Origin of the sequence: Streptomyces sp. NPDC051963, assembly GCF_044593495.1 — a bacterium.
GTDB lineage: Bacteria > Actinomycetota > Actinomycetes > Streptomycetales > Streptomycetaceae > Streptomyces.
Window position 1 is genome coordinate 1428672 of record NZ_JBIUCC010000001.1, and the last position, 56093, is coordinate 1484764.

Annotated in this window: 54 protein-coding genes (1 of these 54 only partly in view); 16 read left to right on the plus strand and 38 right to left on the minus strand. The window is 69.7% G+C overall.

Annotated elements, in window-relative coordinates; all coding sequences use genetic code 11:
• A partial coding sequence (locus ACIHFB_RS06145; RefSeq protein WP_400125490.1) for a Gfo/Idh/MocA family protein occupies positions 1-831 on the minus strand: 831 nt, incomplete at its 3' end.
• Positions 832-971: 140 nt separating this feature from the next.
• Here ACIHFB_RS06145 and ACIHFB_RS06150 point away from each other — a divergent pair.
• A complete protein-coding gene (locus ACIHFB_RS06150; protein ID WP_365270781.1) occupies positions 972-1484 on the plus strand; it encodes a DinB family protein in 513 nt (170 codons plus the stop codon).
• 592 nt (positions 1485-2076) lie between these two features.
• Here ACIHFB_RS06150 and ACIHFB_RS06155 read toward each other — a convergent pair.
• The 12 genes from ACIHFB_RS06155 to ACIHFB_RS06210 form a co-directional block, all read right to left on the minus strand.
• Entirely contained in the window at positions 2077-2595 is a 519-nt protein-coding gene (locus ACIHFB_RS06155) for a hypothetical protein (RefSeq protein WP_400125492.1), read from the minus strand.
• A 105-nt stretch (positions 2596-2700) separates the two neighbouring features.
• Entirely contained in the window at positions 2701-3384 is a 684-nt protein-coding gene (gene ung / locus ACIHFB_RS06160; protein WP_365270786.1) for a uracil-DNA glycosylase, read from the minus strand.
• Between the two features lie 81 nt (positions 3385-3465).
• Positions 3466-5055, minus strand: coding sequence for an ABC transporter substrate-binding protein (locus ACIHFB_RS06165; protein WP_400125494.1), 1590 nt, complete (start codon positions 5053-5055; stop codon positions 3466-3468).
• 187 nt (positions 5056-5242) lie between these two features.
• Positions 5243-6007 carry an SDR family oxidoreductase gene (locus tag ACIHFB_RS06170; protein WP_400125496.1) on the minus strand — a complete coding sequence of 255 codons (765 nt, stop codon included), beginning with the start codon at positions 6005-6007 and terminating at the stop codon, positions 5243-5245.
• Positions 6008-6017: 10 nt separating this feature from the next.
• Positions 6018-6779 (minus strand): 3-oxoacyl-ACP reductase FabG, encoded by a 762-nt coding sequence (gene fabG, locus ACIHFB_RS06175; RefSeq protein WP_365270794.1) that lies wholly within the window; start codon positions 6777-6779, stop codon positions 6018-6020.
• A 126-nt stretch (positions 6780-6905) separates the two neighbouring features.
• Positions 6906-7316 carry a DUF3037 domain-containing protein gene (locus tag ACIHFB_RS06180; protein WP_400125498.1) on the minus strand — a complete coding sequence of 137 codons (411 nt, stop codon included), beginning with the start codon at positions 7314-7316 and terminating at the stop codon, positions 6906-6908.
• Entirely contained in the window at positions 7313-8068 is a 756-nt protein-coding gene (locus ACIHFB_RS06185) for a HipA family kinase (protein ID WP_365270800.1), read from the minus strand. The genes ACIHFB_RS06180 and ACIHFB_RS06185 overlap by 4 nt, the downstream gene beginning before the upstream one ends.
• Positions 8069-8252: 184 nt before the next feature.
• Positions 8253-9614, minus strand: a complete 1362-nt coding sequence (locus ACIHFB_RS06190; RefSeq protein WP_365270803.1) for a D-arabinono-1,4-lactone oxidase — start codon at positions 9612-9614, stop codon at positions 8253-8255.
• A gap of 52 nt (positions 9615-9666) precedes the next feature.
• Positions 9667-10938: an MFS transporter gene (locus ACIHFB_RS06195; protein WP_400125500.1), complete on the minus strand. Its 1272-nt coding sequence runs from the start codon at positions 10936-10938 to the stop codon at positions 9667-9669.
• A 41-nt stretch (positions 10939-10979) separates the two neighbouring features.
• Positions 10980-12158 (minus strand): amino acid deaminase/aldolase, encoded by a 1179-nt coding sequence (locus tag ACIHFB_RS06200; protein ID WP_400125503.1) that lies wholly within the window; start codon positions 12156-12158, stop codon positions 10980-10982.
• A gap of 115 nt (positions 12159-12273) precedes the next feature.
• On the minus strand, positions 12274-13122 hold the full coding sequence (locus tag ACIHFB_RS06205; protein WP_400125505.1) for an SDR family NAD(P)-dependent oxidoreductase: 849 nt from the start codon (positions 13120-13122) through the stop codon (positions 12274-12276).
• Between the two features lie 116 nt (positions 13123-13238).
• Entirely contained in the window at positions 13239-14222 is a 984-nt protein-coding gene (locus ACIHFB_RS06210) for an SMP-30/gluconolactonase/LRE family protein (RefSeq protein WP_365270812.1), read from the minus strand.
• Positions 14223-14352: 130 nt separating this feature from the next.
• On the opposite strand from ACIHFB_RS06210, the gene ACIHFB_RS06215 reads away from it, so the two are divergent.
• Together ACIHFB_RS06215 and ACIHFB_RS06220 are read left to right on the plus strand one after the other, a co-directional pair.
• The gene (locus tag ACIHFB_RS06215; protein ID WP_365270815.1) at positions 14353-15870 is read left to right on the plus strand and encodes an aldehyde dehydrogenase family protein; all 1518 of its coding nucleotides are present in this window, start codon (positions 14353-14355) and stop codon (positions 15868-15870) included.
• A 67-nt stretch (positions 15871-15937) separates the two neighbouring features.
• Positions 15938-16747, plus strand: a complete 810-nt coding sequence (locus ACIHFB_RS06220) for a class II aldolase/adducin family protein (protein ID WP_365270818.1) — start codon at positions 15938-15940, stop codon at positions 16745-16747.
• Positions 16748-16768: 21 nt separating this feature from the next.
• Here ACIHFB_RS06220 and ACIHFB_RS06225 read toward each other — a convergent pair whose 3' ends face one another.
• Complete coding sequence (locus ACIHFB_RS06225) at positions 16769-17440, minus strand: TetR family transcriptional regulator C-terminal domain-containing protein (RefSeq protein WP_365270820.1); 672 nt, start codon at positions 17438-17440, stop codon at positions 16769-16771.
• A 294-nt stretch (positions 17441-17734) separates the two neighbouring features.
• Between ACIHFB_RS06225 and ACIHFB_RS06230 the strand changes: the two genes are divergently transcribed.
• Positions 17735-18202 carry a Rieske (2Fe-2S) protein gene (locus ACIHFB_RS06230; protein WP_365270822.1) on the plus strand — a complete coding sequence of 156 codons (468 nt, stop codon included), beginning with the start codon at positions 17735-17737 and terminating at the stop codon, positions 18200-18202.
• On the opposite strand, the gene ACIHFB_RS06235 is transcribed toward ACIHFB_RS06230, so the two are convergent.
• Positions 18189-18836 carry a cysteine hydrolase family protein gene (locus ACIHFB_RS06235; protein WP_400125507.1) on the minus strand — a complete coding sequence of 216 codons (648 nt, stop codon included), beginning with the start codon at positions 18834-18836 and terminating at the stop codon, positions 18189-18191. The genes ACIHFB_RS06230 and ACIHFB_RS06235 overlap by 14 nt on opposite strands.
• Positions 18837-18978: 142 nt before the next feature.
• Here ACIHFB_RS06235 and ACIHFB_RS06240 point away from each other — a divergent pair, with 142 nt between their 5' ends.
• Positions 18979-19446 (plus strand): pyridoxamine 5'-phosphate oxidase family protein, encoded by a 468-nt coding sequence (locus tag ACIHFB_RS06240; RefSeq protein ID WP_400125509.1) that lies wholly within the window; start codon positions 18979-18981, stop codon positions 19444-19446.
• A 1-nt stretch (position 19447) separates the two neighbouring features.
• Here ACIHFB_RS06240 and ACIHFB_RS06245 read toward each other — a convergent pair whose 3' ends face one another.
• Positions 19448-20350, minus strand: coding sequence for a LysR family transcriptional regulator (locus tag ACIHFB_RS06245; protein ID WP_365270830.1), 903 nt, complete (start codon positions 20348-20350; stop codon positions 19448-19450).
• A 74-nt stretch (positions 20351-20424) separates the two neighbouring features.
• On the opposite strand from ACIHFB_RS06245, the gene ACIHFB_RS06250 reads away from it, so the two are divergent.
• Positions 20425-21393, plus strand: a complete 969-nt coding sequence (locus ACIHFB_RS06250) for a DMT family transporter (RefSeq protein WP_365270833.1) — start codon at positions 20425-20427, stop codon at positions 21391-21393.
• A 270-nt stretch (positions 21394-21663) separates the two neighbouring features.
• Here the strand turns inward: ACIHFB_RS06250 and ACIHFB_RS06255 are convergent, their stop codons facing one another.
• Entirely contained in the window at positions 21664-22995 is a 1332-nt protein-coding gene (locus ACIHFB_RS06255; RefSeq protein ID WP_365270836.1) for an aminotransferase class I/II-fold pyridoxal phosphate-dependent enzyme, read from the minus strand.
• Between the two features lie 36 nt (positions 22996-23031).
• On the opposite strand from ACIHFB_RS06255, the gene ACIHFB_RS06260 reads away from it, so the two are divergent.
• Both ACIHFB_RS06260 and ACIHFB_RS06265 read left to right on the plus strand, forming a co-directional pair.
• Positions 23032-23718, plus strand: a complete 687-nt coding sequence (locus ACIHFB_RS06260; protein ID WP_365270838.1) for a pyridoxamine 5'-phosphate oxidase family protein — start codon at positions 23032-23034, stop codon at positions 23716-23718.
• A complete protein-coding gene (locus ACIHFB_RS06265; protein ID WP_400125512.1) occupies positions 23718-24350 on the plus strand; it encodes an FMN-binding negative transcriptional regulator in 633 nt (210 codons plus the stop codon). Before ACIHFB_RS06260 ends, ACIHFB_RS06265 begins: the two co-directional genes overlap by 1 nt.
• 77 nt (positions 24351-24427) lie before the next feature.
• Here ACIHFB_RS06265 and ACIHFB_RS06270 read toward each other — a convergent pair whose 3' ends face one another.
• Complete coding sequence (locus ACIHFB_RS06270; RefSeq protein WP_365270844.1) at positions 24428-25426, minus strand: EamA family transporter; 999 nt, start codon at positions 25424-25426, stop codon at positions 24428-24430.
• Positions 25427-25507: 81 nt separating this feature from the next.
• A complete protein-coding gene (locus tag ACIHFB_RS06275) occupies positions 25508-26038 on the minus strand; it encodes a Clp protease N-terminal domain-containing protein (RefSeq protein ID WP_365270847.1) in 531 nt (176 codons plus the stop codon).
• Positions 26039-26236: 198 nt separating this feature from the next.
• Here ACIHFB_RS06275 and ACIHFB_RS06280 point away from each other — a divergent pair, with 198 nt between their 5' ends.
• On the plus strand, positions 26237-26425 hold the full coding sequence (locus ACIHFB_RS06280; RefSeq protein ID WP_365270850.1) for a hypothetical protein: 189 nt from the start codon (positions 26237-26239) through the stop codon (positions 26423-26425).
• 126 nt (positions 26426-26551) lie between these two features.
• Positions 26552-26980, plus strand: coding sequence for an SRPBCC family protein (locus tag ACIHFB_RS06285; protein ID WP_400125515.1), 429 nt, complete (start codon positions 26552-26554; stop codon positions 26978-26980).
• 80 nt (positions 26981-27060) lie between these two features.
• Here the strand turns inward: ACIHFB_RS06285 and ACIHFB_RS06290 are convergent, their stop codons facing one another.
• Positions 27061-27678 carry a PadR family transcriptional regulator gene (locus ACIHFB_RS06290; RefSeq protein ID WP_365270854.1) on the minus strand — a complete coding sequence of 206 codons (618 nt, stop codon included), beginning with the start codon at positions 27676-27678 and terminating at the stop codon, positions 27061-27063.
• A 164-nt stretch (positions 27679-27842) separates the two neighbouring features.
• Here ACIHFB_RS06290 and ACIHFB_RS06295 point away from each other — a divergent pair, with 164 nt between their 5' ends.
• Positions 27843-28652, plus strand: a complete 810-nt coding sequence (locus ACIHFB_RS06295) for a PhzF family phenazine biosynthesis protein (RefSeq protein WP_400125518.1) — start codon at positions 27843-27845, stop codon at positions 28650-28652.
• An 88-nt stretch (positions 28653-28740) separates the two neighbouring features.
• On the opposite strand, the gene ACIHFB_RS06300 is transcribed toward ACIHFB_RS06295, so the two are convergent.
• Entirely contained in the window at positions 28741-29544 is an 804-nt protein-coding gene (locus ACIHFB_RS06300) for a CPBP family intramembrane glutamic endopeptidase (RefSeq protein WP_400125520.1), read from the minus strand.
• Positions 29545-29723: 179 nt separating this feature from the next.
• Here ACIHFB_RS06300 and ACIHFB_RS06305 point away from each other — a divergent pair, with 179 nt between their 5' ends.
• Positions 29724-31508, plus strand: a complete 1785-nt coding sequence (locus ACIHFB_RS06305) for a substrate-binding and VWA domain-containing protein (RefSeq protein WP_400125522.1) — start codon at positions 29724-29726, stop codon at positions 31506-31508.
• Between the two features lie 37 nt (positions 31509-31545).
• Here ACIHFB_RS06305 and ACIHFB_RS06310 read toward each other — a convergent pair whose 3' ends face one another.
• Complete coding sequence (locus ACIHFB_RS06310; RefSeq protein ID WP_400125523.1) at positions 31546-33063, minus strand: glutamate--cysteine ligase; 1518 nt, start codon at positions 33061-33063, stop codon at positions 31546-31548.
• A 559-nt stretch (positions 33064-33622) separates the two neighbouring features.
• On the opposite strand from ACIHFB_RS06310, the gene ACIHFB_RS06315 reads away from it, so the two are divergent.
• From ACIHFB_RS06315 to ACIHFB_RS06325, 3 genes are all read left to right on the plus strand, one after another.
• Complete coding sequence (locus ACIHFB_RS06315; RefSeq protein WP_365270867.1) at positions 33623-34207, plus strand: hypothetical protein; 585 nt, start codon at positions 33623-33625, stop codon at positions 34205-34207.
• A 476-nt stretch (positions 34208-34683) separates the two neighbouring features.
• A complete protein-coding gene (locus ACIHFB_RS06320; protein WP_365270869.1) occupies positions 34684-34878 on the plus strand; it encodes a DUF5999 family protein in 195 nt (64 codons plus the stop codon).
• Positions 34879-35092: 214 nt separating this feature from the next.
• The gene (locus ACIHFB_RS06325; RefSeq protein WP_400125526.1) at positions 35093-36142 is read left to right on the plus strand and encodes a LacI family DNA-binding transcriptional regulator; all 1050 of its coding nucleotides are present in this window, start codon (positions 35093-35095) and stop codon (positions 36140-36142) included.
• 1 nt (position 36143) lies between these two features.
• Here ACIHFB_RS06325 and ACIHFB_RS06330 read toward each other — a convergent pair whose 3' ends face one another.
• The 10 genes from ACIHFB_RS06330 to ACIHFB_RS06375 all read right to left on the minus strand — a co-directional run bounded on the left by ACIHFB_RS06330 (position 36144) and on the right by ACIHFB_RS06375 (position 47231).
• A complete protein-coding gene (locus tag ACIHFB_RS06330; RefSeq protein ID WP_400125528.1) occupies positions 36144-37187 on the minus strand; it encodes an endo-1,4-beta-xylanase in 1044 nt (347 codons plus the stop codon).
• Positions 37188-37243: 56 nt separating this feature from the next.
• A complete protein-coding gene (locus tag ACIHFB_RS06335; RefSeq protein WP_365271113.1) occupies positions 37244-38008 on the minus strand; it encodes a carbohydrate ABC transporter permease in 765 nt (254 codons plus the stop codon).
• A gap of 56 nt (positions 38009-38064) precedes the next feature.
• Positions 38065-39063, minus strand: coding sequence for a sugar ABC transporter permease (locus ACIHFB_RS06340; protein WP_365270878.1), 999 nt, complete (start codon positions 39061-39063; stop codon positions 38065-38067).
• Positions 39064-39070: 7 nt separating this feature from the next.
• Positions 39071-40363 carry an extracellular solute-binding protein gene (locus ACIHFB_RS06345; RefSeq protein WP_365270881.1) on the minus strand — a complete coding sequence of 431 codons (1293 nt, stop codon included), beginning with the start codon at positions 40361-40363 and terminating at the stop codon, positions 39071-39073.
• A gap of 254 nt (positions 40364-40617) precedes the next feature.
• Positions 40618-42267 (minus strand): potassium-transporting ATPase subunit KdpA, encoded by a 1650-nt coding sequence (gene kdpA, locus ACIHFB_RS06350; RefSeq protein WP_365270884.1) that lies wholly within the window; start codon positions 42265-42267, stop codon positions 40618-40620.
• Positions 42268-42269: 2 nt separating this feature from the next.
• Entirely contained in the window at positions 42270-43157 is an 888-nt protein-coding gene (locus tag ACIHFB_RS06355) for a potassium-transporting ATPase subunit C (RefSeq protein ID WP_400125532.1), read from the minus strand.
• 10 nt (positions 43158-43167) lie between these two features.
• Positions 43168-45333, minus strand: a complete 2166-nt coding sequence (kdpB, locus tag ACIHFB_RS06360) for a potassium-transporting ATPase subunit KdpB (protein WP_400125533.1) — start codon at positions 45331-45333, stop codon at positions 43168-43170.
• The gene (gene kdpF, locus ACIHFB_RS06365; RefSeq protein ID WP_365270891.1) at positions 45333-45422 is read right to left on the minus strand and encodes a K(+)-transporting ATPase subunit F; all 90 of its coding nucleotides are present in this window, start codon (positions 45420-45422) and stop codon (positions 45333-45335) included. The genes kdpB (ACIHFB_RS06360) and kdpF (ACIHFB_RS06365) overlap by 1 nt, the downstream gene beginning before the upstream one ends.
• A 130-nt stretch (positions 45423-45552) precedes the next feature.
• A complete protein-coding gene (gene lysA / locus ACIHFB_RS06370; RefSeq protein WP_365270894.1) occupies positions 45553-46884 on the minus strand; it encodes a diaminopimelate decarboxylase in 1332 nt (443 codons plus the stop codon).
• Positions 46881-47231, minus strand: a complete 351-nt coding sequence (locus ACIHFB_RS06375) for an SAV_915 family protein (RefSeq protein ID WP_365270896.1) — start codon at positions 47229-47231, stop codon at positions 46881-46883. Before ACIHFB_RS06375 ends, lysA begins: the two co-directional genes overlap by 4 nt.
• Before the next feature lie 338 nt (positions 47232-47569).
• Between ACIHFB_RS06375 and ACIHFB_RS06380 the strand changes: the two genes are divergently transcribed.
• Positions 47570-48124: a universal stress protein gene (locus ACIHFB_RS06380; RefSeq protein WP_400125536.1), complete on the plus strand. Its 555-nt coding sequence runs from the start codon at positions 47570-47572 to the stop codon at positions 48122-48124.
• Between the two features lie 74 nt (positions 48125-48198).
• Here ACIHFB_RS06380 and ACIHFB_RS06385 read toward each other — a convergent pair whose 3' ends face one another.
• From ACIHFB_RS06385 to kdpF (ACIHFB_RS06410), 6 genes are all read right to left on the minus strand, one after another.
• Positions 48199-50742 (minus strand): DUF4118 domain-containing protein, encoded by a 2544-nt coding sequence (locus ACIHFB_RS06385; RefSeq protein ID WP_400125538.1) that lies wholly within the window; start codon positions 50740-50742, stop codon positions 48199-48201.
• A gap of 2 nt (positions 50743-50744) precedes the next feature.
• Positions 50745-51428, minus strand: a complete 684-nt coding sequence (locus tag ACIHFB_RS06390; RefSeq protein WP_365270904.1) for a response regulator transcription factor — start codon at positions 51426-51428, stop codon at positions 50745-50747.
• A gap of 112 nt (positions 51429-51540) precedes the next feature.
• Positions 51541-52209 carry a potassium-transporting ATPase subunit C gene (locus tag ACIHFB_RS06395; RefSeq protein ID WP_365270907.1) on the minus strand — a complete coding sequence of 223 codons (669 nt, stop codon included), beginning with the start codon at positions 52207-52209 and terminating at the stop codon, positions 51541-51543.
• Positions 52210-52214: 5 nt separating this feature from the next.
• Positions 52215-54344: a potassium-transporting ATPase subunit KdpB gene (gene kdpB / locus ACIHFB_RS06400; protein WP_365270910.1), complete on the minus strand. Its 2130-nt coding sequence runs from the start codon at positions 54342-54344 to the stop codon at positions 52215-52217.
• Positions 54341-56005, minus strand: coding sequence for a potassium-transporting ATPase subunit KdpA (gene kdpA / locus ACIHFB_RS06405; protein WP_365270913.1), 1665 nt, complete (start codon positions 56003-56005; stop codon positions 54341-54343). Before kdpA (ACIHFB_RS06405) ends, kdpB (ACIHFB_RS06400) begins: the two co-directional genes overlap by 4 nt.
• Before the next feature lie 8 nt (positions 56006-56013).
• Positions 56014-56093: the 3' portion of a K(+)-transporting ATPase subunit F gene (kdpF, locus tag ACIHFB_RS06410; protein ID WP_016434100.1), read on the minus strand. 10 nt of this gene lie beyond the right edge of the window; the window shows 80 of its 90 coding nt (coding positions 11-90); its start codon lies beyond the right edge, outside the window — the gene reads right to left on this strand; its stop codon occupies positions 56014-56016.

Here is a 56093-nt window from a genome sequence, read left to right on the forward strand (position 1 = left end):
GAGCACCTTGCCCGCACGCACGGCGCCGAGGAAGGCGCCCGCGGCCTGTTCGATGCCGCGCTGGCGGGCGACCGGCACCCAGTCCCCGCGCCGTCGTACCGTCGGCTGACCCTTGTGGTCGATCACCTCGGCGAGGTTGACCACCTGGCGCTTGGTGTCCTGCCCGGACACCTCCAGGATCTCCTCCGCCGAACCGCTGAGCCGGTTCATCACACCGAGCGCGGTGAAGCCGTCCCCGGCGAGCTGGAGCACCACGTGGTGCAGCAGTCCGCCCTCGGTGCGGGCGCGGACGGTCACGTCGTCGACCGGGCCGGGCACCAGGAAGCGCAGTGTGTCCACGACGTGGATGAAGTCGTCGAGGATCATCGTGCGCGGCTCCTCCGGCAGCCCGATCCGGTTCTTCTGCATCAGGATCAGCTCGCGCGGATGATCGGCGCACTGCACATAGCCGGGGGCATGGCGCCGGTTGAACCCGACGGCGAGACTCACATTCCGCGACTCCGCCAGCGCCACCAGCCGCTCGGAGTCGGCGAGTTCGTAGGCCAGCGGCTTGTCGACATACGTCGGAACGCCCGCCTCCAGCAGCCTGGCGACGATCTCGGGGTGCACGACGGTGGGCGCGTGCACGAACGCGGCGTCGAGGTCCTGGGCGAGCAGCGCGTCCAGGTCCCGGTGGCGCCGGGCGTCGGGCAGGTGGAGGCCGTCGGCTACCCGGGCGAGCGTCGCGGGCGTACGGGTCTGGAGGTGCAGCTCGATGTCCGGCTGCGCTCCCAGCACCGGCAAGTAAGCCTTCTGCGCGATGTCACCGAGTCCGATGCAGCCGACTTTCACGGGGTGCGCTCCTTTGACGGTTCCTTGCCGGGGTTTCCCCGGAAGCATACGGCGACCGCGGTGGCCGCCGGTCGGCGATCCAGTCGTAGCTCCGCGGAAAATGCCTGGTGGGACGCGCCGAGTTCGGTCAGGATGCGGGCATGACGACTGAGCGCCGCTTGCCCGCCCACACCGCTGACGAACGCACGATGCTGGAAGGCTGGTTGGAGTACCACCGGCAGACCCTCGCCGTGAAGTGCGAGGGTCTGAGCGACGCCCAGCTCAGGACCGCTTCGGTGGAACCGTCCGAGTTGTCCTTGCTGGGGCTGGTGCGGCACATGGCCGACGTGGAGCGGAGCTGGTTCCGCAGGGTGCTCGCGGACGAGGACGCGGGGCCGATCTACTACAGCGAGGAGGACCTCGACGGCGAGTTCCACCTCACCGAGGCGGACACCTGGGAAGAGGCCCGTGCCACCTGGCAGGCCGAGATCGAGACCGCCCGGCGCAACGCGGCCCGCTTCGGCCTGGACGACATCACCGAGGGCAAGCACCGTCGCACCGGCGAGCGGTACAACCTGCGCTGGCTCTACACGCACATGATCGAGGAGTACGCGCGTCACAACGGCCACGCCGACCTGATCCGTGAGCGGCTCGACGGCGCCGTCGGCGACTGACGCCGGCCGCCACGTCCGGCCCCCGCACACGCCGCTGGTCACCCATGCGGGGCATCCTGACCTCGTCCGGTGCCCCAAAGGGCGGCGGACGCAGCAGAGTTGCCCGGGTGCATCGAACGACGACCAACGCAACGCTCCTCGTCACCGTGGCCGTCTCGGCCCTCTGCGGCTGTGTGACGGTCCAGCGCCCGGCATCGGCTCCTCCGGCGCCACCCTCCGGGACGGTACCGGCCCGGCCGGACGGCAGCGCAGAACCGAACATCGCGCAGGCGCCGGCACGGGAGGCGCTGGAGTTCGTCGGGCCGCGGCGGAATCCGACACCGGCGACGCAGCCTCCAGCGGCTTCGGCTCCGCCACCCGTGCCGCAGTCGCCGACGTCACCTCCGAGGCAGCCGAATCCGGCACCCCGAAGCCCGAAAGCAGCGCAACCGCAGCGACCGCGCGTCGAGGTCCCCCAGGTGACCGAACCGATCCCCACGGACGCCGGGGACGTCTGCGCCCTCGGCAGGAAATACGGCGGGTGGCAGTCCGAAAGCCCGGAGTCGAGGATCTGCCGGCAGGCGTACGGGCGTTGAGGGTGCCGAGGGAGCTGTCATCGCTGCCGCGGCGGCCCCCACCCCCCGTCGTCCGCAGAGCCCCCCTCCCCCAACCGCTGTTCCAACCGGCTGATGGCCGCCCGCACCCCGTCCCCGTACGGGTCGTCCCCCAGCGCATCCACCGCACCTCGCGCCTGCCGGATATGCGCCCGCGCGGCCTCGGAGCGGCCCAACTTCACATAGTCGGCGGCCAGATTCAGATGCAGCGACGGATACAGGGCGCGCGCGGCGGGCGCCCCTTCGTGTTGGGCGAGCCGCTCGTCGGTCAACTCGTCCGCTGCCGTCAACGCCCGTAGATCCCAGGCGAGTTCGTCCGAGGGATCGTCCTGCGCGTCGGCCATGTAGTGCGCCAGCGTGCAGCGGTGCAGCGGATCCCCCGTCTCGCCGATCTCCGCCCACAGGTCCAGGAAGCGGTGGCGGGCCTCCTCGCGGTCACCCGCGTGGTGCAGGATCACGACCTGGCCGATCCGCGTCATCACCGCATCCGCCGCCACCTGCTCCGGTCGCTCCGCCACCGCACCCTCCCAGCACTCGCAGACGTCGCTCCCTGACGACGCTAACGGCAGCCACTGACAATCCCGGCGAGGCGGGGCCGACCCACGGGGACGGCCCACTCCAGGTCAGCGCAGGTTCGGGATACGCCAGTCGATCGGCTCATGGCCCTGTCCCGCGACGGCCTCGTCGATCTGTGTGAAGGGCCGGGAGCCGAAGAACTTCTTCGCCGACAGCGGGGAAGGGTGCGCGCCCTTCACCACGATGTGGCGCTCCTCGTCGATCAGCGGGAGCTTCTTCTGCGCGTAGTTGCCCCACAGGACGAAGACCGCCGGGTCGGGACGGCCGGCCACGGCCCGGATCACCGCGTCGGTGAACTTCTCCCAGCCCTTGCCCTTGTGCGAGTTGGCCTCGCCGGCCCGGACCGTGAGCACCGCGTTGAGCAGCAGGACGCCCTGCTCGGCCCACGGCATGAGATAGCCGTTGTCCGGGACGGGCGTGCCCAGCTCGGCCTGCATCTCCTTGTAGATGTTGCGCAGGGAGGGCGGGGTCTTCACTCCCGGACGGACCGAGAAGCACAGGCCGTGCCCCTGGCCCTCGCCGTGGTACGGGTCCTGACCGAGGATCAGGACCTTCACCCGGTCGTACGGCGTCGCCGCCAGCGCGGCGAAGACCTCCTCGCGCGGAGGGTAGACGGGACCCTTCGCCCGCTCCTCCTCGACGAACTCCGTCAGCTCCTTGAAGTAGGGCTGCTGAAGTTCGTCGCCCAGGACCCCGCGCCAGGACTCGGGCAGCATGGAGATGTCGGTCACGTCGACTTCCTTACGATGTGCGGTCGCTTCGATGCCCCAGAACCTACCGGCGACCACTGACAATCGACGCGGCCGAGCGCACTACCAGCTCGTCTTGCGGTACAGCTCCCACATCATCATGATCGTCGACGGGTCCAGCGCCCGCTCCGCACCCGCGACTTCGTCGCTCGCGGCCACGTACTGCCTGCCCTGCCACAGCGGGATCAGCCGTGCGTCGTCGACCAGGATCTGCTGGGCCTCCTCGAACTCCCGCACCACATTGGCGCGGTCGCTCTCCTCGCGGGAGCGGGGCAGCAGTTCGCCGGTGATCTCGGGCGCCGGGTAGGGCGTACCGAGCGCGTTCTGCTCGCCGACGAACGGGGCGATGAAGTTGTCGGCGTCCGGGAAGTCGGCGAACCAGCCGCGCCCGAACACCGGGTACTCGCCCTTCTGGTAGCCCGCCACATAGGTCTTCCAGGGCCGGCTCTTCAGGGTGACCCGGAAGAGACCCGACTCGTCGAGCTGGCGCTTGAGCTCCTCGAACTCCGCCTTGGTCGCGGAGCCGTAGCGGTCGCTGGTGTACCAGAGCGTGAGCGGAACGGGGTCGGTGATGCCCGCGTCGGAGAGCATCTCGCGGGCCTTGGAGGTGCTGGGGTCGCCGAAGTCGTCGAAGAAGCCGGTGGTGTGGCCGGTCAGTCCCTTCGGGACCATCGAGTACAGCGGCTCGACGGTGTCCTTGTAGACGTGGTGCGCGATCGCCGCACGGTCGACGACCTGGGCGACGGCCTTGCGGACGGCGGGCTTCGCGGCCCAGGGGTCCTTCGGGTTGAACACCAGGTAGTTGATCTCGGTGCCGGAGCCCTCGATGAGCTGGAGTTCGCCCTTGGAGTCCTTGTCCTGGAGGTCGACGATGTCGTCGGCGGCGAGGCCGCGGAAGGCGACGTCGAGTTCCTTGTCCTTGAGCGCGCCGGTCAGGGTGGGCGAGTCCTGGAAGTAACGGATGGTCACCGCATCGTTTCTGCGGTCCGCGAATCCCTTGTACGAGTCGTTTCCGACGAGCTCGGCCTGCTTGCCGTCGTCGTACGACTTGAGGGCGTACGGCCCCGATCCGACGACCCCGTCGTCCTTGCGCAGCGCGTCGGCCGGGTAGGCGTCGGGGGCGACGATCGACATGGCGGGTGTGGCGAGCACGAACGGGAAGGTGGCGTCCGGCTTGTTCAGATGGAAGACGATCTCACGGTCGCCGAGGGCCTGGACCCGGTCGAGGCTGCCGAGCAGACCGGCGGGGCCGCCGTTGACGTTGATCTCCCTGATCCGGTCGATCGAGTACTTGACGGCCTTCGCGTCGAGCACGCTGCCGTCGGAGAACTTCAGACCCGAGCGCAGCTCACAGCGGTACTCCGTGTTCGTCGCGTCGGTGAAGTCGCAGCTCTCGGCGGCGTCGGGCTGCGGGGCCGAAGCGCCGAAGGGATAGCTGAGCAGCGTCTGGTAGATGTTGCGGAACAACTCCCATGAGCTGTCCCAGGACGCGGCGGGGTCCAGGGTGCTGGGGGCGCTGGTCGTCCCGACGACGATCGGCTCCTCATCGCCGGAAGAGTCCGACGACAGCACCCCGCACCCGGCCACCAGGGACGATATGGACGCGATGGCCGCCACGTTCCGCAGGCCTCGGTTCCGGTTGAACACGCGCATGCTCCTCGATCTGCCGTACCAAGGGTCGGCAGACCATATCGCAGCCGTAGGACGGCGGAACCATTCATGCACAAGGCACTTGATCAGCGGATCTTTGACGACGTTGTCATCGGTCGATGTGCCCCGGAAACGTCGACACGGGCGCCGTTTCCGTCAACGGGCGCCCGCGTCGAAGAAGCCGGGTGGATCAGCCGACGCCGGCGTTCAGGAAGATGCCGCCGTCGATGACGAGGGTCTGGCCGGTGATCCAGTCGGACTGCGCCGAGGTGAGGAACGCGGCGGCGCCGCCGATGTCGGAGGGCACGCCGAGCCGGCCCAGCGGGTAGGACGCGGCGGCCTCCGCCTCCCGTCCCTCGTACAGCGCCTGGGCGAACTTGGTCTTCACGACGGCCGGGGCGATCGCGTTGACCCGCACCTTGGGCGCGAACTCGTGGGCGAGCTGCGCGGTGAGGTTGATCAGGGCGGCCTTGCTCACGCCGTACGCGGCGATGAAGGGCGAGGGCGCGATGCCCGCGACGGAGGCGATGTTGACGATCGCGCCGCCGTTGTCCTTCTGCCAGGCGTGCCAGGTCTTCTGCGCGAAGCCGAGCGCCGAGATCACATTGGTCTCGTACACCTTGCGCGCCACGTTCAGGTCGAGGTCGGCGAGCGGGCCGAACACCGGGTTCGTACCGGCGTTGTTGACCAGGAAGTCGACCCGGCCGAAGGCCTCCACGGTGCGCTCGACGGCGACGGCCTGGTGGGCCTCGTCGTGCGCCTTGCCGGCGACGCCGATGACTCGGTCGGCGCCGAGTGCCTCGACGGCCTCCTTGAGGGCGTCCTCGTTGCGGCCGGTGATGCACACGCGGTCACCGCGGGCGACGAGCGCCTCGGCGACGCCGTAGCCGATGCCGCGGCTGGCGCCCGTGACGAGCGCGACCTTGCCCGAAGGCTCGGGGAGTTGCGAAGTCATGTCCCTGCCCCTAGTCGAGCGGTCCGCCGGCCACGTACAGCACCTGGCCGGAGACGAATCCGGCGTCCTCGCCGGTGAAGAAGGCGATGGCGCCCGCGATGTCGTCCGGGTAGCCGACGCGCTGCACGGGGATCTGGGTGGCGGCCGCGGCCTTGAAGTCCTCGAAGCCCATGCCGACGCGGTCGGCGGTGGCCTTGGTCATCTCGGTGGCGATGAAGCCGGGGGCGACCGCGTTGGCGGTGACGCCGAACTTGCCCAGCTCGATGGCGAGGGTCTTGGTGAAGCCCTGCATGCCGGCCTTGGCGGCGGAGTAGTTGACCTGGCCGCGGTTGCCGAGCGCCGAGGACGAGGAGAGGTTGACGATCCGGCCGAACTTGGCGTCCACCATGTGCTTCTGGCAGGCCTTCGACATCAGGAACGCGCCGCGCAGGTGGACGTTCATGACGGTGTCCCAGTCGCTGACGCTCATCTTGAACAGCAGGTTGTCGCGGAGCACGCCCGCGTTGTTGACGAGGATCGTCGGCGCGCCGAGCTCGTCGGCGATCCGGGCGACGGCCGCCTCGACCTGCGCCTCGTCCGAGACGTCGCAGCCGACCGCGATCGCCTTGCCGCCCGCCGCGGTGATCTGCTCCACGGTGTCCTTGCATGCGGCCTCGTCGAGGTCGATCACGGCGACCGCGCGGCCCTCGGCGGCCAGTCGTACGGCGGTGGCGGCACCGATACCGCGCGCGGCACCGGTGACCACGGCTACCCGCTGCTCAGTGGTGGACATTGCTGCTTCTCCTCGCCCTTGAGAACGTACGCCCATCTGGTGAGCGACCGCTTAGTACCTTCAGCAGACGTGACGCTAGAAGCCCTGGCACCCGGTGTCAACGCCACACGACGCGGGTGTGATCCATTACCTCACCAGCAGATCCAGCAACCGCTCCGGCTCCACGGCCGGATCGGCGGTGAGCCCGGTGTGCACCGGCCCGGGCTGGAGGACCGTCGAGCGCGGTGCGACGAGCCAGCGGAAGCGGCGTCCGGCGTCGTCGCGCGCGGCCTGTCCGGCCGCCTCTCCCCCGGTGCACACGCCCTCGACCGCACGCAGCGCGGCCCGTACGCCCGCCACGTCCGCCGCCGGGTCCAGCGCCAGCAGCTTGGCCTCGTCCAGGTGGGTGCGGGCGGCCACGAAGGACCGGGCGCGGCAGTACACCAGCACGCCGGCGTTGAAGCACTCCCCGCGCTCGACGCGCGGCACCACCCGCAGCAGCGCGTACTCGAAGACGTCCTTCCCGCGGGCACGGGTGCCCAGGGTGCGCTCGCTCACTTGATCCCCTCGATGCGTTCGTGGATGACGGCGGCCCGAGCGACCAACGGCTGCGCGTAGGCCCGTCGGAGCGCGTCCGGCGACTCGAACCCGGGCTCGTCCGTGAGCCACACCTCGGGGATCGAGGCGGTCACCTCGGCGACCAGGTCGGCGGTCACCAGGGGCGCCAGTTCGGCGGCGGCCGCCCTGACGTCCGGCGCGAAGGAGACCAGCGCGTGGTCCGAGGCGTCGTACGGGCGGGCCGCGGAGGTCTCGGCGCCGGGCCAGTTGTGGTGCCAGATCATGGTGGCGCCGTGGTCGATGAGCCACAGGTCGCCCTGCCACATCAGCAGGTTGGGGTTGCGCCAGGACCGGTCGACGTTGCCCACGAGCGCGTCGAACCAGACGATCCGCCCGGCCTCCTCGGCGGACACCTCGAAGGCGAGCGGGTCGAAGCCGAGCGCTCCGGACAGGAAGTCCATGCCGAGATTGGTGCCGCCGCTGGACTTGAGCAACTCCTGTACCTGCTGGTCGGGTTCGCCGAGCCCGAGGACCGGATCGAGGTCGATCGTCATGAGCCCGGGGACCCGGAACCCCAGCCGGCGGGCGAGTTCGCCGCAGACGACCTCGGCGACGAGCGTCTTGCGGCCCTGTCCGGCGCCGGTGAACTTCATGACGTACGTCCCGAAGTCGTCGGCCTCGACGAGCCCCGGCAGCGAGCCGCCCTCCCGTAGGGGCGTGATGTAGCGGGTGGCGGTGACAACTTTCAGCACTTCTCAGGCCATCCGTCTCTTCAGCCTTGCAATCCACGGTCGGCTTGGAGGGTCGGAGCGGCGGCAATCACCCGCCGAGCGGTGCGCCCCTTGCTTCCGTCCTCCGGCATGAAGTGAGCATAGTAACCGAGGGTGATCACGCGGGCTTCCAGGTGCAGGTGTTCCCCGCCGGCGCACCGGTGGGTCAGTCTCCGAGCACCCTGCGGAGGTAGGCGTTGGTGAAGCGTCGGTCGGGGTCGAGCCGGTCGCGCAGTGCCGTGAACTCGTCGAAGCGGGGGTAGGCCTCCGCGAGGTAGGCGGCATCCCGGGTGTGGAGCTTGCCCCAGTGCGGGCGACCCTCGTGCGCGACGAAGATGCGCTCCGCTTCCGCGAAGTACCGCCGGTACGGCATGCCCCGGTAGACGTGGACGGCGATGTAGGCGCTGTCGCGTCCGGATGCCGTGGAGAGGGTGATGTCGTCGGCGGGCGTGGTGCGGACCTCGACCGGGAAGCTGATGCGCAGATCGGAGCGCTCGATCATGGTCTTGAGTTCGCGGAGGACGTCGAGGACGGCCTCGCGCGGGACGGCGTACTCCATCTCGATCATCCGGACGCGGCGCGGGCTGGTGAAGACCTTGTACGGAATGTCCGTGTAGCTCCTGGCCGAGAGGCCCCGGCTGGTGATCCGCGCGATGGCCGGGACGGTGGCGGGGATGGTTCGGCATACGGAATTGAGTGCCTGGAAGACGTTGTTGGAGAGGAACTCGTCCTCGAACCATGCCTTGAGCCGACCGAGCGGGGAGTGGGGGCCGACGGTCCGGTTGTTGCGCAGGGTGTTGCAGTTGTCCGTGTGCGGGAACCAGTAGAACTCGAAGTGGTCGTTGTGCGCGTGGAGTTCGTCGAAGGCCGCGGTGACCGTGTCGAACGTCATCGGCTCCTCATGGGAGGCGAGGAGGAAGAGTGGCTCGACGGCGAAGGTGAGGGCGCTGACGACGCCCAGGGCGCCGAGTCCGACGCGCGCCGCGGCGAACACCTCCGGGTTCTGGGTCGCGGAGCACCTCAGCAGCGAACCGTCCGCCGTCACCAGCTCCAGGCCCCGGATCTGCGCCGCGATCCCACCCGATGCGCGCCCCGTTCCGTGGGTGCCTGTACTGGTGGCGCCGGCCGCGGTCTGTTCCATGATGTCGCCCATGTTCGTGAGCGACAGGCCGTGTTGGGCCAGAGCCGTGTTCATAGTCTTGAGCCGCGTACCCGCCTCGACGGTGACGGTGCCGGCCTTCGGGTCGATCGCACGGATGCCGCTGAGTCGGTCGGGGCGAATCAGTACGCCGTCCGTTGCGGCGGCGGTGGTGAAGGAGTGGCCGCTGCCCACGGCTTTCACGGGCAGGCCGACCTCGGCCGCCCGGCGAACGACGGCGCGCAGTTCCTCCACCGAGGAGGGGGAGACGACTCGGGCCGGGCGAGCGGTGACGTTCCCGGACCAGTTCCGCCAGGTGTCCGGCTTCGGGACCGGCTTCCGGGTCGGATTCGCTCTGTGCCGGGGCGCGTTGGAGGGGAGCGTGTCCACGGCTTTCCTTTCTTCTCGGGGCGGAGGGCGGGTGAGGGCCGGCTCAGCGTCGCTATCTGACGGACCGAACGCGGTACACGAGCAGAACCCCCACGGTCGCGGCCACGCCCACGCAGGAGAACAGCAGTGGATAGCCGCGGTCGGAGGTGATGATGAAGCTGGCGATCAAAGGGGCCAGCGAGGGCGGGACGACCGCGGCGATGTTCATGATGCCGAGGTCCTGGGCCCGGCTCTCGGCGTCGGGCAGGACCTGGGTGATCAGCGCCTGGTCGACGGCCATGTACGCACCGAAACCCGCACCCATGACGGCTGACGCCACCAGCGTGATGCCGAGGTTGGGAAAGCTCGCCAGGAGGAAACCCGAGGCCGCCTGGAGCAGCGCCGCCAGCGCGACGAAGATCCGTCGTCTGCCGAGGCGGTCGGACAGCACTCCGGCGACGGAGCTGGCCAGGACGCCGGCCACGAGGTAGAGGGCTGTACAGGCGAGAAGGCTGCCGGCCGGATCGGGGACCAACAGGTCGTCGGTCAGGAAGTAGAGGGTGTAGCAGACGCCCAGGGAGTTGGCCAGGTTGACCAGGAGCCGTCCGCCGAACGCCCAGGCGAAGTCGCGGTTCCTGAGCGAGCGGCCCATGGAGGTGAGCAGCGTGCGCAGACTCAGCGCGGGCTCGGCGGCGTACGAGGTGTCACGGAAGCGGGCGAGGAACGGCACGGTACAGACGATCAGCAGGGCCGCGATGACGAGGTAACCGCTCGCGGGGGCCAGCGCGAACACGGAGACAAGGGCGATGCCGGTCACCACACCGAGGGACTGGGGGCCGTAGATCGCGCTGGACACCAGACCGCGCTGGCCGACGGGGACGCGGTCGGCGATCATGGCGGTCAGCCCGGCCGTGGCGGCACTGAGGCCGAGCATGCTCGCCGACCACGCGAGGGTCATGCCGGTCACCGTCGTCTGCTCCCCGGTGATCGCCAGCCCCGCCGCGAACCACAGCGCGCCGCCCGCGAGCCAGAGCCTTCTGCGTCCGAAGCGGCTGCGGGAGCGGTCGCACAGCGCCCCGCACACCGGGAGGGCAAGCAGCGAGACCAGTCCGGCGAGGGCGTTGACGACGGCGAAACTGTGGACCTTGGACGCCGGATCGATGATCTCCAGCTGCTGGGGCAGCAGCAGCTGAAGGGGTACGAGACTCGCCATCCAGAACCCGAACCAGACCACGCCGAACAGGGTGATCCAGCCACGGGTGACGGGCTCGGTCGGCGCATGGCCGGCATCGGTCGCGACGGCGGTCGCCGGCACCGGGGCCTGAGGGTGGAACTCGGTGGACATTCGGCCTCCCGGGAACGGAAACGGGCCTGTTCAGGACGGGCTCACAGGAACGCGTGTCCCTCGCCCCGGTAGGTCGCGGCCTCGCCGACGATCTCCGTGCCGGACACCAGGTGGAGTGTGTTGACGCGTTCGCACAGTTCGCCGGCCTTGGCGTGCCGGAACCACATGTGGTCGCCGAGCCGCATCCCCTGCGCGGCGGCGCCCAGGACCGGTGTCTGGACTTCGCCGGCCCCTTCCCGTGGGTTCGTACGCAGCCCGTGCGGCCAGGCCAGGGTGGGCTGGCGGTCGGGGCCGGTCGCGCCGGAGGCGATCCAGCCGCCGCCGAGCACGGTGGCGATCCTGGGGCTTGGGCGGCGTACGACGGACATCACGAAGAAGGCCGCGGGCCGGGGGCGGAAGCGCCGGTAGAAGTCGAAGAGTCCGGGCCCGTAGAGCCCCGATCCGGCACCGATCTCGGTGATGACGTGTTCGGCGGAGGTCTGCTCGATGGAGCCCGTGCCGCCGCCGTTGACGAATTCCAGCGGCGCCACGGCCTCCACGGCGGCTATGACCGCAGCGCGCCGGTCGGCCAGTTCGGCGGCGGAGAGGCGCTGCATGGCGCGGATCGCGGCCCGTCTGAGCAGCGAGCCCGGCTGGTTGTCGCCCAGCCCGGCGATCTGGCCTTCGTAGGACATGAGGCCGGCCAGACGGAATCCGGGTCGGTCCTGGATGACGCGGGCGAGTGCGGCCGCCTGCCGGGGGGAGTGCACCGGCGATCGGTACGGGCCCAGGTGGATGCGGCCTCCCGCCAGTTCCAGCGAGGCGTCCAGATCGATGCAGACGCGGATGTCGGGGCGGGAGGTGCCCACCACCTCGTCGACGAAGTCCAACTGACCGATCGAGTCGATCATGAGGGTGACGCGGGAGGCCGCGCGCTCGTCCGAGGCGAGCCGCTTCAGCGCGGTACGGTCCGTCGTCGGATAGCCGATCACCACGTCCTCATGGTCCTCGGCCAGCCACAGGGCCTCGGGCAGGGTGAAAGCGAGGATTCCCCGATACCCGTCACACCGGGCGGCACGCGCGATCAGCTCGCGGCTGCGGACCGACTTGCTGGCCAGCCGAATGGTCGCCCGGCCCGCCGCCCGGTGTGCCAGTTCCGCGGCGTTGGCGTCGAAGGCGTCCAGGTCCACCACGGCGAACGGCGCGTCCAGGTGCTCGGTCGCCCTGTTCAGCTGGATCATCCGGGCCTCGTTCGGCCCGGTGGCCTCGGATACGGCCCTTTTCGCGTCCGGCCTTGTCACGTCCGGTCGGGACGCCATGTGCGTACTCACATCCGCACCCTTTCTTGGAGGTTCGTCATTTTCCGGATGCCGGGATCCCCTGAGCGGAGTGCAGCCGCTCCCGCTGCCGTCGGCCCTTGGCCTCGACGATGGGGATGACGCGGCGCATCAGCCGGGGGAAGACTCCGACGATCCGCTGGAAGCGGCCGGCGAGCGGCGGGAACACCACTTCGACCGGCTTGGCGGTCATGGCGTCGACGACGGCCTTGGCGATCCGCTCCGGGGCGTAGGACTTCTCCGCGAAGGCGATGGCGGCGGAGGGGTCGGCCATTTCCTGGTCGAGCATGCCGGTCCGGGTGGACGGCGGATGGACGATCGTGAAGTCCAGCGGTCCGTCGCGTTCCTCGATGGCGACGCTGTGGTGGAAGGCCCGAAGGCCGTGCTTCGTGGCGCCGTAGGTGGCGTATCCGGGCAGCGGCAGGAACGACGTCATGCTGCAGACGGTGATGATGTGACCGTGGCCCTGTGCGGTCATGCGCTCCAGCGCCGTGCAGACCCCCGTGATGGAGCCGAGCAGGTTGATCTCGACGATGTCGCGGTGCTGCTGGTGACGGAGATCGCGGGCGAGTCCGGTGTGGGTGATGCCGGCGTTGTTGACCAGCACGTCTACGATCCCGAATCGGGCCTGAGCCGCGTCGAATGCCCTGCTCCAGTCCGCGGGACTGCGAATGTCCAGGGCGTGTGCGGCGGCTCGCTCGCCCAGGGCGTGGGCCCGGGCCAGGACGGCGTCCTCGTCCACGTCGGTCAGCAGGACGCGATGGCCCCGCGCTATCGCCAGTTCCGCGATGGCGGCCCCGATGCCGCCGCCCGCGCCGGTCACGAGAATGACCTTGCTCTTTGCGGATGGTTCGGATGGTTGGGACATGGCTTCAGCCTCTCTTGGTCAACCGTCCAAGTCAATTGTTCAAGTGGAATTCTCCTGAATTGTTACCCAGGGGCAGGGGCAGGAAATGGGGCCGAGGCAGGAACAGGGACAGGGGCTTACAGCCGCACCATCTCTATGCGGCCACCGTTGAGTTCGGCGGCGCGGACGGGATCGTCCGTAGGGACGGTGGCGGCGAAGAGGGTGCGTCCGTCGCGTCCGGCCATCAGGCAGCTCAGGGTGTTCTGGCTGGTGGCGACCCGGTCGAGGACGCGGCCACCGCGGGCGACGCGCACGCATTCACCTCGGAGGGCGTTCGCGACCCAGACGGACGTGCCGTCGGCGTCCCACGCGATGCCGTCCGGTGCGATCGGGGACGAGGAGCGCTTCGATACGCCCGGGTGGTCCAGGAGTGCCGAGATCCTGCGGGTGATGCGGCCGGCCGTCCCCGGGTGGTTCACCAGGCGCCACAGGAGCGGTGAGATCAGGGGTGCCCACGGTTCCGGGCGGGTCAGGGAGCCGTCGGGGTTCCTGGAGAAGACGGTGAGCCGCATGGCCAGGGTCTCGGCCACGATCACGTTCTCGCCGTCGGCGCTGAGCAGGGTCCCGTTCGGGAAAAGCAGGGGATCCGTCAGCCCGAGCAGGCTTCCGTCCGGCGCCAGGCAGGCGATCGGGGCTCTCGGAGGTCCGGGCGGCGCGTAGAGCAGGGAGTTCGGGTGCTCACGGGAGTGGGCGTGGTAGTCGAAGCCGAAGTTGCCGACGTAGGCGCGCCCTTCGGGGTCCACGAGCATGTCGTTGACCGGGCCGCCGACGATGTGGCGCAGATCGGCGTGTACGACCAGTTCGCCCCCCGCCTCCAGGCGGTACACGCAGCCGCCGTCCATGGAGACGACGAGCAGGCGGCCGTCGGGAAGCCAGCCGAGCCCGCCGGCCCGGCCGGGGACCTCGATCACCGTCTCCGGCTCCGCGGCGCCGTCCCATCGGTGCACCCTGCCGTGCGCGAGATCCGAGAACCACAGGGCTCCCTGATGCCAGCGCAGGGACTCGGGAACGCCCAGGCCGGTCAGCGCGACCGACGCCGCCCTCTTCGTCCGACGGTTCATCCGACCGCTCCTTCACGTCTACTTGGACGCTTGTACAAGACGCTTGACTTGTACGACTGACCGTCTCATTCTGAGTGAAGAGAAGTCAACGTTCCGGTGGGGAGTTTCCGTGACTCAGAATCAAGCGCTCATGACAGGCGGCCCCCCGACGGGCGCACGTATCGAGGTGGACAACCCCGCCACCGAAGCGGTGGTCGGCGAGGTGACCGAGACGTCCGCGGAAGAGGTGGCGCAGGCGGTGGAGCGCGCCCGGCGGGCACAGAAGGGCTGGGCCGAACTGGACACCCGTGCCCGCGCCGAGTTCTTCGCGCGGGGCCGCCGCTGGCTCCTGACGCACCGCGAAGAGATCACCGACTGCATCGTCGAGGAGAACGGCAAGGCGCAGGAGGACGCGATCGTCGAGATCGTCTACTGTGCGAGCGCCTTCGCCCACTGGGCGAAGCAGGCCCGCGGCCTGCTCGCCACCACGAAGATCCGCTCCCTCTCGCCGTTCGTCCTCGGCCGCAGCATGTACACGCGCCGGGTGCCGCGTGGTGTCGTCGGAGTCATCGGCCCGTGGAACAACCCGTTGCTCAACTCCTTCGGCGACGCCATCCCCGCCCTCGCCGCGGGGAACGCGGTCGTCCTGAAGCCTTCCGAGCAGACGCCACTGACCGCGCTGCTCATGGAGCGGATGGTCCGTGAGTGCGGCTGGCCCGAGGACGTCTTCCAGGTCGTCACGGGCGCGGGGGCCACCGGCGCGGCGGTCGTGGACACCGTGGACTTCGTGATGTTCACCGGATCGACGAGGACCGGCCGCCTGGTCGCGGCCCGCGCGGGCGAGCGTCTCATCCCCTGCTCGCTGGAGCTCGGCGGCAAGGACGCGCTGGTCGTCCTCGCCGACGCCTCCCTGGAGCGGGCCGTCAGCGTCACCATCCAGGGGGCCCTCTCCAACGGCGGTCAGATGTGCACCTCGGTGGAGCGGGTCTACGTCGAGGAGCCGGTGTACGACGCGTACATCGCCCTGCTTCGTGAACGGTTCCAGCAGGTCACCTCGGGCAGGCCGGCCGGGCTCGGCAGTGTCGACGTGGGCGCCGTCACCTTCCCTCCCCAACTGGCGGTCATCGAGGACCATGTCGGCGACGCCGTGCGCAAGGGCGCCCGCGTACTCGTCGGAGGGCAGGCCTCCGAAGGACCCGGCCGGTTCTTCGCACCCACGCTGCTCGTCGATGTCGACCACGGCATGAAGTGCATGCGCGAGGAGACGTTCGGCCCCACGCTGCCCGTGATGAAGGTCGCCGACGCCGAGGAAGCGCTCCGGCTGGTCAACGACAGTAAGTACGGGCTTCAGGCCTCGATCATCGGATCGGACCTCAAGCGCGCCCGCCGCCTCGCCGAACGGTTCGAGGCCGGCTGCGTCACCATCAACGACGCCCAGACCAACTACATGGCCCTCGGTCTGCCGATGGGCGGCTGGAAGGAATCGGGCCTCGGTGTCCGCCACGGGGCCGAGGGATTCCTCAAGTACACGAGGGTCCAGGCCATCAGCGCGAACCGGTTCCCGATGCGCCGCGACATGCACATGATCCCGTACGAGCCCTCGGCCTACCGGTTCATCCTCCGCCTGGTGGACGTCATGTACGGCGGCCTGCGCGGCCGTGCCAAGTAGCGCTTCGCGCCCCGCTGTTCACGCACCCGAAGTTCACACATCTGCCGGACCTTCGAGAGGCCAGACCATGACCACGACATCCGAGACGCCCACGCACGACTCCGTCGCCCCCCTGCCCGAAGGCGTCTTCCTGCCGCTGCCCCAGCAGAACCTGAGCTTCGAGCAGGAGCGCGAGGTGCGCAAGCAGGAACTCGCCGCCGCCTTCCGGCTGTTCGCCCGCTTCGGTTTCTCCGAGGGCGTGGCCGGACACATCACGGCCCGTGACCCCGAGAACCCGTCGGCCTTCTGGGTCAACCCCTTCGGCATGTCGTTCAGCCGGATCAGCGTCTCCGACCTGATCCTCGTCGACCACGACGGCACGCTCCTGGAAGGCAGGCGCCCGGTGAACAACGCCGCGTTCTGCATCCATTCCGAGGTGCACCGGGCCAGGCCGGACGTGGTCGCGGCGGCACACACCCACTCCGTGCACGGCAAGGCCTTCTCCAGCCTCGGCGTCCCGCTGCAGCCGATCACCCAGGACGCCTGCGCCTTCTACGAGGACCACGGCATCTACGCCGACTACCGGGGCGTGGTCAACGACACCGAGGAGGGCCGGCGCATCGGCCGTGCCCTGGGCGACGGCAAGGCCGTCGTCCTGCGGAACCACGGGCTGCTCACGGTCGGGGCGTCCGTCGCCGAAGCGGCCTGGTACTTCATCACGATGGAGCGTTCCTGCCAGGCCCAGTTGCTGGCCATGGCCGCCGGAGAGCCGCATCTCATCGACGCCGAGACGGCGCGGATGGTCCGTGACCAGATCTCCGGTGCGCTGCCGGGCTGGTTCCAGTTCCGTCCGCTCTGGGATCAGATCACGGCGGAGGAGCCCGATCTGTTCGAGTAGGCGACTCATTGCAAGTGGCGACTACGACGCCGGGCTCGGCTCTGTTGACGCCGGGCTCGGCTCCGCTGTCGGCCGGGTCCGCTCGCGGGCCAGCGTCAGGAGGTGGTCGCCCGTCAGACGCAGGACCTCCCGACTCTGCTCGCTGTCGCGGTCGACCAGCCAGTTCAGGGTGACGCCATCGAGCACCGCGTTGAGATAGCGGGCCAGCACCGGAACGGGCACGGCCCATTCGATGTCCGCGGCCTTGGCGGCCTCCTCCAGCAGTTCCTGGTGGACTTCCCGGTAGTGCTCGTACTGACGTCGGGCCAGATCCTCGAACCCGGCCTGACGCAAGGCGTAGTGCGTCAGTTCATAGCTGACCTGGTGTTCTCCAGGGCTGAGCTCGACCGTGCCCCAGAAGGCGCTCAGGCTCTTGGTGATACGCGATTCGAGGTCGCCCTCCGCTTCGAACGTCTTCCGCGCGGCGGCCACCGTGCTGTCGGTAAAGCGGGTGAGGACTTCCTGAAGCAGTTCTTCGCGCGATGTGAAGCAGTAGTGGAAGACGCCCAGCGGCATTTTGGCCTCGTTGACGATCGCGCGCGTGGTCGCCTTCGTGACTCCGTCGCGGATCATCACCCGAAACCCCGCCGCGATCAGCTCTTCGCGCCGGTCCTTCGCTGCCATACGAGACATCTGGCTCGCTTTCTGCTTCAAGAGCGGAGTGTGCGTCCCCCTCAGGGTATCGCAGCGTCTTGGACGGTCGACCAACATTTGGCTTGCCGGAGCGGCTCCGGCTGAACGACGTCGGAGCATCGGCCCGGCATTCGCTGTCGGCATCGGCGCTGCGCCGATGCCGACAGCGAATCGACAGCGCCTGACAGGGAATCGACAGGTCCGCTTTACCCACCCCTTCGCGAGAACGCGTCAGGATCTCGACATTGTCTGAACAGCCGGTCCACAAGGGCCGTACCTCTCGGCAGATCACGAACTCCCGGAAGGAACGTCAGCATGACCAGCGAAACAGTTCAGCCGGTGTCGAGCCCGAGCCGTCGTACCGTCGTGGCGGCGGTCGGCGCGGCGGGGCTCGCCGTCGCGCTGACCGCCTGCGGGTCGGAGGACGACGCGTCCGGCTCGTCCACCGAACAGGGCGCCGACGCCAGTTCCTCCGCAGCGGACAGCGGTGCCGGCGGTGCCGCGCTCGCGAAGACCTCCGAGATACCGGAGGGCGGCGGAAAGGTCTTCAGCGACGAGAAGGTCGTGGTCTCGCAGCCGGCGGCAGGTGACTACAAGGCGTTCTCGACGATCTGTACGCACCAGGGCTGCCCCATGACGGACCTCAAGGAGGACGTCATCTCCTGCGCCTGCCACGGCAGCAGCTTCTCCATCGCCGACGGCAGCGTGCAGAAGGGCCCCGCCACGAAGCCGCTGGAGGCCAAGCAGGTCACCGTGTCCGGGGACTCGATCACGCTCGCGTGACGCGTGGCCCCTTCCAGCAGGCCAGCACCTCGTCCGTGGTCGCGACCGTGGCGACCAATGCGAGGGTGTTGCGGATCATCGCCGGGGTGTAGTCGGAGGGCACCCCGGCGATGGCGTCCGTGGGCACGACGGCGGTGTAACCGCGGTTGACCGCGTCGAAGACGGCATTGGGGACGGCGACGTTGGCCGAGACACCTGTGACGATCAGGGTGCGGGCGCCGAGGTTGCGCAGGAGCGCGTCGACCTCGGTGCCCTGGATGGGCGACAGCCCGTGCAGCCGTCGTACGACGATGTCCTCCTCGGCGACCTCGATCGGGGCGGCCACCCGCACCGCCGCGGAGCCGGAGAGCTGCTGGACGGGGAGCCGTTCGGCGGCGCGGAACAACCGGGCGTTACGGCTGCCGCCCCGGCCGTCCGGGCGGCGTTCGGCGATCGCGTGGACCACCTGGACGCCGCTCTCGTGGGCCCCGGTCACCAGCCTGGCGACGTTCGCGAGGGCACCGGAGGAGCGGGCCTCCTGCGCGAGTTCCGGCAGGGCACTGTCCGGGCCGACGACGCCCTGCTGGCATTCCACCGTGAGCAATACGGTGGTCACGGGGTCGAGGAGTCCGCTGAGCTGTTCGTACGACGGCATGGTGCCCCCTTGTCGCCGACCGGTTGAGGCGGGCGAGAGTAGCCACCATTGCGCGAGGACGGAAGACCGCTCATCCTTTTCTGACGTGATGTCAGAGGATCTCTCCTCTGACACGACGTGGGAGAAGAGAAGAGGGGGCCGCATGACCGTGACTCAGCGCCGGGGCCGGAAGATCATGATGACACCGGGTGAGCTGGACGAGTTCCTGACCAGCCAGCGCACCTGCCGGGTCGCCACCGTGTCGGCCGACGGGTCGCCGCATGTGAGCACCCTCTGGTTCGCCTGGGACGGCAACTCGATGTGGCTGTACTCCGTGGTGCGCAGCAAGCGATGGACCGATCTGCGACGGGATCCGCGGGTCGCGATAGTGGTCGACACGGGTGAGGAGTACGACGAGCTGCGCGGCGTCGAGCTGTCCGGGACCGTCGACTTCGTGGGCGAGAGCCCGCGCACCGGTGAGCTGCGTGCGGAACTCGACGTCCCGGAGACGCTGTTCGCGCGCAAGAACTTCGGCCTTGAGGAGATGCCGCACGACGGACGGCACGCGTGGATGCGGCTGACACCGGAGAAGATCGTCTCCTGGGACTTCCGCAAGCTGGGTTCCGCATAGCTCAGCCGACCTTCAGGGCTGCCTCCCGCAGCGCCTCGACCGCCGCCCGGATCGACGGGCGGCGGTCTGCGTCGGCCCGCCACACGGCGTAGATGTACCGGTGGGCGCCGTGCCGCACCGGCACGGCCCGCACCCCCGCGGGCATCGGGTCGCGGCCGAGCCGGGGCGCGACGCAGACACCGAGGCCGGCGGCCACCAGGGCGAGCTGGGTGTGGTGCTCCTCGGCACGATGGGCGATCCGGGGCTCGATGCCCTTGGCGCGCAGGGTGTAGAGCAGCCACTCGTGGCAGAACTCGCCCTCGGGCCAGGCGACCCATTCGTCGCCCGCGAAGTCCGCCAGGTCGACCTCGTCCCGGCCGGCGAGGGGATGCCCCTCCGCCATGGCGACGCCGACGGGATCCTCCAGGATCGATGCCTTGGCGAGCCCCTGCGGCATGGGCAGCGGCTTGTTGTACCAGTCGAGGACGACGGCCAGGTCGGCGTCGCCGCGGAGCACGGCGTTGACCCCGTCCTCGGGCTCCAGTTCCCTCGACCGCACGCGCAGCGCCGGGTGGTCGGTGCGCAGGGCGGCGAGCGCCAGGGGGAACAGCCCGCGCAGGGCGGTGGGGAACGCGGCCAGCCGCAGCTCGCCGACGACCTGTCCGCGCTGCGCCTCCAGATCCGACTGGGCGAGCTCCACCTGGGAGAGGATGCGGGCCGCGTGCTCGGCGAGGAGCCGGCCGGCGTCCGTGAGGCGTACACCCCGGCCGTTCTTGGCGAGGAGCTGCTGTCCGACCTCGCGCTCCAGCTTGGACATCTGCTGGGAGACGGCCGAGGTGGTGATGTGCAGGCCCTCGGCGGCACCACTGACCGAGCCGTGCCGGGCGAGGGCGTCGAGGGTGCGCAGGCGCTCCAGGTTCAACATGTAAGCAATACTACGAGATACCGTGCGCGAAATCTCGCTTGTGCTACGAGATCGTGTCCACCATCGTGGTCGCCATGAGCACCCCCACCCAAGTCCGTGCCGCCCTCGACTGGCGGCTGCGCTTCGGCGCCCTCGCCCTGGTCTGGGGCTTCAGCTTCCTGCTCATCAAGGTGGGCACCGAGGGCTACGCCCCCTTCCAGGTCACGCTCGGCCGACTCGCGTTCGGGACGGCGGTACTCGCCGCGGCGATGGCGATGAAGCGGCAGGGGCTGCCGCGGGACGCGCGGACGTGGGGGCATCTGACGGTCGCCGCGTTCCTGCTCAACGCACTGCCGTTCTCGCTCTTCGCCTACGCCGAGCTGACCATCCCGTCCACGCTGGCCGGCATCTGCAACGCGACCACGCCACTGTGGGGCATGGCCCTGTCCCTGGTCGCCCTCTCCGAGGACCGGCCCACCCGGGTCCGCGTCGCGGGACTCGGCCTCGGCTTCCTGGGCGTCCTGACGGTGCTCGGCGCGTGGCAGGGCTTCCAGGGCCTGGACGCCGCGGGCACGGCGATGGCCCTGGCGGCCTCACTCAGCTACCCGATCGGCTGGATCTACGTCCGTCGCACTCTGGCCGGGTCCGGCTACTCGCATCTGTCGCTCTCGGGCGCCCAGTTGCTCCTGGCCACGGTCCAACTGGCGGTCGTCACCCCTCTGTTCACCTCCTGGCCGACGCGCTTCGAGGCCTGGCCACTCCTGGCGATCGTGGCCCTGGGCACGCTCGGCACCGGTCTGGCCTTCCTCATCCAGTACGGCCTGGTCGCCGAGGTCGGTCCCACGACGGCCACGATGGTCACGTACTTCATCCCGGTCATCGCCACGGCCGCGGGTGTCGCGATCCTGGGGGAGTCGCTGAGCTGGTGGACGCCGGTGGGGGCGGTGATCGTGCTGGCGGGCGCGGCGCTGACGCAGATACGGCCGAAGGCGGGGGGCCGTTGGCTGGTCCGGGGTCGCGTCGCCCGGGATGCCGTGAGCGCGACGGAGCGCCAGCCGGTCTGAGCGGGTCGGGCGAGGTCCGCCACCAGTTCCCCGCCCGCCGCCTTCGGAGCACTACCGGCGGAGCGCCGGTCCGGATCGGGCTGATCCAAGTCGGGCCCGCGATCCGCCGGCCTGGTCATGTCTGAGGATCGGGGGCCGGACCGACGGCGGCAGCAATGGCATCCACCACCAGCGGTGCGGCCTCCTCCGCGCCCTTCGGGCACCGCCGGCGGAATGCGCAGCAGCGAGTCCGGATCGGGCTGATCCAGGTCAGGACCCGGATCAGCCGACCTAGACATGCCTCCGGATCGACGCCGGGCCGACGGCCGCGGCGATGGCATCCGCCAGCGGTGCCGTCTCCTCCTCCGTGAGTGTCGAGACGGTGACGCGGATGCCGGGCGGTGCGCTCATCCGGAAGCGGGCGCCGGGGGCGACGGCCCAGCCGGCGTGCAGCAGACGGGCCACGGCTCCGGTCTCGTCCGGCACGGGGATCCAGACGTTCAGCCCGCTACGGCCGTACGCGGGTACCCCGCGCTCCGCGAGCGCGCCGATCAGCGTGTCCCGGCGCCGTCCGTACGCCGCCCCCACCACGCGCGCGTCCACCGCGCCGTCGGCCCACAACCGCACCACGGCCCGCTGGGTGATCCGGCTGACCCAGCCGGGCCCGAGCCGGTGCCGCCCGCGCACCCGGTCCACGGTGACGGCGTCCCCGGTGAGTACCGCGAGCCGCAGATCGGGGCCGTACGCCTTGGCGACCGAGCGCACGAAGGCCCAGCTGTGGGTGACGCCGGCGAGTGAATGCAGGGGCAGGTCGACGATGCCGTGGCCGTGGTCGTCGTCGATCAGCAGGGTCTTCGGGTACTCCCGGAGCACGGCTCGCAGGGCACGCGCGCGTGCGGCGCTCACCGCCGCGCCGGTCGGGTTCTGCGCCCGGTCGGTGACGATCAGGGCGCGCGCCCCGGCCTCAAGGACACGGCGTACGTCATCGGGGAGCGGCCCTTCGTCGTCGAGTCCGACGGGGGAGGTTCGCAGCCCGAGTGCCGGGACGAGGTCCAGCAGGCTGCCCCAGCCGGGGTCCTCCACGGCGACCGTGTCCCCCGGCTTGAGGTGGGCGGCGAGGACCCGCTCGATGACGTCGAGGGAGCCGCAGGCTACAGCGAGGGGCCCGTCCGGTACTCCGCCCGCGTCCAGGTCGGCGCGGGCGAGACGGGCCAACTCCGGCTCCAGCGGCTCGTCTCCGTAGAGGACGGGTTCGCGGTCGGCCTGCTCGGCGGCGGCCGCGAACGCCTTGGCCAGCGACGGCAGCAGCGCGGGGTCCGGGTTGCCGCTCGCCACGTCCCGCACGCCCTCGGGCACGTCCACCCGGACGTACTCGCGTCCCGTGGTGGCCGGCTTGGGCCGCACCCGGCTACCGCGGCGCCCCGAGGTCTCGATGACCCCACGTTCGCGCAGGGTGCGGTACGCGGCCGCGATCGTATTGGGATTCACGCCCAGCTCGACCGCCAACTCCCGCATCGGCGGCAGCAGTTGGCCGGGCTCCAGCTCTCCCGACCCCACGGCGGCCTCGACACTGGCCGCAATCTCGGCTGCGCGCCGTCCGGTGATCCGATATCCTTCTAGCACAAAGTCAATTATGCACTAGAGCAATGGAGACCACAAATGCAGGGGACCCGGCAACAGCCGACGTCGCAGCCCACCGCGTACACGCCGACCGACCGCACGGTCCCCACGCGCTCCCCCGACCGGGCGTCGTACGACAGGGATCTGGTGCACTCGATACTCGACGAGGGCTACGTCTGCCACCTCGGCTTCGTCCGCGACGGAGCGCCGGTGGTGCTGCCCACGCTGTACGGCCGGGTCGGCGAGCGGCTCTATGTGCACGGCTCGACCGGTTCGCGCCCGCTGCGGATGACGGGCCGGACCGACCCCGGCCTGCCGGTGTGCCTGACGGTCACGCACGTGGACGCCCTGATCCTGGCCCGCTCGGCCTTCCACCACTCGATGAACTACCGCTCCGTCGTGGTGCACGGCATCGCCCACGACGTGACCGACCCCGAGGAGAAGCGGACCGCGCTCGACGCCCTGGTCGACCACGTCGTACCCGGCCGTGCCGCCGACTCCCGGCCCGCCAACAAGAAGGAGCTGGCCGCCACCGCCGTCATCCGCCTCGACCTCGACGAGGTCTCCGCCAAGCTCCGCACCGGCGGCGTGAACGACGAGCCCGAGGACCTGTCCCTCCCCCACTGGGCCGGCGTCGTCCCCCTCCACAAGGGCTACGCCACCCCGGTCGCGGACCCCCAACTGTCCCCCGGCACGGAACTCCCCGACTACCTGGCAGTCCTGTGATGCTGATCCACCCCTGGGACGCGCCACACGACGACTCCGAGTGGCAGCAGTGGCTGGCCGTCCACGACTTCGGCCAGCTCGCCGTCAACGGCCTGCCGGGCGAGCCGCCGCACGTCCAGCCCCTGCACTTCGCCTACGACGCCGAGCGCGGCGAGGCCGTCACGCATCTGGCCCGCCCCAATCCCCTGTGGCCCGCACTGCTGGCGAACCCCGAGGTCGTCCTGAGCGTGGTCGACGACTACGTGTACGTATCCGGACCCTGGCAAGCGGCGCCGGACGTCCCGTCCGAACACGGCGTACCGACGAGCTTCTACGCAGCGGTCCAACTCCGTTGCCACGCACATGTCGTGGACGACCCGTCCGAGAAGGCCGAGCTGCTCAACCACCAGGTCGGCCACTTCCAGCCGGAGGGCGGCTCGGCGCGGGCCGCGGTGGGAGAGGTGCCGTACGGCCGGATGCTGCCGGGAATCCGAGGGCTGCGGCTCGAAGTCACCGGCGTGCGCGCGAAGTTCAAGTACGCGGGCAGACAGACGGAGGAGGTCAAGGACCGGATCGCGGAGCAACTGGCGAACCGGGCCGGGCCGCGTGACACGGCGGCACTGGAACATCTGCAACGCAGGCGCATCTCATGAGCGCCCCCTAGGGGCGCAGGGAACCGCGCCGCCGGCCACGACGAACCGGCAGACGACACACCGGCCCCGGCGAGGCTTCAGCCGGCGGCCCCCCGCGCCGACACCCGCGTGTCCGTCCCGCCGGTGGCAACCGGCTCGACGGAGCCCTTGGCCGGTGCGGAGGACTGGGCGATGAAGGCGCCGGCCAGCACGATGGCGCCTCCGATGATCTGCGGTGCCGACAGATGCTCGCCGAGCAGGAACCAGGCGAGCACGGTCGCGATGACCGCTTCGAGGCAGGCCACGACGCCGGCGACCTGTGGAGACAGCCGACGTACGGAGACCACGCCGGTCACGTACGCGACGACCGTGGCGATGAGCACGATCCAGCCGAGCAGCAGAGCAGCGGCGACGGGGGTGCCGTTCATGTCCGCGGCGTCCGTGAGTACGGACCACTCCATCGTCCAGGGGTGGGCGATGACGGTCAGTACGGCGGCGCCGACCAGGAGGCCGTAGGCGATGACGCCGAGCGGGTCCGGGGCCTCGGCGCCCAAGGCGCTGCCCTGGTCGGACAGGACGAAGTAGCCGACCTGGCAGCAGGCGGCACCGAGCGCGAGGAGCAGGCCGAGGGAATCGAAGCTCAGGCCGGACCAGACCTCGACGACACAGGCGAGCCCGCCGACCGCGAGGACCACACCGAGCGCGGCCGCGCGGGTGACCGGCCGCCGCTGCACGAACCGCACCCAGCCCAGGACGAGGGCGGGCGCGAGGTACTCGACGAGCAGCGCGACCCCGACGGGTATCCGGGAGATCGCGGCGAAGTAGAAGGCCTGGACACCGGCCACGCCGAGCAGACCGAACCCGGCGAGCAGCGCGGGCCGCCGGCGCAGCAGCGCACGGTGACGCACGGCGAGCGGCAGCATCACCAGCGCCGCGCCCGCCACCCGCAGCCACACCACGTGGAGCGGGTCGAGCCCCGCCTCGATCAGCGGCTTGGCCGCGACACCGGATCCCCCGAAGGCCAGCGCGGAAACGAGCGCGAGTCCGAGCCCGACGCCCTTTCCACCGCTGCTGCTGTCTGACGTATGCACCGGCACATGATGACAGGCGACGACATGAGCGTCATCCCCGATGACACCTGTCTCAGCGCTTGGACGGGAACCCGGGCCTCCGGCCGGTCAGCCGGTCTTCTCCAAGTGCAGCTCGATCCGCACGAAGAGCGCGTGCGCGTCGACCCCGGCACGGTCGAGCACCTCGACGGCCCGTGCCTGCGGGTCCACGACGATGGCGGCGAGCAGGTCGACCCCGAGGGCCGGTTCGTCACCGCGCACGGCGGCCCGCCCGCGGGCGTACTCCATCGCTCTCGCGGCCAGCGGCGAGAAGCCCGCCTCGCCGTTCACGACGGGGACGGCACCGGAGTCCTCGACGCTGCCCTGCCAGCGCAGGCCGTAGCCGATACTGCGCTGCACCAGATAGCCGAGCAGCCGGGCGACCTGCGAGCCGTGCTCGAAGACGGCACGCACCTCGGGGTCGGACTCCAGGAGCGAGTGCAGCAGATGGGCCGAGTCGATCTGCCGGTCCCCGTCCCGCACGGCCCGGCGACGCGCACCGGAAACCACCGCTGCCAGCTCGTCACTGAGCCCGGCATCGTTGTCCATGCGGTGGCCGCCCTGGCCTTGGGCCGCCTGCCGGGGGATTCGGGGTTGCACACCCCTACCCCATCAGTCCCTCCAGATCAGGACATCCCCGGAGAGAAGCATCTTTGCGTCCCACACAGAGTGGAGCCGAGCAGTAGGAATCTCCTCCTTACGGATGAGATCACGCCGATTGGCCGTCGGCGGCGCACACCGCCCCACCCCTGCGCCCCTCGCGCAACCGTGACGCTCCGTCGCACGTCCCATACGGAGATGGGGAGCAGGTGTTGGCTGGTGGCCCTTCCGGCCGTGGACGGCAGACAGTACGTGTACCGGGTCTACGCCCCGGAGGACGCACTGCTCGCCGACCTGTTCTGGGACGCCTGGCACTGCCACGACGAGAGCACCTTCCCGCGCGCGTGGGACCTCTTCGACGCGGCGGAGATACGGCTCGTCGGCTGAGCCCACGCCGCACACGACAGGCCCGCACGAGAAACCCACATTTTCTGACGGTTCATCAGTATTGAATGTTCCGGGCCCTGCGGCTACGTTCCGCGACACCGTAGCCCGACACGAAGAGGTGGTCGCATGGCCGAAGTCAGCGCGGAGGCACGTATCGAAGCCCCCGCGGAGAAGGTGTGGGCCCAGCTCACGGACTGGTCCGCGTACGCCGAGTGGAACGCGACCCACACCGGCTTCCCCAAGGGCGGTCCCGAGACCCTCGAAGTGGGCGGGACCTTCCAGGAGAACATGAAGCTGATGGGCTTCCCGGCCGAGGTCGACTGGACCATCGAGGAAGTGGAGCCGGCCCGGGTGCTGGCCATCCACGGCAAGGGCCCCATGGCGGTCGACCTCGTCACGCGCTACACGCTGACGCCGGACGGCGACGCGACCACGGTCCGCATCGACGGGACGTTCACGGGCGCCGCCGTGTCGTTGATGGCCGGCCGCCTGAAGGACTCGGCGACGGCGGCGCTGAACGAGTCGCTGCGCAAGCTGGCGGGTCTGGTGACCTGACACCCGGACACGCGAAGGCGCCCCCGCGGAGACTTCCACGGGGGCGCACTTCTCCACGGCGGGGAGGCCGTGACGTACCGTCAGTCCTCGTCGGCGAGGATCAGGTACAGCTTCTTGCGGGACTCGTTGATGACGGCCAGCGCCTTCTCGCGCTGCTCCTTGCTGCCGGTCTTCCAGACCTGGCCGAAGGCCTCCATCAGACCGAAGCCGGCCTGGCGGATCTCACCGAGAGCCTCCCAGTCCACGCCACGGGAGGCTTCCTCCCAGGGCGCCTCGGGGCCCTCGTCCGCCGCGGTGCGGCCGGCCTCGGTGAGCGAGAACAGCTTCTTGCCGCCCTCGGACTCACTCGTGATCAGGCCCTCGTCCTCCAGCAGTTGGAGGGTCGGGTACACCGAGCCGGGGCTGGGCTTCCACGCCCCGCCGCTGCGCTCGGCGATCTCCTGGATCATCTCGTAACCGTGCATCGGCCGGTCCTTCAGCAGGGCGAGGATCGACGCGCGTACATCGCCGCGCCGTGCCCTCCCCCGCGGTCCGCCGCGCCCTCGGGGCCCCCAGGGCCCAGGTCCGCCGAAGCCGGGTCCACCGAAGCCGGGGCCACCCGGTCCGAAGGGACCGAAGGCGCCACGCAGGCCCTCGAAACCACCACGGCCTCGCTGGCCGTGCTCACCGTGTCCACGCTCGTATCCATGGGAACGCATCGCAATCACTCCATTCAGTCGTTGATCAGTCGCGATGCCTCAACGATATATCGGAATAGCTCGGCCGGCAAGCCCCACCCGGAAGACGGCCGGCACCGAATTCGGTCCAGCACCCCTGAATTGGCCTTGGCCTGCTGCTTCACGCCGCGCCTAACGTCTGCGGCATGCGGATTCGAATCGTCGATGCCTTCACCGACCGCCCCTTCGCCGGCAACCCGGCGGGGGTCCTGCTCCTGGACGCCTTCCCGGACGACGCCTGGCTCCAGCAGGTGACCATGGAGGTCAACCACGCCGAGACGGCGTTCGCCCACCGCCTGCCCGAGGGCGGTCCGGCCGACTGGGCGCTGCGCTGGTTCACGCCCGTCACCGAGGTCGCCATGTGCGGCCACGCCACGCTCGCCACGGCCCACGTCCTGCACACCACCGGCGCCCATGAGGGCCCGGTGCGTTTCGCCACCCTGAGCGGCGTGCTGGTGGCGACGTCGAGCGAGGACGGCTCGATCACCCTGGACTTCCCGACCGCACCGCTCACCGCGGTCGAGGTGCCGGACGGGGTCGCCGACGCGCTGGGCGCCGAGCCGCGCGCCGCCTTCGACACCGGCCCGACCATCGGGGACCTGGTCCTGGAGCTGGCCGACGAGAAGACCGTCCATGCCCTGAAGCCGGACCACAAGGCCCTCGCCGCCCACTCCGCACGCGGCGTCATCGCCACGGCGCGCGCCGAGGACCCCTCGCGGGGCTACGACTTCGTCTCCCGCTGCTTCTTCCCGAACGTCGGCATCGACGAGGACCCGGTCACCGGCAGCGCTCACACGGCGCTTGCCCCCTTCTGGTCCGGACGCCTCGGCCGCCCCGACCTCACCGGCCTCCAGGCCTCACCCCGCTCCGGCCGCGTCCGCACCGAACTGCGCGGCGACCGTACGCTGCTCATCGGACGGGCGGTCACCGTCATCGACGGGGAGCTGCTCGCGTAGCGGCGCTCTATCGGCGTACGTGACATGCGATACGTACGCGACATACCAAAGGGGCGTACGAACCTGTCGTACGCCCCTTCATCAGCGCTCACGCCGTCGGTAGCCAGTCCACCTTCCCGGCCAGCAGCGCGTAGCCGACGAACGCCCCTATGTCGAGCAGTGAATGCGCCACTACGAGGGGACCCACCCGGCCCCAGCGTCGGTAGAGGTAGACGAACACCACGCCCATCGCCATGTTGCCGAGGAAGCCGCCGATGCCCTGGTAGAGGTGGTAGGAGCCGCGCAGTACGGAACTGGCCATCAGCGCGGTGCCGGGGGTCCAGCCCAACTGGCCGAGGCGGCGCAGCAGATAGCCGACGACGATGACCTCTTCGAGGATCGCGTTCTGCATGGCCGACATGATCAGAACCGGGTACTTCCACCACACGTCGGGCAGGGCCTCGGGGACCACGGTGAGGTTGAAGCCGAGTCCGCGGGCGGCCAGGTAGAAGGCGATTCCGGTGGAGCCGATGACCGCCGCGATGGCCGCTCCGCGGCCGAGGTCCAGCCAGGGCTTGGTCCGGTCGAAGCCGAGGGTGCGCAGGCTCTCGCCCTCGCGCAGCAGGAAGTGCGCAACGAGCAGGACGGGCACGAGGGCCGTGGCGATTCCGAAGAGCTGCCAGGCCAGATCCAGCCATGGACGGCCCGGCGCGGCCGAGGCGTTGAGGGTGGCCGCCTGGTCCTTGAGGCCTCCCGGTTTGGTGACCGATCCGACAAAGCTGATCAGTGCGGACACACCGCTCGCACCGAGCGAAAGCCCCAGAACGAGCAGGGTCTCGGAACGGAGAATTCGTCGCGAGGGCCGCTCATAAGGAAAAGAATCGGCCACTAGCCCGCCTCCGCCTGCACACATGCCTCCAGTTGAGTAATCCCGCCTCATCCCCATCGCCACGCCGCTAGGGTCTCGAATGAAGTTACGAAGATCGTGCGCGACAGGCCGTTGGGGGGCGGACGCCGTACGGGGCGTACCTCCCCTTTGCATGCCGTGTGGCCGATTCAGCCACGGGGTCGACAGGGAGGGGCACCACCGTCATGGGACGTCACAGCTTGCCCGATCAGTATGGGGCGGGCCGCAGCGACCCCCGTCCACGCGCCCGCCGCCGCACCGTGGTCGTCGCGACGGCACTGGTCCTCGCCATTGCCGGGGGTACCGCGGCCGCCGTCCAGAGCGGGGTGCTCTCCTTCGGCTCCTCCTGCCAGGACGACCCGGTACGGCTGAAGCTCGCCGCCGCCCCGGACATGGCCCCCGCGCTGCGCGAGGCGGCGAAACGGGCACGCGAGGACGACGTCACCTCGGACGGGCGGTGCGTCGCGGTCTCGGTGACCTCGCGCGACGCGTACAAGGTCGCGGACACACTCGCCACAGGCCGGAAGGCGGACATCCAGGTCTGGGTGCCGGACTCGGACGTATGGGTGCAGCGGGCCACGGCCGACAGCAGTGCGACCCAGGTGACCCCGGCCGGCAGGGTGGCGTCCACTCCGGTCGGGGTGGCGATGGTGCCGGCGGCGGCGAAGTCGCTGGGATGGCCGAAGCGGACGTACAGCTGGATCGAGCTGGCCGGCGCCGCCCTTCAGGAGGACGGCGTCAGGCTCGGCGCGGCCGACCCGGCGCGCAGTGCGACCGGGTTGCTCGCGCTCACCCAGCTCGGCACGGCCGCCCCGAAGATCAAGGGCGGGGACACGCAGGCGGCGGCCCTGATGAAGACGCTGTCCCAGCGCACCTCCGACAGCGACACCCAGGTCCTGGACACCCTGCCGCGTGACTCCTCGGGCACCGAGCAGGGCAACCCCAAGCGCAATCAGGCGCTGATCCTCACCGAGCAGGCGGCGTTCGCGTACAACTCCGCGGACGCGGGCGCGGGCAGCCTGGACATGTTCTATCCGACCGACGGCTCGCCCCGGCTCGACTACCCCTACACCCTGGTCGACCAGGCCCGGCTCTCCACGGACGAGAACCGTGCCGCGATCAGGTTCATGACCTATCTGCGGCAGCCGGAGCAGCGCCGACTGCTGGAGAAGTACGGCTTCCGGACCTCCGACGACGATGTGTCGGAGGCGCTGGTGACCAAGGCAGGGGGCGGTCGTCCGCAGCCGTACACGCAGTCCGCCGCACGGCCCGCCGACGAGATCGCCCTCCAGGAGGCCCTCGGCACCTGGACGATCACGGTGCAGAGCGCCCGGATCACCACGGTCGTCGACGCCTCCTCGTCCATGTCCGAACCGGTGGGGAACACCGGACAGACCCGCATGGACGTCACCAAGGCATCGTTGCTCCAGGCCCTGGCCACCTTCACGCCCGAGGACGAGATCGGGCTCTGGGACTTCTCCACGAAGCTGGACGGCGCCAAGGACTACCGCGTCCTCGCGCCGACCGAACGGCTCGGCGACCGGGCGGGCGACGGCACTCAGCGGGACCGGCTGTCGGCGGCGTTCAGCGCGCTGGCGCCGGTGCCGAACGGAGCGACCGGGCTGTACGACACGACGCTCGCCGCATACCGGGCGGCGACGACCTCCTACGGCGAGGGCAAGTTCAACGCGCTGGTCATCCTCACCGACGGTGTGAACCAGGACCCCGGCAGCATCTCCCGCGCCGACCTCGTCGATCAGCTGAAGCAGCTCACCAACCCCGAGCGCCCGGTCCCCCTCATCATGATCGCCGTCGGACCGGATGCCGACCGCGAGGAGGCCGAGCTGATCGCCAAGGCGACGGGCGGCTCGGGCCACGAGGTCAGCGACCCGGCGCAGATCCACTCGGTGATCCTTCAGGCGATCGTCGCGGCGGGCGCGAAGGAGGGGGGTAAGACAGGAGAGGAGTGAAGAGCTGCCCTCCCCGGCCGACCGGGTTCCTTCGTCCTCACCCCAGCGGCACCGTCTCCGGCAGCCCCACCGGCCACGTGTGCACCGGCTCCCCCTGATGCATGAGCTCTCGGTATCGCCTGGTGGTGGCCGCCAGCGCGGCATCCCGGGACAGCCCCGCCTCCAGGGCCCGGTGGAAGCTCGCCGACTGCCATGCCGCCCCGTTGACCCTGCGTCGGCAGCGCTCCTCGATCACGCCCAGATACAGATCCCGGTCGGCGGGATCGACACCCCATGCGTTGAGACCGGCTTCGGCCAGCGGCAGCAGTTCGTCGCGTACGAGACTCACCGCGTCGACCTCGGTCGTACCGCCGTAGCGTCCGCGCCGGGTCCAGGTCAGACGGGCGTCGATGCCGTGCCGGCACGCGGAGTCGAAGTTGGCCGCGGCCGCCTCGAACGGCAGCCGGGACCACACCGGCCGGGACTCCTCGGCGAGGGCGCGGACCACGCCGTAGAAGAAGGCGGCGTTGGCGAGGACGTCCGTGACGGTCGGGCCGGCGGGCAGGACGCGGTTCTCGACGCGCAGATGCGGGACGCCGTCGGCGATGCCGTACACGGGCCGGTTCCAGCGGTACACGGTGCCGTTGTGCAGGACGAGTTCGGCGAGTTTCGGTGTGCCGCCCGCGTCGAGGACCTCGAGCGGGTCCTCGTCGTCGCAGATGGGCAGCAGGGCCGGGTAGTAGCGCAGGTTCTCCTCGAAGAGGTCGTACGCCGAGTCGATCCATCGCTCGCCGAACCAGGTGCGCGGCCGGACGCCCTGGGCCTGGAGTTCGGGCGGGCGGGTGTCGGTGGACTGCTGGAACAGCGGCGGCCGGGACTCGCACCACAGCTCACGGCCGAACAGGAAGGGCGAGTTGGCGCCGACGGCGATCTGGGCGGCGGCGACGGCCTGCGCGGCGTTCCACACGTCGGCGAAGCGGCCCGGTGTCACCTGGAGGTGCAACTGGACGGAGGTGCAGGCGGCTTCCGGCGCGATGGACTTGGAGCTGCAACGCAGGTGCTCCACGCCCGCGATGTCGAGCAGGAAGTCCTCGCCCCGGGCGGCGACTATCTGGTCGTTGAGGAGCGTGTAGCGATCGACGTCGGAGAGGTTCGTGGAGACCAGGTCGTCCCGGTCGAGCGTCGGCAGAATGCCGATCATCACGATTCCCGCGTCCACCTCGCCCGCTTTCCGGTCGGCATATGCCAGCGAGGTGCGCAACTCCTCGGCCAGCCGGTCGAAAACCCGCCCGGCCAATCGATGTGGGGCGATGTTGACTTCCAGATTGAACATGGCGAGTTCTGTTTGGAAATCTCGGCTTGCGATCCGCTCAAGTACTTGCGCATTCAGCATTTTCGGCATGCCGTCGGCACCGGTGAGATTCAATTCGATCTCCAGCCCCATGAGGTTCTTCGGGCGATCGAACCGCTGCTCCGCCAGGAGCCGCTCCAGGCCCGTCAGACACTGCCGGAGCTTGTCGCGGTACCGCTGCCGATCGGACAGGTCGAACCCGCCTGCCACGACCTTCTCCCCCATCGGAGCGTCCCTCCTCGCATGGGCGGACCGAAGATCGGATCCGTCCGCCGGTGTCCGGGTCAGGTGGGATGATGCCCAGCCGAAGCGATCGATAACGTCACGGCCGGAGCGTGTGCGCGGTACGCTGGCGGACGTGACCGGCGGCACATTCACCGGGCATGGCACATCGTGCAGTTTCCGGCACGTTGGCAACTCGTGAAAAACACCGACGAGTATTGGCCGACCCCTTCCTGGGCATTGTCCGAGGTCATCGCTGGGCGACCGGTTCGGAATCGGGAGGATTCCCGCTTATCACCGGCCGAATGGACCCTTGCCGGAGTCCCCGGAAACGGCTAGATGAAACACAGTCTGAACACGTGTCGTATAAACTCCGCGAACAAGGCAGAGGGTTGGCGCCCACGGTTCTGGGTTCCTGTCGTCAGGTGACGGACGGCAGGCCTCATTCACACCACGCACCCCAGACCTGGCCCCCGCCTCTCTGACCCTGCGAGCTGACAGCGCCGTCCGCCCCCGCCACGCCCTCGCGCCACCGTGCCTGTCGAATGAGAGGCGACCCACCATGCCGCTGCATGTCCCCCCGGCTCCAGCGCCCGCCCTTCGCTCCGTCCTCACCGCACTCGGTTCCCCCACCGCAGTCCGCGAGGCCCGGACCCCTTCCCTGCGTACCGCGCAGGGCACCGCCACACCCGAACTCCCGCTGCCCGTGCACGTACTCGACCGCATCACCTCCGAGGGCGTGTCCGCGACGCGACTGGCCGGGTGGCGTTTCCTGATCCGCTGCGGCGACCGCGCGGTGGCCGCGGCCGAGACCAGGCTGACCCCTGACGGCTGGGCCTTCTCGCACTTCTTCGAGGGCCCGTACATCGCTTCCACGGAGCGCGCCCTGCGCCAGGCCGAGTCGGTGTCGCAGGCATACCAGCCACGTCTGCTGTCCCTGCCGGGCCTGTACATGCTCACGCTGTGGCTGCACGGCGACTGCTCCTCGGACGGCGCCACCGGCCACCCCGCCGCCACCGATCTACTCATCCCGCTGGCGCCCGCGCCGCCCGGCATCGCGGCGCACCGGCCGCACCGGGTCGCCGAACTCCTGCCGGTGCTCACCGACCGGGTGACACCCGCCCCACTGCTGAGCCAGCCCGTCTGACCGACCGGGCCCCGCGACACACCCCCGTACCCCGCCGCCGGAATTCCGGGTAGCGGGGTACGGCGCTGTTTACCTAGCTGAAAGACTCGTATGCGCCGCGGAAAACCCATACGCTCGCGCGCGCTACAGAAACACTCGTGGGCGCCTCAAAACCACACCCACGTTCCATTGCGCTCGCACGAGCAATACCGCGCTCGAACGAGCCAGAACGGGTCTCCGACCCATACTGACTAGCCCCATCCGACCCCCCTGAACCACCCGAAGTGGCAGTGCAGTTGGAATGAACCGTCCGCGCGGGTGATGCGTCCTCAACCTGTGAGAAGCGGTGCAGCTAAATCCCTGCGGATTGACGCCCGTGGGGCAACACTGGGTTCGACCGACTTATCACAACGGGGGCGGCCATGAACGAGGCTTCACGCCGCAGGACAGACACGACAACCCACTCACTCGACACGACACAGCGAAAGATCCCACCCATGTGCCAGCACCAGCCACCATGTCCGAAAGCCGAATCAGCCGACCGGGAATCCGCCCGACTCGTGGCGCACCACCCGGAGCAGGGATGGAGCCTGCTGTGCAACGGCGTTCTGCTCTTCGAGGACACCGGTGAGCTCCTGCCGGACGGCCAGATCATCGCCCCGCACCGCACACTGGTGATGACCGCCGCCTGAGCAGTACCGGGCGGACCGACAACCCGCCCGGAGATATGAGGGGCCGGCCGCAGGCACACGCTGCGAACCGGCCCCGACGCATGTTCGGCAGCCGTCACTCCCTGTAGTCCCCCGTGCGTGATCCGGTCGACGCCGCCCCTTCCCTTCCCATGTCCGACCATTTTCCGGAAGAATTCTGGAAGTTTCGCGGCACGCGTCGGCGGGGGTGGGGGAATTGACAGCAGACGAGGTCGGCGCCGAGCAGGCGCCCGAGACCCGCGGCAAGGTCACGATCACGGAGATCGCCCGGCAGGCCGGGGTCTCGGTGCCGACCGTGTCCCGCGTCGTCAACGGCAGGTCCGACGTCTCGCCCCGCACCCGGGCCCGGGTCGAGGACCTGCTGCTCCGGCACGGCTACCGCAAGCGCACCCCCGCCTCGGGCACCCGCGCCGCCCTGCTCGACCTGGTCTTCAACGACCTCGACAGCCCCTGGGCGGTGGAGATCATCCGGGGCGTCGAGGAGGTCGCGCACACGGCCGGGGTCGGCACCGTGGTGTCGGCGATCCACGGCCGCTCGGGCGACGCCCGCGAGTGGCTGCGGAATCTGCGGGCCCGCGCCTCCGACGGCGTCATCCTCGTCACCTCGGCCCTGGAACCGGTCCTGCACGAGGAGTTGCGTGCGTTCGGCGTCCCGCTGGTGGTCGTCGACCCGGCGGGCTCCCCCGCCCTGGACGTCCCCACGATCGGCGCCGCCAACTGGTCGGGCGGCATGGCGGCCACCGAGCACCTTCTCTCCCTCGGCCACCGCAGGATCGGTCTGATATCGGGCCCGCCCAGACTGCTCTGCTCCCGGGCCCGTTTCGACGGTTATCGCGCCGCGCTCGAGGGCGCCGACCTCTCGATGGACGAATCCCTCGTCGTGCCGGGCGACTTCCACCCCGAGTCCGGCTTCAGCGGCTGCAACACACTCCTGGACCTGGCCGAACCGCCGACCGCCGTGTTCGCGGCCAGCGACCAGATGGCGCTGGGCGCGATCGAGGCGCTGCGCCGAAGGGGCCTCAGAGTGCCGGAGGACATGAGCGTGGTCGGTTTCGACGACCTTCCGGAAGTCCGCTGGTCGGCTCCGCCGCTGACCACCGTGCGCCAACCACTCGCCGACATGGGCAAGTTGGCCGTCCGAACGGTGCTCAGGCTGGCGCGCGACGAGCAGCCGGACTCACCGCGGGTGGAGCTGGGCACGGAGTTGGTGGTGCGGTCGAGCACCGCACCACCGTCGCGCCCCTGAGTTACTTCAGCGCCTCCCTGATCGCGAAGTACGCGGGCTTGGGCTCCAGTTGTTCGTCCCACGGCAGCGCGGCGCCCTCACCCTCGAAGAACGCCGGGATCCAGGAGTATTTGTCGGTGTAGTCCCACAGCGTGATCCCCACGCACCGCCGCACCGCGAGACACGCCTCGGTCATGTCGCGGTACCACTGCGCCTGCGTGGCCAGCTTCGCGTCGTCCGCCGGCACGTACATGCGCACATCGACCTCGGTGAGTGCGGTGTCGAGGCCGAGCCGGGAGAAGCGGCGGAGGTTGTCCTCCAGGGTGCTCGGATAGCCGTACTGGAGCGCGAGATGGGCCTGAAGACCGAAGCCGTCGATCGGGACGCCCTGCGCCTTCAGCTCCTTGACCAGCTGGTAGTAGGCGTCGCTCTTCGGGCCGATGCCCTCGACGTTGTAGTCGTTGAGATAGAGCGCGGCCTTCGGGTCGGCCTGGTGGGCCCAGCGCAGGGCGTCGGCGATGTAGCCCGGGCCGAGCGTCTTGTAGAAGATCGTCTCCCGGTAGGTGCCGTCCTCGTTGAACGCCTCGTTGACGACGTCCCAGGCGTAGATCCTGCCCTTGTAGTGGCGTACTTCCGTCTGGATGTGCTTCTTCAGTACGGCCCTCAGCTCGTCGGCCGTCCACGCGCGTGAGGTGAGCCAGCCGGGCAGCTGGCTGTGCCAGACCAGGGTGTGGCCGCGTACCCGCTGGTGGTTGGCGCGGGCGAGGTTCACGATCTCGTCGCCCTTGGAGAAGTCGAAGACGCCCTGCTGGGGCTCGGTGGCGTACCACTTCATGCCGTTGCCGGGGGTGATCATGTCGAACTCGGTGCCGAGGACTGCTTTGTAGGGCTCGTCGGTGAGTTCGGGGTTGTCGGTGGCGCTGCCGAAGTAGCGGCCGTGGCGCTGGGCGAGTTCGGCGAGCGTGGGCGGTTCCTGCTCGTCGGCCTGGGCCACGGGGGCGCCGGCGGACAACAGGAGAGCGGCGAGGGCCCCGGCGAGTCTGAGCCGGGTGGTGGTCTTGCGCATGGTGCGACTCCTCACGGTCGGATGTGTGGGTGAGCCGTACGTCCGCGCGGCGCGGGTCATCCCTTGGTGGCGCCGGCGGTGAGGCCGCCGACGAGCTGACGCTCGGCGACCGAGTAGAAGGCGAGCGCGGGGACCATGGCCAGCACCAGGTAGGCGAAGACCCTGGCGTACTCCGCGGAGTACTGGCCCTGGAACTGCTGGACACCGATCGGGATCGTCCACCAGGTGGAGTCGGTGAACACCAGCAGCGGCAGGAAGAAGTTGTTCCAGCTGGTGACGACGGCGAGGACGGAGACGGTGCCCAGCGCGGGCCGCGCCATCGGCAGCAGCACCCGCCAGAAGAACCCGAGGGGGCTGCAACCGTCGAGGGTGGCCGCCTCCTCCAACTCGCCGGGGATCTGCCGGAAGAAGCCGCGCAGAATGATGATGGTCATCGGCAGTCCGAAGGCGGCCTGCGGCAGGATCACGCCCAGCGGGTTGTCCAGCAGGCCCAGGTAGCGCAGCAGCAGGAACAGCGGCAGCGCCGCCACCGCGAAGGGGAACATCAGCCCCATCGTGAACAGGGTGAACAGCAACTCCCGCCCGCGGAAGGCGAACCGGGCGAAGGAGAAGGCGGCGAGCGCGGACACCGCGACGACGAGAACGGTCGTGCCGATCGCGATGAAGGTGCTGCTGCCGACCATCCGCCAGAAGACGCCCGAGCCGAGGATGTCGGTGTAGTTGGAGGTCACCCATGAGTCGGGCAGCCCGATCGGGTTCCGGGACAGCTCGTCCGTGGACTTGAAGCCGGACACGACCGCGAAGAGCAGCGGTACGGCCATCACCGCGCCGACGGCGATGAGGACGACGTGGACCGGGAGTTTCCCTGCGCGTGCCTTCACTTCTGGCCTCCCCGCATGGTCGTGGTCGCCCCTTCGAGGTCGCGGCGGAGCACGAACCGCTGGTAGGCGAGGGCGAAGACGAGGCTGATGCCGAACATGACCACGCTGATCGCGCTGGCATAGCCGACCTGATAGCGCTTGAAGCCGTACTGGAACATGGTCACGGCCATGGTCTCGGAGTGATGGTCGGGGCCACCGACGGTGGTCACCCACACCAGGTCGAAGAGCTGGATCGACCCGATGACCGACAGGAAGACACTGATCCGCAGGGTGGGCGCGAGCAGCGGCAGGGTGACGTTGCGGAAGCGCTGCCAGGGGCTCGCGCCGTCGATGAGTGCCGCCTCCGTCAACTCGGCCGGGATGGACTGGAGTCCGGCCAGGTGGAGCATCATGTGGAAGCCGAAGTACTTCCAGGTCATGACGAGGAAGAGCGTCGCCATGACGGTGGAGGGATCCGCGAACCACGTTCCGCCGAGACCCTCCAGGCCCACGCTGCCGAGGACATGGTCGGCGAGACCGTCGTCCGGGGCGAAGATCATGGCGAACAGCACACCGGTGATCGCCTCCGACAGCACGTACGGCGCGAAGAACAGCATCCGGTACACGGCACGGCCGCGGATCCGCTGGTTGAGCAGGACGGCCATGGCGAGCGCGAACGGCAGTTGCAGCGCGAGCGACAGCACGACCAGGACGAGACAGCGCCACAGGTCGCCCAGGAAGACCGGGTCGTCGAAGAGCCGGGTGAAGTTGTCGGCGCCGATGTAGTCGGAGGGCATGCCGAAGCCGCCCCAGCGGAAGAAGGCCGCGTACAGGGCGAACAGGATCGGCAGCAGGACCAGCACGAGGAAGAGCACCAGCGCGGGCAGCTGGAACCCGACCGCGGTGAGCCAGTTGACGACCCGCCGCCGGGTCCGCCCCCGGCCCGCACCTGCGGCCGGGGGCGGGAGGCCGACGTCGGGGCCGGTCCGCTTGTCCGGAAGGAACGTGGAGGTCATCGAGGGCCTACTGCTCTTCCTTCGCGGTCTGTGTGATCGACTCGGTGACCTGCTCGGGCGACTTGGACCCGGCGATCAGCGCGCCCACACTGTCGTTGACCTCCTGGCCGAGGGCGGGTGCGTACGCCTGGTCGAGGTAGAGCTGGAAGCCGGTGGACCCCTTCAACTGCGCTTGTACGGCCTTGATGTTGGGGTCCGTGATGGCGCTCTCGGCTCCGGGCACCACTGGAAGGACGCCGGTCTTCTTGACCAGTTCCAGGTCCGTGGCCTCGGAGGCGAAGAACTTCAGGAAGTCGACGGCGGCCTGCGGAGCGCCCTGCCGCAGGGCGTGTCCGCCGCCCCCGCCGAACACCTCGGTGATGGCGCCCTTGCCGCCCTCGACCGCGGGGAACGGGAAGAATCCGAGGTCGTCACCGAGGCCCTTGCCGGCGTCCGCCTGCACGACCGGCGCCCACTGGCCCATGAGTTCCATCGCCGACTTGCCGTTGCCGACGGCGGCGGCCTGGCCGGTGGGGCTGGAGTAGGCGGCGCCGAGGAACCCCTTCTGGAACGGCTGGAGATCGACGAGTTCCTTGAGGTGCTCGCCGGCCCGGACGAACTCGGCGCCGGTGAAGTCCTTGTCCTCGCCCGCCTTCTCCAACGCGTCGGCACCCGCGGTGCGCATCGCCAGGTACGCCCAGTAGTACATGCCGGTCCACGTCTCCTTGCCCGCGAGGGCGAGGGGGGTGATGCCCGCGGACTTCAGCTTGCGGACGGCGTCGAGGAAGGCGCTCCAGGTGGTGGGCGGCGTGCTGATGCCGGCCTGCTCGAACAGCGCCTTGTTGTACCAGAAGCCGATCATCCCCATGTCGAACGGGATGCCGTACACCCGGTCGTCGAGCAGATACGGCTCCTTCGTGACCGGCAGCAGTCCGTCGGCCCAGGGCTTCGTCCGGTCGGTGAGGTCCTCGACGAGCCCGGCGTCGACCTGCTGCTTCAGGACGCCGCCGCCCCAGGTGTGGAAGATGTCCGGCAGCTTTCCGGAGGCGGTCAGCGCCGTCATCTTCGACTTGTAGGCGTCGTTCTCCAACTGGACGATCTTTATCTTGACCTTGGGGTTCTGGGCCTCGAACTTCTTTGCCAGGCCGGCCCAGACGTCTTTCGTCGGCTGGGTGGTGGAGATGTTCCACCACTCGATGGTGGTCGTCCCCGACGCCCCTCCGTCCGAGTCGCCGCCGCAGCCGCTCAGTGCCGTCATGCCCAGACCTGCCGCGGCGGAGGCCGCCAGGAAGCCGCGGCGGGACAGTGCCCGGTCGCCCATGATCCGCTCCTTGGGTACGGGATCGAAACTTTCGAACCAATTCCAGAAAGCTTCGTTGCTGCCGCACCCTAGAGACAGCTGCCAAAGGGTGGCAACCCCTCGTGCACAGCGAATCTCGTGGCGACGAAATCGTCCCACCTCGGCTCTGGTTCGTAAGACCGTCAGGCCGAGCGAAACATTCGCCCTTGTTGACGAACATTACGGAGCGACACTGCAAAGGGACCGTTGGTCGGGACAAGGGCGCCGGGCGGGGGCTAGAGCAGTCCCTCCGCCAGCGGCCCGAGGGACAGGGCCGGCAGGAAGTTGAGGAGCGCCAGGATGAGGGCGGCTCCGGTGGCCAGGGCGACGAAGTTGACGCCGCGGGCCTGGAGGGTGCCGACGGTGACCACGCCGGGCTGCTGGCGGGCCAGCCGTCCGGAGAGGGCGAGCAGGAACACCATCGGGACGTACCGCCCGATCAGCATCGCCGCACTCATCAGCAGATTGTGGAAGTCCGTGGCGCCGTTGAAGCCCGCCATCGCGCTGCCGTTGCTGTTGACGTTGGAGGTGTAGGCGTAGACGAGTTCGGTCAGGCCGTGCGGCCCGGAGTTGCCCATGGACGACTGGCCCTCTCCCAGCGCGACCGCCAGCGCCGCGCAGCCCAGGATCGCCGTCGGGGCGACCAGGGCGTACAGCACGACGTACCGCATCTCCGGGAACCCCAGGCGCTTGCGCAGGTACTCGGGTGTGCGGCCGACCATCAGGCCGCCGATGAACACGGCCACCATCACGGCCATGATCAGGCCGTACAGACCGCTGCCGACGCCGCCGGGGGCGATCTCTCCGAGCATCATGGCCGACAGCAGCACCCCGCCGCCCAGGCTGGAGAAGCTGTCGTACGACGCGTTCGCCGCGCCGTCCGCCGAGCCCGTGGCCGCGACGCCGAACAGCGTCGAACCGGGGATGCCGAAGCGGGTCTCGGTGCCCTCGTACTGTCCGCCGACGGCCTCCGTCACGGTGCCGTTGTGGGCGCTCTGCGCGAGGTTGCCGGCCGCGAGCAGCAGGCCGAAGAGGATGCCGACGACCGCGAGCAGGGTCCAGCCCTGGCGCAGGGAGCCGATCATGCGGCCGTATGTGCGCACGAACGCCGTCGGGATCAGCAGCATGAGCACGATTTCGAGGGCGTTGCTGAACGCCGTCGGGTTCTCGAAGGGGTGCGCGCTGTTGGCGTTGAAGACGCCGCCGCCGTCGCCGGACATCAGCTTGAGCGGCTCCCAGGAGCCGACCGGCCCGCCGAGCAGCGTCTGCTGCCCGCCCGCGACCGTGGTGACCGTGTGCCCGCCGCCGAGGTTCTGCGGGACGCCGAGCGCGATCAGGACGACGCCGAAGACGATCGACAGCGGGAGGATGATCCGGAAGACGGTGCGGATCAGGTCGACCCAGAAGTTGCCGAGTCGGTCGGTGTCCCGGCGCACCAGGCCCCGGATGAGGACGAGCGCGACGCACATGCCCACGGCCGCCGAGGCGAACGCCTGGACGCCGAGGCCCGCCATGACCGCGAGATGGCCGGTGGTGGACTCGCCCGCGTAGTTCTGCCAGCTGGTGTTGGTGGTGAAACTGATCGCGGTGTGCAGGGCGAGCCGCCAGGGCATGCCCTCGTGACCGGTCGACCAGGGCAGCCTGCCCTGGAGGGTGAAGAGCGCGAAGAGCGCGGCGATGCCCGCCAGGCTGAAGGCGAGCAGCGCGAACAGGTAGTGCCGCCAGTCCTGTTCGCGGTCCGGGTCGACGCCGCAGACCTTGTAGAGGGCTCTTTCGGCGCGTCTGTGCGGACCGCCGTCGAGGGCCTTGGCCATGTAGTCGCCGAGCGGCACGTGCAGTCCTACGACGACTGCGACGACGAGGGTGGCCTGGAGCCAGCCGTACATGTTCAGGCCCCCTTCACGGGATGGGTGCGGTCCAGCGCGGCGTTCAACTGCACGGCGTTCACGGCGGGTTCGCCGAGGATGCCGAGGGCGCGGCCACTGGTGTACCGGTCGATCAGCCGGTGTACGTCGGCCTCACTGATGCCGCGTTCGCGGGCGACGCGGGGTGCCTGGAGGTCGGCGTACGCCTCGCTGATCTGCGGGTCGAGGCCGCTGGCGCTCGCGGTGACCGCGTCGGCCGGGACCTTGGGGTCGGCGGGCGCGTCGCCGCGGATCGGGGTGACCACGGCCCTGCCGTAGTCCTCCCCCGGCTTGGCGCAGACGACGGTCACGCCCTCGTAGGAGGAGCGGAACGGCCTCGCCGGGCAGGCCTGGTCGAGGCTGACCACGCGGGTCGCCGTACCGGTGGTGCCGTCCTTACGGAAGACGCCGAGCACGGCGCCGACGCCGTCGGACGTGCAGTACGGGCGGGAGCCGTCGACGTGCTCCAGATCTCCGACCGCCTTGCTGCGCGCACAGACCTGGGTGAGCAGGCTCTGCTTGCCGTCGGGGCCGAGGACGTCGACGGTGGACTCGGGGCCGAGGTTTCCGGCCGCGGAGGCCGCGGCGTCGTAGCCCTCACCGGCGTTGGAGGGCCGGGTCTGGAAGTAGTACGGGATCGGGTTGCCGTCCTTGTCGAGGAAGGACTGGCCGATCAGCTCGCTGCCGGCGTTCCTGCCGTCGGCGCCGGTGAGCTGGGAGCCCTGCGCGCTGTGGCGCAGACCCGGGACCTGGGCGAGCGCGGTCATGCCCAGCGGATAGGCGAGGCCGACGAGCACGGTGAGCACGATGACCACCCGGATCGCCGCCACCTGGTGACCGACCCAGGCGGGCATCCTGGAGAGGAAGTTCATGGAATGGTCCTCAGATCCCGGGGATGAACTGGACTACGGCGACGTCGATGAACTTGATCGCGAGGAAGGGCAGGATCAGTCCGCCCATGCCGTAGATCCACAGATTGCGGGTGAGCAGGGAGTCCGCGCTGCTGGGCCGGTAGCGCACCCCGCGCAGGGCCAGCGGGATCAGCGCGACGATGATCACAGCGTTGAAGACGACGGCCGACAGGATCGCGGACGTCGGCGAGTGCAGGTGCATGACGTTCACCGCGTCGAGCGCCGGGTAGACACCGCCGAACATCGCCGGGAGGATCGCGAAGTACTTGGCGATGTCGTTGGCGATGGAGAAGGCGGTCAACGCGCCGCGGGTGATGAGGAGTTGCTTGCCGATCTCGACGATGTCGATGATCTTCGTGGGGTCGGAGTCGAGGTCGACCATGTTGCCGGCCTCCTTGGCGGCCGACGTACCGGTGTTCATGGCGACACCCACGTCGGCCTGCGCGAGGGCGGGCGCGTCGTTGGTGCCGTCGCCGGTCATGGCGATGAGGTGGCCGCCCGCCTGCTCCTTCTTGATGAGCGCGAGCTTGTCCTCGGGGGTGGCCTCGGCGAGGAAGTCGTCGACGCCCGCCTCGTCCGCGATGGCCTTGGCGGTCACCGGGTTGTCGCCGGTGACCATGACGGTGCGGATCCCCATCCGGCGCAGTTCGGCGAAGCGTTCGCGCAGGCCCGGCTTGACGACGTCCTTGAGGTGGACGACGCCCAGCAGCCTGGCGGTGCCCTCCTCGGTGCACTCGGCGACCGCGAGGGGGGTGCCGCCGGAGGCCGAGACCTGCTCGACGCTGGTGTCGAGGGCGACCGGCACCGTTCCGCCGTTGTCCCGCACCCAGCCGGCGACCGCGGTCGCCGCGCCCTTGCGCAGCCGTCGGCCGCCCGGCAGGTCCACCCCGGACATCCGGGTCATGGCGCTGAAGGGCACCCACTCGGCGTTCTCGGGTGTGACCGGTTCCAGGGCGAACTGCACGTGCACGTAGTCGACGATCGAGCGGCCCTCGGGCGTCTCGTCGGCCAGGCTGGACAGCAGGGCCGCGTCCGCGAGTCGGCGACCCGTCACCGAGCCGAGCGGGAGCAGCTCGCTCGCCCGCCGGTTGCCGTAGGTGATGGTGCCGGTCTTGTCGAGCAGCAGGGTGTTGACGTCACCGGCCGCCTCCACCGCGCGCCCCGACATGGCGAGGACGTTGCGCTGCACCAGCCGGTCCATGCCGGCGATGCCGATCGCGGAGAGCAGGCCGCCGATGGTCGTCGGGATCAGACAGACCAGGAGCGAGACCAGAACGATCCCCGTCACGCCGTCGGCGGTGAGCGCCTCGGTGTCCGGGGCGGCCGCCATGACGTCCTTGGAGAAGATCGCCATCGGCTGGAGCGTGAGGACGGCGACCAGGAAGACGAACGTCATCATGACGAGGAGCAGGTTGAGCGCGAGTTCGTTCGGTGTCTTCTGCCGGCCCGCGCCCTCGACCAGGGTGATCATGCGGTCCAGGAAGGACGCGCCGGGCTCCTGGGTGATCCGTACGACGATCCGGTCCGACAGGACGCGGGTGCCGCCGGTGACGGCCGAGCGGTCACCGCCCGACTCCCGGATCACGGGCGCGGACTCGCCGGTGATCGCCGACTCGTCGATGCTGGCGACACCCTCGATGACGTCGCCGTCTCCGGGGACCAGCTCGCCGGCCTCGACGAGCACGATGTCGCCGCGGCGCAACTCCCCGGCGCCGGCGTTCTCTTCGACGTACGCGCCCTCGGCCGCCCCCGGCTCCCAGCCGGTCAGCCGCCGTGCGACGGTCTGCCGTCGCATGCCGCGCAAGGTGTCGGCCTGGGCCCGGCCGCGGCTCTCGGCGACGGCCTCGGCGAGGTTCGCGAAGACGACCGTCAGCCACAGCCAGGCGGTGATCAGCCAGCCGAAGAGGGACGGGTCGGCGATGGCGATGCCCGTGGTCAGGGCCGCCCCGATCTCGGTGACGAACATGACCGGGTTGCGGGCCATCGTCACGGGGTTGAGCTTGCGCAGCGCGGCGGGCAGGGCAAGCCACAGCTGCCGAGGGTCGAGGAGCCCGGCACCGATCCTCCGGGCCGGGCGCGAGTCGGGCGGCCGCTTGACCTCGGCGGGTTTCTCTCTCACAGGCGCGGGCGCGGTCATCAGAAGCGCTCCGGCTTGATCAGGGCCACCACCAGGTAGGCCAACAGGGCGATCGCGACGATCAGCCCGACGACGTTCTCGGCAGACACAAGGACCTCACATATTCGCCGGGAAAGCATTGGATATACGGATCATTGGGACACCTCCGGGCGAGGCCGGGCCGGGCTCGCCCGGAGGTGGATCGGGGGAACCGGAGGAGGACAGCGGGGAGGCGTGGGACTACAGGCCCACGTCGCGGCTCTGGATGTCGGCCAGGGACTCGCGGCGCACGAGGAGCCGGGCCTGGCCGGCGTGCACGGCGGCCACCGGAGGGCGGCCGACCAGGTTGTAGTCGGACGCCATGGACAGGTGGTATGCGCCGGCCACGGGGACGGCGAGCAGGTCGCCGGGGTGCACGTCCGAGGGGAGTTCGACGTCGGTCGCCAGCACGTCGCCCGCCTCGCAGTGCCGACCCACGACGGTCGCCGCGGCCGGGGCGGCGGTGCTGTGCCGGCCGACCAGGCGGGGCGCGTACCGCACCCCGTACAGAGCCGGACGCGGGTTGTCGCTCATACCGCCGTCGACGGCGATGAACGTGCGCGTGCCGGTCCGCTTGACGGCCAGGACGTGGTAGAGAGCGATGCCCGCGGGGCCCGCGACGGCCCGGCCCGGTTCGATGATCAGGCGCGGCACGGTCAGCCCTGCCGACGCGCAGGCCTCGGTCAGCTCGGCGCGGACCTTGCGGGCCAGCGTGGTGAGGTCCAGTGCGGGCTCACCCGGACGGTAGGCGATGCCGTGGCCGCCGCCGAGGTCGAGTTCGGGCAGGACGAGGCCGTGCTGCTCGTGCAGCCGGGCCATCAGGCCGACCATCCGGCGAACAGCGGCGATGTACGGCTTGACGCTGGTGATCTGCGAGCCCAGATGGCAGTGCAGGCCGGTCAGTTCGAGCTGCGGCTGGTCGAGTATGCGGGCGATGGCGTGCTGGGCGTATCCGTCGGAGATGGACAGACCGAACTTCTGGTCGTCGGTGCCGGTCCGGATCTTCTCGTGACCGCCCGCGCTGATCCCGGGCACCACCCGGACCATGACCTTCTGGTGGCCGTCCGGTCCGACGGCCGCCGCGAGACGGGCGATCTCCGACGGGCTGTCGATGACGATGCGGCCGACACCCAGACGCAGCGCGGTCTGCAGGTCGCGGGGCGACTTGGCGTTGCCGTGCAGCACGATCCGCTCGGGCGGGAACCCCGTGGTGATCGCGAGCTCCAGCTCGCCGGCGGAGCAGACGTCGAGGCCGAGGCCCTCCTCGTCCATCCAGTGGACCATCGCACGGCACAGGAACGCCTTGGCGGCGTACAGGACTTCGGCGTCGGGGAAGGCATGCCGGTAGGTACGGCAGCGATCGCGCACCTCGCCCTCGTCGAGGACGTAGACGGGGGTGCCGAAGCGGTCCGCGATCTCGGCGAGCGGTACGCCGCCCACGGCGAGGTCGCCCGCGCGGGGCTCAGTGGTGGACGCGGGCCACACCGAGAGCTCGTCGGCGGTGGTGACGGCGGGTTCGTGAAGAGTGGTCATCGCGCGCTCCCTGATCCGATCCGCAGTGCCGGGGCGAGGGCGACGGGCGTGACCGGAGCGGGCGCCGGCGCGGAGAACTGCGGGTCCACGGTGACGATGGTGACGCCGAGCGGTGCGGTGAGGGCACGCAGCGCGGGCTCGGCGAGGCGGATCCACGCCTGCTCGGCACCGAGGGTCTCGGTCAGCCTGCGTACGGAGGTGAAGCCGACGGCCGTACGGCGGCCGAGGGGAGTGCGGAAGAGCCGGGGCGCACACCGTGCTGGTCCCGGCCGGACGGGAACGTACAGCGGTCCGGCCGGGAACCGATCAGAAGGTTCCGGATCTTCGCCGCACAGGATGTCTGCCATGGGATGCCTCCTGGAGGATCCGAGGTGGTTCGGGTTCGTTCGGGCGGGTGGCTGAGGGCCCCGGACGCGGGGAGGCGGACCGGGGCTCGCTGCTGACGCTATGCCCGTCGGCCAGGGTGGCCGGACACCTCATGACGAGATGCTGACGGCGATCGCAGGGACGCTTACGGGATGCTGACGCCGCGGCGGACCGGCTGGGCGGAAAGCCGTCAGAAGAGTGCCAAGAAGCGCCGTACGGGGTGGTCACGAGCCCGGTACCGGAGGTGAGATGAAGTGCAGTCCCGATGAACTGCCCGCGGGCGCACGACTCGCGGGCGGGTACGAAGAACGGTGGAGTCATGGTTGCTTCCGACGGCCTCGCTGCCGCCCGCGTCGTAGTGGGAGTGAGCGGCTCCCTGGGAAGCCTCACCGCCCTGAGCCGGGCCGCCGAGGAGGCGCGGCGTCGGCAGGCCCAACTGTGGCCGGTGCTGGCCTGGGAGCCGCCCGGCGGAGACGTCGCCGCCCGGCGCAACCCGGCGCCGAGCGTGCTCGTCGACGAGTGGCAGCGCCTGGCGCGGGAACGGCTGCTCACAGCGCTCGATGACGTCTTCGGCGACGCCGGGCCCGGCGTGGGGCTGCACGCTCTGGTGGCTCGCGGCACCCCGGGCCTGGCGCTGGTGGAGATCGCGGACCGCGAGAGCGACCTGTTGGTCGTCGGTGCGGGGCGGCGTAGCGCCTGGCACCGCGCCTGCTCGCGTTCGGCGAGCCGTTACTGCCTCGCCCACGCGGGCTGTCCGGTCCTGGCGGTGCCGCCGTCCCCGCTTGAGTCCGAACTGGCCGCCATGCACCGTCGCAACGCCTGGCGACTGCGACTGGACACGCGCGAACTCAACCGGCGGCTCCGGACGGGGTGACATGGCAGCCGGCCGGGTCATGCCGGCCGACGTCGACCTTCAGGCCCTTGATCGCCCGGTCGGAACCCGGTCGGTCAGGAGACGGCGGTGGCCGGGACATCCGGCTGCTCCGGACGGCGTCGTCGTGCCGTCGGCAGGCTGAGCACCATCGTGAGGCCGCCGCCGGGGGTGTCCTCGGCGTCCAGCGTGCCGTCCATCGCCTCGGCGAAACCGCGGGCGACCGCCAGGCCGAGGCCGACGCCCGCACCGCGCGGGACGTCGCCGTAGCGCTGGAAGGGCTCGAAGATACGTTCCTTGGCCTCGTCGGGGACGCCGGGCCCGCGGTCGACCACCCGCACCTCCACCCGGTCGGCGATGGCGCTCGCCGAGACCAGCACCGGCATGTCCGTGGGACTGTACTTGACGGCGTTCTCGACCAGGTTGGCCACGCAGCGCTCCAGCAACCCCTTGTCCACGTCGACCATCGGCAGGGTTTCCGGGATGTCCAGCTCCACGCTGTCCTCGGGCACCCCGCCCAGCGCCATCGGCACCACCTCGTCCAGGTCGATCTCCCGGATGATCGGAGTCACCGTGCCGGTCTGGAGCCGCGACATGTCGAGCAGGTTGCCCACCAGGCCGTCGAGGCGGTCGGCACCCTCCTCTATGCCCTCCAGCAGCTCCGCCTGGTCCTCCTCGGACCACGCCACGTCTTCGGAACGCAGACTGGACACCGCCGCCTTGATCCCCGCCAACGGAGTGCGCAGGTCGTGGCTCACCGCCGCCAGCAACGCGGTCCGGATCCGATTGCCCTCGGCCAGCGCCCGCGCCTGGTCGGCCTCCTCCCGCAGGCGCCGACGGTCCAACACCACCGCCGCCTGCGCGGCGAACGCGGCCAGCACCCGCCGGTCCTCCGCCGGCAGCACCCGCCCCGTCAACGCCAGCGCCATATGGTCGCCCACCGGCACATCCACATCCGCGTCGTCCGGATTCACACACGGCCGGGGCCCCACACTGCCCGCGCACGTCCACGGCTCCACGTCGCTCTGCCGCTCCAACAACGCGGCCGACTCCATACCGAAGGTCTCCCGCACCCGCTCCAGCAGCTCCTCCAGGCTCGTCTCACCGCGCAGCACATTGCCCGCCAGAAACGACAGGATCTCCGACTCGGCCCGCAACCGGGCCGCCTGCTGCGTACGCCGGGCCGCCAGATCCACCACCGACGCCACCGACACCGCCACACCCACGAAGATCGCGATGGCGACGATGTTCTTCGGGTCGGCGATCGTGAAGGTGTGGACCGGCGGGGTGAAGAACCAGTTCAGCAGCAGCGAGCCCACCACCGCCGAGGCCAGCGCGGGCAGCAGTCCGCCGAGCAGGGCGGCGGCCACCGTCAGCGTCAGATACAGCAACATGTCGTTGGCCAGGCCGACTTCGGGCGCGACGCCGGTGAGCAGGACGGTGAGGAGCGCGGGGCCGAGCACACCGACTGCCCAGCCCCACAGAATCCGCAGCCGTCCGAGCCGCGCGCCCCGGGCGTCGGGCAGTCCCCGTCCCTTGCCCGCCTCGTCGTGCGTGATCAGGTGGACGTCGAGGTCGGGACCCGACTCCCGGGCGACCGTCGCACCGACACCCGGCCCGAACACGTACTGCCAGCTCCTGCGCCGCGAGACGCCGAGGACGATCTGGGTGGCGTTCACACCACGGGCGAAGTCCAGCAACGCCACCGGGACGTCCTCACCGACGACCTGATGGAAGGTGCCGCCCAGGTCTTCCACCAGCGTGCGCTGGACCGCGAGTTCCTTGGGTGAGGCGGAGGTCAGGCCGTCGCTGCGGGCGATGTAGACCGCCAGCACCTCACCGCCGGCGCCCTTCTCGGCAAGACGGGCGGCCCGCCGGATCAGCGTCCGCCCCTCCGGGCCGCCGGTCAGCCCGACCACGATGCGCTCCCGCGAACCCCAGATCGCCGACACCCGGTGCTCACTGCGGTACTGCTGGAGATATTCGTCGACCCGGTCCGCGACCCACAGCAGCGCCAGTTCGCGCAGCGCGGTCAGATTCCCGGGCCGGAAGTAGTTCGACAGCGCCGCGTCGACCTTGTCCGACTTGTAAATGTTGCCGTGCGCCATCCGCCGCCGCAGCGCCTGCGGCGACATGTCCACCAACTCGATCTGATCCGCACGCCGCACCACCTCGTCCGGCACCGTCTCCCGCTGCCGGACCCCCGTGATCGACTCCACGACATCACCCAGCGACTCCAGGTGCTGGATGTTCACCGTCGAGATCACATCGATCCCGGCCGCCAGCAACTCCTCCACGTCCTGCCAGCGCTTCGTGTTGCGCGACCCGGGGATGTTGGTGTGGGCCAGTTCGTCCACAAGTACCACTTGCGGATGCCGGGCCAGCACCGCGTCCACGTCCATCTCCGTGAAGACGGTGCCGCGGTACTCCAGTTCCTTGCGCGGGATCTCCTCCAGACCGTGCAGCATCACCTCGGTACGCGGCCGCTTGTGGTGCTCGACGAAGGCCACCACACAGTCCGTGCCCCGCTCCACACGCCGATGCGCCTCGGACAGCATCGCGTACGTCTTGCCCACGCCCGGTGCCGCACCGAGATATATCCGCAGCTTGCCGCGTGCCATGTTCATCCTTCGAAGCGGTAACCCATGCCGGGTTCGGTGATGAGGTAACGGGGGTGCGCGGGGTCCGCTTCCAATTTCCGGCGCAACTGGGCCATGTAGACGCGCAGGTAGTTGGTCTTGTTGCGCTGGGACACCCCCCAGACCTCCTGGAGCAGGTACTTCTGCGTGATGAGCCGGCCGGGGTTGGTGACCAGGATCTCCAGCAGATGCCATTCGGTCGGTGTCAGGCGCACGTCGCGCCCGCCGCGGACGGCCTTCTTGGCGAGCAGGTCGATGGTGAACCCGTCCGTCTCCACCAGCGTCGGCTCGGACGTGGCCGGGCCGTCCTCGGTGCGGCGGACCGCCGCCCGCAGCCGGGCCATCAACTCGTCCATGCTGAACGGCTTGGTGACGTAGTCGTCGGCTCCCGCGTCCAGCGCGGCGACCTTCTCGTCGGACGCCTGGCGGGCGGACAGCACGAGTATCGGCACGCGTGTCCAGCCGCGCAGCGCCTTGATCACGTCGACGCCGTCCATGTCGGGCAGTCCGAGGTCGAGCATCACGACGTCGGGCTGGCGTGCCGCGGCCAGCCGCAGTGCCGTGGCACCGTCGGGCGCCGCGTCCACTCCGTACTGGCGTGCCTGCATGTTGATCACCAGGGCCCGGACGAGCTGAGGGTCGTCCTCCACCACCAGCACGCGGGTCATCGGTGGACGCCTTTCCGGTCGTACGGGGGCTTGTGGGCTTCAGGACGGCGGGAGCCGGCGGAACCGGGACATGTTCCGGGCCGCCGGCTCCCGCGCTGGTCGGGTAACGCCATCAGCTCTTCGCCACAAGTTCCTTGAGGGCGATGTTGAGTTCGAGGACGTTCACGCGGGGCTCGCCGATGAAGCCGAGGGTGCGGCCCGTGCTGTTCTCGTCGACGAGCTTCTGGACCTGGTTGACCGACAGACCGTTCTGCTCGGCGATCCGGTGGACCTGGATGTCCGCGTACTGCGGGGAGATGTCCGGGTCCAGGCCGGAGCCGGAGGAGGTCACCGCGTCGGCGGGCACCTCGGAGGCCTTGACCTTGTAGTCGGCGGTCGAGTTGTCCTTGATGACCGCGGCCTTGGCGTCCTTCACCCACTGGATGAGTTCTTCGTTGTCACCGGACCGGTTGGTCGCGCCGGACAGGATGAGCTTGTACTGGGTGTTGACGCTGTTGGTGCCGAGGCCGTTCTGCGGACGTCCCTGGAACCACTTCAGATCGGGCGCCGGGGTCTCCTCGCCCTTCTTCAGCGGCAGGTTGTACGACTGCCCGATCAGGGACGAGCCGACGACCTTGCCCTCCGCCTTGATCTCAGAGCCGTTCGCCTTGCCGTTGAACAGACCCTGCGCGACGCCGGTGATCACCAGCGGATAGATGACGCCGGTCACCAGGGTCAGCACGAGGAGGGCACGCAGGCCCGCCCCGAGCAACCGGGCGGTGTTCGTAACCGAGTTGTTCATGGCGATCAGCCGATTCCAGGGATGAGGGAGATGAGCAGGTCGATGATCTTGATGCCGATGAAGGGGGCGATCAGCCCGCCGAGGCCGTAGATCCCGAGGTTGCGGCGGAGCATCTTGTCGGCGCTGACGGGCCGGTACTGCACACCTCGCAGGGCGAGCGGGACCAGCGCGATGATGATCAGCGCGTTGAAGATGACCGCGGACAGGATCGCGGAGTCGGGCGAGGACAGGTCCATGATGTTGAGCTTGTCCAGGCCCGGGTAGACGGCCGCGAACAGCGCCGGGATGATCGCGAAGTACTTCGCGACGTCGTTGGCGATGGAGAACGTCGTCAACGCGCCCCGGGTGATCAGCAGTTGCTTGCCGATCTCGACGATCTCGATGAGCTTGGTGGGGTTGGAGTCCAGGTCCACCATGTTCCCGGCCTCCTTGGCGGCCGAGGTACCGGTGTTCATGGCCACACCCACGTCGGCCTGGGCCAGCGCCGGCGCGTCGTTCGTACCGTCACCGGTCATCGCGACCAGCTTGCCGCCGGCCTGCTCCCGCTTGATGAGCGCCATCTTGTCCTCGGGAGTCGCCTCCGCGAGGAAGTCGTCGACGCCCGCCTCCTCGGCGATCGCCTTGGCGGTCAGCGGGTTGTCACCCGTGATCATGACCGTCTTGATGCCCATGCGGCGCAGCTCGTGGAACCGCTCGCGCATGCCGTCCTTGACGACGTCCTTGAGGTGGATGACACCCAGCACACGGGCGCCCTCGGAGTCCTCGATGGCGACCAGCAGCGGGGTGCCGCCGGCCTCGGAGATCCGGTTGGAGAGGGTGTCGGCGTCGTCGGAGACCTCGCCGCCCCGCTCCCGGACCCAGGTGATGACCGAACCGGCGGCGCCCTTGCGGATCTTGCGGCCGTCGACGTCCACACCCGACATACGGGTCTGGGCGGTGAAGGCGATCCACTCGGCGCCCGCCAGCTCGCCCTGGTGACGCTCGCGCAGCCCGTACTTCTCCTTCGCGAGTACGACGATGGAGCGGCCCTCGGGCGTCTCGTCGGCCAGCGACGACAGCTGGGCGGCGTCCGCGAGTTCGGCCTCCGTGGTGCCGTGCACCGGCACGAACTCGGCGGCCTGCCGGTTGCCGAGCGTGATGGTGCCGGTCTTGTCGAGCAGCAGTGTCGAGACGTCGCCAGCGGCCTCGACTGCCCTGCCCGACATGGCGAGTACGTTGCGCTGCACCAGCCGGTCCATGCCCGCGATGCCGATCGCGGAGAGCAGGGCGCCGATGGTGGTCGGGATGAGGCAGACCAGGAGGGCCACCAGGACGACCATGGTCAGGTTGGTGCCCGCGTAGTCGGCCAGCGGCGGCAGGGTGGCCACCGCCAGCAGGAAGACGATCGTCAGAGACGCGAGGAGGATGTTCAGCGCGATCTCGTTGGGGGTCTTCTGGCGCGCGGCGCCCTCGACCAGCGCGATCATCCGGTCGATGAAGGTCTCGCCCGGCTTCGTCGTGATCTTGATGACGATGCGGTCGGAGAGGACCTTCGTACCGCCGGTGACGGCCGAGCGGTCGCCGCCGGACTCACGGATGACCGGAGCCGACTCACCGGTGATGGCCGACTCGTCGACGCTGGCCACGCCCTCGACGACGTCACCGTCGCCGGGGATGATGTCGCCCGCCTCGCAGACGACCAGGTCGCCGACCTTCAGCTCGGTACCGGGCACCTGCTCCTCGACGGAGCCGTTGAGCCGCCGGGCCACCGTGTCGGTCTTGGCCTTGCGCAGGGTGTCCGCCTGCGCCTTGCCGCGGCCCTCGGCGACGGCCTCCGCGAGGTTCGCGAAGATCACCGTCAGCCAGAGCCAGGCGCTGATCGTCCAGCCGAACCAGTCGCTCGGGTCCTTGAAGGAGAAGATCGTCGTCAGCACCGAGCCGACGAGGACCACGAACATCACGGGGGACTTGATCATCACCCGCGGGTCGAGTTTGCGGCACGCGTCGGGCAGCGACTTCAGCAGTTGCCTGGCGTCGAAGAGCCCCGCGCCGACGCGCCCTTCGTCCTTGTGCCCGGTGGGTACGTCGCTGTGCGGCGCCCTGGTCGGGGTGGCTGTGGACATGGAGTCCTCTTGCTTCTCTATGCGGGTGGTCATGACGCCAGCCCCTCGGCCAGCGGACCCAGCGCGAGGGCCGGGAAGTAGGTCAGACCGGTGATGATCAGGATCGCGCCCACCAGCAGGCCGGTGAACAGCGGCTTCTCGGTGCGCAGGGTGCCCGCGGTGGCCGGGATCGGCTTCTGCTCGGCGAGCGAGCCGGCCAGCGCCAGCACGAACACCATCGGCAGGAAGCGGCCGAACATCATGGCCAGGCCCAGGGTGGTGTTGAACCACTGCGTGTCCGCGTTCAGTCCGGCGAAGGCCGAACCGTTGTTGTTCGCGGCCGAGCTGTAGGCGTACAGGATCTCGGAGAAGCCGTGCGCGCCCGAGTTCGTCATCGAGTTGCCCGGGGTGGGCAGGGCCATGGCCGCGGCGGTGAAGATGAGGACCAGCGCCGGGGTGATGAGGATGTAGCAGGCCGCGAACTTGATCTCGCGGGTGCCGATCTTCTTGCCCAGGTACTCGGGGGTACGGCCGACCATCAGACCGGCGATGAACACCGCGATGATCGCCATGATCAGCATGCCGTAGAGGCCGGAGCCGGTACCACCGGGCGCGATCTCACCGAGCTGCATGCCGAGGATGGTGATGCCGCCGCCGAGACCGGTGAACGAGGAGTGGAAGGAGTCCACCGCTCCGGTCGAGGTCAGGGTGGTCGACACCGCGAAGATCGACGAGGCACCGACACCGATGCGGGTCTCCTTGCCCTCCATCGCCCCGCCGGCGATGTCGAACGCGGGGCCGTGGTGGGCGAACTCGGTCCACATCATCAGCCCGATGAAGCCGAGCCAGATGGTGCCCATGGTCGCGAGGATCGCGTAGCCCTGCTTGATCGAACCGACCATGACGCCGAACGTGCGGGTCAGCGCGAACGGGATGACCAGGAGCAGGAAGATCTCGAAGAGGTTGGAGAACGGGGTGGGGTTCTCGAACGGGTGGGCGCTGTTGGCGTTGAAGTAGCCACCGCCGTTGGTGCCCAGTTCCTTGATGGCCTCCTGCGAGGCGACCGCACCGCCGTTCCACTGCTGCTGGCCGCCCATGAACTGGCCGACCTCGTGGATACCGGAGAAGTTCTGGATGGCACCGCAGGCGACCAGCACGATCGCGGCGATCGCGGCGCCCGGCAGCAGGATGCGGACGACACCGCGCACCATGTCGGACCAGAAGTTGCCCAGCTCACCGGTGCGGGAGCGGGCGAAGCCGCGGACCAGCGCGACGGCGACGGCGATACCGACCGCGGCCGACACGAAGTTCTGCACGGCCAGCCCGGCGGTCTGCACGACGTGGCCCATGGCCTGCTCGCCGTAGTACGACTGCCAGTTGGTGTTGGTCACGAAGGACACGGCGGTGTTGAACGCCTGGTCCGGGTCGATCGAGGAGAAGCCGAGCGAGCCGGGCAGCACGCCCTGGAGCCGCTGTAGCGCGTAGAGGAAGAGGACGCCGACCGCGGAGAAGGCCAGCACACCGCGCAGGTACGCGGGCCAGCGCATCTCGGTGTTGGGGTTGGCGCCGATGCCCTTGTAGATCCACTTCTCGACGCGCCAGTGCTTGTCGGAGGAGTAGACCTTGGCCATGTAGTTGCCGAGGGGGATGTAAGCGAGCGCCAGTGCCGCTATGAGAGCGAGCAGCTGGAGGATGCCGGCGAGTACGGGACCCATATCGTGTCTCAGAACCTCTCCGGGAAGATCAGGGCGAGGACGAGATAGCCCAGCAGGGCAACGGCCACGACAAGGCCGACGATGTTCT

Excerpts from the sequence above, each read along its gene's own strand:
- ACIHFB_RS06200 (WP_400125503.1), bottom strand. The coding sequence starts at position 12,158 with ATGATCCAGCTGAACAGGGCGACCGAGCACCTGGACGCGCCGTTCGCC.
- ACIHFB_RS06260 (WP_365270838.1), top strand. The coding sequence starts at position 23,032 with ATGCAGGGGACCCGGCAACAGCCGACGTCGCAGCCCACCGCGTACACG.
- kdpB (WP_400125533.1), bottom strand. The coding sequence starts at position 45,333 with ATGACCGCGCCCGCGCCTGTGAGAGAGAAACCCGCCGAGGTCAAGCGG.
- kdpB (WP_365270910.1), bottom strand. The coding sequence starts at position 54,344 with ATGACCACCCGCATAGAGAAGCAAGAGGACTCCATGTCCACAGCCACC.
- ACIHFB_RS06330 (WP_400125528.1), bottom strand. The coding sequence starts at position 37,187 with ATGCGCAAGACCACCACCCGGCTCAGACTCGCCGGGGCCCTCGCCGCT.
- ACIHFB_RS06235 (WP_400125507.1), bottom strand. The coding sequence starts at position 18,836 with ATGCCGTCGTACGAACAGCTCAGCGGACTCCTCGACCCCGTGACCACC.
- ACIHFB_RS06390 (WP_365270904.1), bottom strand. The coding sequence starts at position 51,428 with ATGACCCGCGTGCTGGTGGTGGAGGACGACCCTCAGCTCGTCCGGGCC.
- ACIHFB_RS06345 (WP_365270881.1), bottom strand. The coding sequence starts at position 40,363 with ATGGGCGACCGGGCACTGTCCCGCCGCGGCTTCCTGGCGGCCTCCGCC.
- ACIHFB_RS06305 (WP_400125522.1), top strand. The coding sequence starts at position 29,724 with ATGGGACGTCACAGCTTGCCCGATCAGTATGGGGCGGGCCGCAGCGAC.
- ACIHFB_RS06150 (WP_365270781.1), top strand. The coding sequence starts at position 972 with ATGACGACTGAGCGCCGCTTGCCCGCCCACACCGCTGACGAACGCACG.
- ACIHFB_RS06245 (WP_365270830.1), bottom strand. The coding sequence starts at position 20,350 with ATGTTGAACCTGGAGCGCCTGCGCACCCTCGACGCCCTCGCCCGGCAC.
- ACIHFB_RS06170 (WP_400125496.1), bottom strand. The coding sequence starts at position 6,007 with ATGACTTCGCAACTCCCCGAGCCTTCGGGCAAGGTCGCGCTCGTCACG.
- ACIHFB_RS06310 (WP_400125523.1), bottom strand. The coding sequence starts at position 33,063 with ATGGGGGAGAAGGTCGTGGCAGGCGGGTTCGACCTGTCCGATCGGCAG.
- ACIHFB_RS06210 (WP_365270812.1), bottom strand. The coding sequence starts at position 14,222 with ATGAACCGTCGGACGAAGAGGGCGGCGTCGGTCGCGCTGACCGGCCTG.
- ACIHFB_RS06315 (WP_365270867.1), top strand. The coding sequence starts at position 33,623 with ATGCCGCTGCATGTCCCCCCGGCTCCAGCGCCCGCCCTTCGCTCCGTC.
- ACIHFB_RS06215 (WP_365270815.1), top strand. The coding sequence starts at position 14,353 with ATGACAGGCGGCCCCCCGACGGGCGCACGTATCGAGGTGGACAACCCC.
- ACIHFB_RS06375 (WP_365270896.1), bottom strand. The coding sequence starts at position 47,231 with ATGGCAGACATCCTGTGCGGCGAAGATCCGGAACCTTCTGATCGGTTC.
- lysA (WP_365270894.1), bottom strand. The coding sequence starts at position 46,884 with ATGACCACTCTTCACGAACCCGCCGTCACCACCGCCGACGAGCTCTCG.
- ACIHFB_RS06280 (WP_365270850.1), top strand. The coding sequence starts at position 26,237 with ATGGGGAGCAGGTGTTGGCTGGTGGCCCTTCCGGCCGTGGACGGCAGA.
- ACIHFB_RS06265 (WP_400125512.1), top strand. The coding sequence starts at position 23,718 with ATGCTGATCCACCCCTGGGACGCGCCACACGACGACTCCGAGTGGCAG.
- ACIHFB_RS06295 (WP_400125518.1), top strand. The coding sequence starts at position 27,843 with ATGCGGATTCGAATCGTCGATGCCTTCACCGACCGCCCCTTCGCCGGC.
- ACIHFB_RS06230 (WP_365270822.1), top strand. The coding sequence starts at position 17,735 with ATGACCAGCGAAACAGTTCAGCCGGTGTCGAGCCCGAGCCGTCGTACC.
- fabG (WP_365270794.1), bottom strand. The coding sequence starts at position 6,779 with ATGTCCACCACTGAGCAGCGGGTAGCCGTGGTCACCGGTGCCGCGCGC.
- ACIHFB_RS06240 (WP_400125509.1), top strand. The coding sequence starts at position 18,979 with ATGACCGTGACTCAGCGCCGGGGCCGGAAGATCATGATGACACCGGGT.
- ACIHFB_RS06205 (WP_400125505.1), bottom strand. The coding sequence starts at position 13,122 with ATGTCCCAACCATCCGAACCATCCGCAAAGAGCAAGGTCATTCTCGTG.
- ACIHFB_RS06250 (WP_365270833.1), top strand. The coding sequence starts at position 20,425 with ATGAGCACCCCCACCCAAGTCCGTGCCGCCCTCGACTGGCGGCTGCGC.
- ACIHFB_RS06335 (WP_365271113.1), bottom strand. The coding sequence starts at position 38,008 with ATGGCCGTACCGCTGCTCTTCGCGGTCGTGTCCGGCTTCAAGTCCACG.
- ACIHFB_RS06290 (WP_365270854.1), bottom strand. The coding sequence starts at position 27,678 with ATGCGTTCCCATGGATACGAGCGTGGACACGGTGAGCACGGCCAGCGA.
- ACIHFB_RS06220 (WP_365270818.1), top strand. The coding sequence starts at position 15,938 with ATGACCACGACATCCGAGACGCCCACGCACGACTCCGTCGCCCCCCTG.
- ACIHFB_RS06340 (WP_365270878.1), bottom strand. The coding sequence starts at position 39,063 with ATGACCTCCACGTTCCTTCCGGACAAGCGGACCGGCCCCGACGTCGGC.
- ACIHFB_RS06355 (WP_400125532.1), bottom strand. The coding sequence starts at position 43,157 with ATGAACTTCCTCTCCAGGATGCCCGCCTGGGTCGGTCACCAGGTGGCG.
- ACIHFB_RS06165 (WP_400125494.1), bottom strand. The coding sequence starts at position 5,055 with ATGCGCGTGTTCAACCGGAACCGAGGCCTGCGGAACGTGGCGGCCATC.
- ACIHFB_RS06385 (WP_400125538.1), bottom strand. The coding sequence starts at position 50,742 with ATGGCACGCGGCAAGCTGCGGATATATCTCGGTGCGGCACCGGGCGTG.
- ACIHFB_RS06195 (WP_400125500.1), bottom strand. The coding sequence starts at position 10,938 with ATGTCCACCGAGTTCCACCCTCAGGCCCCGGTGCCGGCGACCGCCGTC.
- ACIHFB_RS06300 (WP_400125520.1), bottom strand. The coding sequence starts at position 29,544 with ATGTGTGCAGGCGGAGGCGGGCTAGTGGCCGATTCTTTTCCTTATGAG.
- kdpA (WP_365270913.1), bottom strand. The coding sequence starts at position 56,005 with ATGGGTCCCGTACTCGCCGGCATCCTCCAGCTGCTCGCTCTCATAGCG.
- kdpA (WP_365270884.1), bottom strand. The coding sequence starts at position 42,267 with ATGTACGGCTGGCTCCAGGCCACCCTCGTCGTCGCAGTCGTCGTAGGA.
- ACIHFB_RS06380 (WP_400125536.1), top strand. The coding sequence starts at position 47,570 with ATGGTTGCTTCCGACGGCCTCGCTGCCGCCCGCGTCGTAGTGGGAGTG.
- ACIHFB_RS06285 (WP_400125515.1), top strand. The coding sequence starts at position 26,552 with ATGGCCGAAGTCAGCGCGGAGGCACGTATCGAAGCCCCCGCGGAGAAG.
- ACIHFB_RS06320 (WP_365270869.1), top strand. The coding sequence starts at position 34,684 with ATGTGCCAGCACCAGCCACCATGTCCGAAAGCCGAATCAGCCGACCGG.
- ACIHFB_RS06395 (WP_365270907.1), bottom strand. The coding sequence starts at position 52,209 with ATGAACAACTCGGTTACGAACACCGCCCGGTTGCTCGGGGCGGGCCTG.